At 58.2% G+C, this 55,397-nt stretch carries 55 protein-coding genes and 5 tRNA genes (2 of these 60 only partly in view); 25 read left to right on the top strand and 35 right to left on the bottom strand.

What is annotated here, in order from left to right; genetic code table 11:
* Positions 1–137: the 5' portion of a Trm112 family protein gene (locus Q1M54_RS05330; RefSeq protein ID WP_300554870.1), read on the bottom strand. 70 nt of this gene lie to the left of the window's left edge; only the first 137 of its 207 coding nucleotides appear in the window; it begins with the start codon at positions 135–137; its stop codon lies off the left edge, out of view.
* 23 nt (positions 138–160) lie between these two features.
* Positions 161–1,153 carry a tetraacyldisaccharide 4'-kinase gene (gene lpxK, locus Q1M54_RS05335; RefSeq protein ID WP_300554873.1) on the bottom strand — a complete coding sequence of 331 codons (993 nt, stop codon included), beginning with the start codon at positions 1,151–1,153 and terminating at the stop codon, positions 161–163.
* 418 nt (positions 1,154–1,571) lie between these two features.
* On the opposite strand from lpxK, the gene xseA reads away from it, so the two are divergent.
* Positions 1,572–2,927 (top strand): exodeoxyribonuclease VII large subunit, encoded by a 1,356-nt coding sequence (xseA, locus tag Q1M54_RS05340; protein WP_300554875.1) that lies wholly within the window; start codon positions 1,572–1,574, stop codon positions 2,925–2,927.
* A 238-nt stretch (positions 2,928–3,165) separates the two neighbouring features.
* On the top strand, positions 3,166–3,747 hold the full coding sequence (locus tag Q1M54_RS05345; RefSeq protein WP_300554877.1) for a Fe-Mn family superoxide dismutase: 582 nt from the start codon (positions 3,166–3,168) through the stop codon (positions 3,745–3,747).
* Between the two features lie 148 nt (positions 3,748–3,895).
* Here Q1M54_RS05345 and Q1M54_RS05350 read toward each other — a convergent pair whose 3' ends face one another.
* A complete protein-coding gene (locus Q1M54_RS05350; protein ID WP_300554880.1) occupies positions 3,896–4,657 on the bottom strand; it encodes an SDR family oxidoreductase in 762 nt (253 codons plus the stop codon).
* 140 nt (positions 4,658–4,797) lie between these two features.
* Between Q1M54_RS05350 and Q1M54_RS05355 the strand changes: the two genes are divergently transcribed.
* Positions 4,798–5,907: an NAD(P)/FAD-dependent oxidoreductase gene (locus Q1M54_RS05355; protein WP_300554883.1), complete on the top strand. Its 1,110-nt coding sequence runs from the start codon at positions 4,798–4,800 to the stop codon at positions 5,905–5,907.
* A 243-nt stretch (positions 5,908–6,150) separates the two neighbouring features.
* Here the strand turns inward: Q1M54_RS05355 and Q1M54_RS05360 are convergent, their stop codons facing one another.
* Together Q1M54_RS05360 and Q1M54_RS05365 are read right to left on the bottom strand one after the other, a co-directional pair.
* Positions 6,151–6,609 (bottom strand): RidA family protein, encoded by a 459-nt coding sequence (locus Q1M54_RS05360; RefSeq protein WP_300554886.1) that lies wholly within the window; start codon positions 6,607–6,609, stop codon positions 6,151–6,153.
* A 78-nt stretch (positions 6,610–6,687) separates the two neighbouring features.
* Complete coding sequence (locus tag Q1M54_RS05365; protein WP_300554889.1) at positions 6,688–7,464, bottom strand: ferritin-like domain-containing protein; 777 nt, start codon at positions 7,462–7,464, stop codon at positions 6,688–6,690.
* An 86-nt stretch (positions 7,465–7,550) separates the two neighbouring features.
* Between Q1M54_RS05365 and Q1M54_RS05370 the strand changes: the two genes are divergently transcribed.
* On the top strand, positions 7,551–8,075 hold the full coding sequence (locus Q1M54_RS05370) for a gamma carbonic anhydrase family protein (protein ID WP_300554892.1): 525 nt from the start codon (positions 7,551–7,553) through the stop codon (positions 8,073–8,075).
* Between the two features lie 92 nt (positions 8,076–8,167).
* Positions 8,168–9,154, top strand: a complete 987-nt coding sequence (locus tag Q1M54_RS05375; RefSeq protein ID WP_300554895.1) for an Hsp33 family molecular chaperone HslO — start codon at positions 8,168–8,170, stop codon at positions 9,152–9,154.
* 9 nt (positions 9,155–9,163) lie between these two features.
* Here the strand turns inward: Q1M54_RS05375 and Q1M54_RS05380 are convergent, their stop codons facing one another.
* The 6 genes from Q1M54_RS05380 to Q1M54_RS05405 are packed head-to-tail and all read right to left on the bottom strand — an operon-like array spanning position 9,164 to position 14,102.
* The gene (locus tag Q1M54_RS05380; RefSeq protein WP_300554899.1) at positions 9,164–9,631 is read right to left on the bottom strand and encodes a hypothetical protein; all 468 of its coding nucleotides are present in this window, start codon (positions 9,629–9,631) and stop codon (positions 9,164–9,166) included.
* A 34-nt stretch (positions 9,632–9,665) separates the two neighbouring features.
* A complete protein-coding gene (locus Q1M54_RS05385) occupies positions 9,666–9,941 on the bottom strand; it encodes a septum formation initiator family protein (protein ID WP_300554902.1) in 276 nt (91 codons plus the stop codon).
* A 12-nt stretch (positions 9,942–9,953) separates the two neighbouring features.
* Positions 9,954–11,240, bottom strand: a complete 1,287-nt coding sequence (eno, locus tag Q1M54_RS05390) for a phosphopyruvate hydratase (RefSeq protein WP_300554905.1) — start codon at positions 11,238–11,240, stop codon at positions 9,954–9,956.
* Between the two features lie 50 nt (positions 11,241–11,290).
* Entirely contained in the window at positions 11,291–11,578 is a 288-nt protein-coding gene (locus Q1M54_RS05395) for a DUF1330 domain-containing protein (protein ID WP_300554908.1), read from the bottom strand.
* Positions 11,575–12,429, bottom strand: coding sequence for a 3-deoxy-8-phosphooctulonate synthase (gene kdsA, locus Q1M54_RS05400; RefSeq protein WP_300554911.1), 855 nt, complete (start codon positions 12,427–12,429; stop codon positions 11,575–11,577). Before kdsA ends, Q1M54_RS05395 begins: the two co-directional genes overlap by 4 nt.
* 26 nt (positions 12,430–12,455) lie before the next feature.
* A complete protein-coding gene (locus tag Q1M54_RS05405; protein WP_300554913.1) occupies positions 12,456–14,102 on the bottom strand; it encodes a CTP synthase in 1,647 nt (548 codons plus the stop codon).
* 77 nt (positions 14,103–14,179) lie between these two features.
* On the opposite strand from Q1M54_RS05405, the gene coaBC reads away from it, so the two are divergent.
* Both coaBC and dut read left to right on the top strand, forming a co-directional pair.
* A complete protein-coding gene (coaBC, locus tag Q1M54_RS05410; RefSeq protein ID WP_300554915.1) occupies positions 14,180–15,403 on the top strand; it encodes a bifunctional phosphopantothenoylcysteine decarboxylase/phosphopantothenate--cysteine ligase CoaBC in 1,224 nt (407 codons plus the stop codon).
* Positions 15,404–15,405: 2 nt separating this feature from the next.
* On the top strand, positions 15,406–15,855 hold the full coding sequence (gene dut / locus Q1M54_RS05415) for a dUTP diphosphatase (RefSeq protein ID WP_300554918.1): 450 nt from the start codon (positions 15,406–15,408) through the stop codon (positions 15,853–15,855).
* A gap of 17 nt (positions 15,856–15,872) precedes the next feature.
* Here the strand turns inward: dut and Q1M54_RS05420 are convergent, their stop codons facing one another.
* Positions 15,873–16,406, bottom strand: a complete 534-nt coding sequence (locus Q1M54_RS05420; RefSeq protein WP_300554921.1) for an FKBP-type peptidyl-prolyl cis-trans isomerase — start codon at positions 16,404–16,406, stop codon at positions 15,873–15,875.
* Positions 16,407–16,493: 87 nt separating this feature from the next.
* On the opposite strand from Q1M54_RS05420, the gene Q1M54_RS05425 reads away from it, so the two are divergent.
* Entirely contained in the window at positions 16,494–17,615 is a 1,122-nt protein-coding gene (locus Q1M54_RS05425; RefSeq protein ID WP_300554924.1) for a cupin domain-containing protein, read from the top strand.
* 194 nt (positions 17,616–17,809) lie between these two features.
* On the top strand, positions 17,810–18,043 hold the full coding sequence (locus Q1M54_RS05430) for a hypothetical protein (protein ID WP_300554926.1): 234 nt from the start codon (positions 17,810–17,812) through the stop codon (positions 18,041–18,043).
* Between the two features lie 79 nt (positions 18,044–18,122).
* Here Q1M54_RS05430 and bamC read toward each other — a convergent pair whose 3' ends face one another.
* The 9 genes from bamC to earP all read right to left on the bottom strand — a co-directional run bounded on the left by bamC (position 18,123) and on the right by earP (position 25,814).
* Entirely contained in the window at positions 18,123–19,250 is a 1,128-nt protein-coding gene (gene bamC, locus Q1M54_RS05435) for an outer membrane protein assembly factor BamC (protein ID WP_300554928.1), read from the bottom strand.
* Positions 19,251–19,262: 12 nt separating this feature from the next.
* Positions 19,263–20,159 (bottom strand): 4-hydroxy-tetrahydrodipicolinate synthase, encoded by an 897-nt coding sequence (gene dapA, locus Q1M54_RS05440; protein WP_300554931.1) that lies wholly within the window; start codon positions 20,157–20,159, stop codon positions 19,263–19,265.
* 77 nt (positions 20,160–20,236) lie between these two features.
* Entirely contained in the window at positions 20,237–20,782 is a 546-nt protein-coding gene (locus Q1M54_RS05445) for a class I SAM-dependent methyltransferase (RefSeq protein ID WP_300554934.1), read from the bottom strand.
* 134 nt (positions 20,783–20,916) lie between these two features.
* Positions 20,917–22,128, bottom strand: a complete 1,212-nt coding sequence (locus Q1M54_RS05450; protein WP_300554937.1) for an MFS transporter — start codon at positions 22,126–22,128, stop codon at positions 20,917–20,919.
* Positions 22,129–22,163: 35 nt separating this feature from the next.
* On the bottom strand, positions 22,164–23,039 hold the full coding sequence (locus Q1M54_RS05455; protein ID WP_300554940.1) for a TIGR00730 family Rossman fold protein: 876 nt from the start codon (positions 23,037–23,039) through the stop codon (positions 22,164–22,166).
* 88 nt (positions 23,040–23,127) lie between these two features.
* Positions 23,128–23,682 (bottom strand): elongation factor P, encoded by a 555-nt coding sequence (gene efp / locus Q1M54_RS05460; protein ID WP_019428318.1) that lies wholly within the window; start codon positions 23,680–23,682, stop codon positions 23,128–23,130.
* Between the two features lie 97 nt (positions 23,683–23,779).
* Positions 23,780–24,220 (bottom strand): DUF6691 family protein, encoded by a 441-nt coding sequence (locus Q1M54_RS05465; RefSeq protein ID WP_300554948.1) that lies wholly within the window; start codon positions 24,218–24,220, stop codon positions 23,780–23,782.
* The gene (locus tag Q1M54_RS05470) at positions 24,217–24,699 is read right to left on the bottom strand and encodes a YeeE/YedE thiosulfate transporter family protein (protein ID WP_300554950.1); all 483 of its coding nucleotides are present in this window, start codon (positions 24,697–24,699) and stop codon (positions 24,217–24,219) included. The genes Q1M54_RS05465 and Q1M54_RS05470 overlap by 4 nt, the downstream gene beginning before the upstream one ends.
* Positions 24,700–24,725: 26 nt before the next feature.
* Complete coding sequence (earP, locus tag Q1M54_RS05475; RefSeq protein ID WP_300554952.1) at positions 24,726–25,814, bottom strand: elongation factor P maturation arginine rhamnosyltransferase EarP; 1,089 nt, start codon at positions 25,812–25,814, stop codon at positions 24,726–24,728.
* 40 nt (positions 25,815–25,854) lie between these two features.
* Here earP and uvrC point away from each other — a divergent pair, with 40 nt between their 5' ends.
* The 8 genes from uvrC to Q1M54_RS05515 all read left to right on the top strand — a co-directional run bounded on the left by uvrC (position 25,855) and on the right by Q1M54_RS05515 (position 33,204).
* Complete coding sequence (uvrC, locus tag Q1M54_RS05480) at positions 25,855–27,795, top strand: excinuclease ABC subunit UvrC (RefSeq protein WP_300554955.1); 1,941 nt, start codon at positions 25,855–25,857, stop codon at positions 27,793–27,795.
* Positions 27,796–27,858: 63 nt separating this feature from the next.
* Positions 27,859–28,428, top strand: coding sequence for a CDP-diacylglycerol--glycerol-3-phosphate 3-phosphatidyltransferase (gene pgsA, locus Q1M54_RS05485; protein WP_300554958.1), 570 nt, complete (start codon positions 27,859–27,861; stop codon positions 28,426–28,428).
* Complete coding sequence (locus Q1M54_RS05490) at positions 28,425–29,345, top strand: DMT family transporter (RefSeq protein ID WP_300554960.1); 921 nt, start codon at positions 28,425–28,427, stop codon at positions 29,343–29,345. The genes pgsA and Q1M54_RS05490 overlap by 4 nt, the downstream gene beginning before the upstream one ends.
* Before the next feature lie 55 nt (positions 29,346–29,400).
* Positions 29,401–30,486 carry a tartrate dehydrogenase gene (locus Q1M54_RS05495; protein ID WP_300554963.1) on the top strand — a complete coding sequence of 362 codons (1,086 nt, stop codon included), beginning with the start codon at positions 29,401–29,403 and terminating at the stop codon, positions 30,484–30,486.
* A gap of 247 nt (positions 30,487–30,733) precedes the next feature.
* On the top strand, positions 30,734–31,006 hold the full coding sequence (locus Q1M54_RS05500; RefSeq protein WP_019428312.1) for an HU family DNA-binding protein: 273 nt from the start codon (positions 30,734–30,736) through the stop codon (positions 31,004–31,006).
* A 13-nt stretch (positions 31,007–31,019) separates the two neighbouring features.
* Positions 31,020–31,095, top strand: a tRNA-Val gene (locus Q1M54_RS05505).
* 61 nt (positions 31,096–31,156) lie between these two features.
* Positions 31,157–33,073, top strand: coding sequence for a SurA N-terminal domain-containing protein (locus tag Q1M54_RS05510; RefSeq protein ID WP_300554966.1), 1,917 nt, complete (start codon positions 31,157–31,159; stop codon positions 33,071–33,073).
* Positions 33,074–33,128: 55 nt separating this feature from the next.
* Positions 33,129–33,204 (top strand) — tRNA-His (locus tag Q1M54_RS05515).
* Positions 33,205–33,320: 116 nt separating this feature from the next.
* Here Q1M54_RS05515 and Q1M54_RS05520 read toward each other — a convergent pair.
* The 3 genes from Q1M54_RS05520 to Q1M54_RS05530 all read right to left on the bottom strand — a co-directional run bounded on the left by Q1M54_RS05520 (position 33,321) and on the right by Q1M54_RS05530 (position 36,411).
* Positions 33,321–34,286 (bottom strand): tripartite tricarboxylate transporter substrate binding protein, encoded by a 966-nt coding sequence (locus Q1M54_RS05520; protein ID WP_300554969.1) that lies wholly within the window; start codon positions 34,284–34,286, stop codon positions 33,321–33,323.
* 168 nt (positions 34,287–34,454) lie between these two features.
* Positions 34,455–35,429 carry a zinc-binding dehydrogenase gene (locus Q1M54_RS05525; RefSeq protein WP_300554972.1) on the bottom strand — a complete coding sequence of 325 codons (975 nt, stop codon included), beginning with the start codon at positions 35,427–35,429 and terminating at the stop codon, positions 34,455–34,457.
* A gap of 10 nt (positions 35,430–35,439) precedes the next feature.
* Positions 35,440–36,411 (bottom strand): tripartite tricarboxylate transporter substrate binding protein, encoded by a 972-nt coding sequence (locus Q1M54_RS05530; protein ID WP_300554974.1) that lies wholly within the window; start codon positions 36,409–36,411, stop codon positions 35,440–35,442.
* 357 nt (positions 36,412–36,768) lie between these two features.
* Between Q1M54_RS05530 and Q1M54_RS05535 the strand changes: the two genes are divergently transcribed.
* Both Q1M54_RS05535 and Q1M54_RS05540 read left to right on the top strand, forming a co-directional pair.
* Positions 36,769–36,844 (top strand) — tRNA-Gly (locus Q1M54_RS05535).
* Positions 36,845–36,893: 49 nt separating this feature from the next.
* Positions 36,894–36,967: transfer RNA gene (locus Q1M54_RS05540), tRNA-Cys, on the top strand.
* A 59-nt stretch (positions 36,968–37,026) separates the two neighbouring features.
* Here Q1M54_RS05540 and Q1M54_RS05545 read toward each other — a convergent pair.
* Entirely contained in the window at positions 37,027–37,587 is a 561-nt protein-coding gene (locus Q1M54_RS05545) for a LuxR C-terminal-related transcriptional regulator (RefSeq protein ID WP_300554976.1), read from the bottom strand.
* 133 nt (positions 37,588–37,720) lie between these two features.
* On the opposite strand from Q1M54_RS05545, the gene Q1M54_RS05550 reads away from it, so the two are divergent.
* Together Q1M54_RS05550 and Q1M54_RS05555 are read left to right on the top strand one after the other, a co-directional pair.
* Entirely contained in the window at positions 37,721–38,428 is a 708-nt protein-coding gene (locus Q1M54_RS05550) for a CoA transferase subunit A (RefSeq protein ID WP_300554979.1), read from the top strand.
* 33 nt (positions 38,429–38,461) lie between these two features.
* Positions 38,462–39,103 (top strand): 3-oxoacid CoA-transferase subunit B, encoded by a 642-nt coding sequence (locus tag Q1M54_RS05555; RefSeq protein ID WP_300554982.1) that lies wholly within the window; start codon positions 38,462–38,464, stop codon positions 39,101–39,103.
* 65 nt (positions 39,104–39,168) lie between these two features.
* Here the strand turns inward: Q1M54_RS05555 and Q1M54_RS05560 are convergent.
* Positions 39,169–39,242, bottom strand: a tRNA-Gly gene (locus Q1M54_RS05560).
* Between the two features lie 74 nt (positions 39,243–39,316).
* On the opposite strand from Q1M54_RS05560, the gene Q1M54_RS05565 reads away from it, so the two are divergent.
* A complete protein-coding gene (locus Q1M54_RS05565) occupies positions 39,317–40,294 on the top strand; it encodes a hypothetical protein (RefSeq protein ID WP_300554984.1) in 978 nt (325 codons plus the stop codon).
* Between the two features lie 60 nt (positions 40,295–40,354).
* Here the strand turns inward: Q1M54_RS05565 and Q1M54_RS05570 are convergent, their stop codons facing one another.
* Positions 40,355–41,833: an NAD-dependent succinate-semialdehyde dehydrogenase gene (locus Q1M54_RS05570; RefSeq protein WP_300554986.1), complete on the bottom strand. Its 1,479-nt coding sequence runs from the start codon at positions 41,831–41,833 to the stop codon at positions 40,355–40,357.
* Positions 41,834–42,012: 179 nt separating this feature from the next.
* On the opposite strand from Q1M54_RS05570, the gene alaS reads away from it, so the two are divergent.
* Positions 42,013–44,664, top strand: coding sequence for an alanine--tRNA ligase (gene alaS / locus Q1M54_RS05575; RefSeq protein WP_300554988.1), 2,652 nt, complete (start codon positions 42,013–42,015; stop codon positions 44,662–44,664).
* Between the two features lie 116 nt (positions 44,665–44,780).
* Here alaS and Q1M54_RS05580 read toward each other — a convergent pair whose 3' ends face one another.
* The 4 genes from Q1M54_RS05580 to Q1M54_RS05595 all read right to left on the bottom strand — a co-directional run bounded on the left by Q1M54_RS05580 (position 44,781) and on the right by Q1M54_RS05595 (position 49,044).
* Complete coding sequence (locus Q1M54_RS05580) at positions 44,781–46,016, bottom strand: CoA transferase (protein WP_300554990.1); 1,236 nt, start codon at positions 46,014–46,016, stop codon at positions 44,781–44,783.
* Between the two features lie 2 nt (positions 46,017–46,018).
* Positions 46,019–46,807 carry an enoyl-CoA hydratase/isomerase family protein gene (locus Q1M54_RS05585; protein WP_300554992.1) on the bottom strand — a complete coding sequence of 263 codons (789 nt, stop codon included), beginning with the start codon at positions 46,805–46,807 and terminating at the stop codon, positions 46,019–46,021.
* Complete coding sequence (locus Q1M54_RS05590; RefSeq protein WP_300554994.1) at positions 46,807–47,784, bottom strand: tripartite tricarboxylate transporter substrate binding protein; 978 nt, start codon at positions 47,782–47,784, stop codon at positions 46,807–46,809. Before Q1M54_RS05590 ends, Q1M54_RS05585 begins: the two co-directional genes overlap by 1 nt.
* A 69-nt stretch (positions 47,785–47,853) precedes the next feature.
* Positions 47,854–49,044 carry an aminotransferase class V-fold PLP-dependent enzyme gene (locus Q1M54_RS05595; RefSeq protein WP_300554997.1) on the bottom strand — a complete coding sequence of 397 codons (1,191 nt, stop codon included), beginning with the start codon at positions 49,042–49,044 and terminating at the stop codon, positions 47,854–47,856.
* A gap of 114 nt (positions 49,045–49,158) precedes the next feature.
* Here Q1M54_RS05595 and Q1M54_RS05600 point away from each other — a divergent pair, with 114 nt between their 5' ends.
* Complete coding sequence (locus Q1M54_RS05600; RefSeq protein WP_300555000.1) at positions 49,159–49,899, top strand: GntR family transcriptional regulator; 741 nt, start codon at positions 49,159–49,161, stop codon at positions 49,897–49,899.
* Positions 49,896–53,009, top strand: a complete 3,114-nt coding sequence (locus Q1M54_RS05605; protein ID WP_300555002.1) for an FAD-binding and (Fe-S)-binding domain-containing protein — start codon at positions 49,896–49,898, stop codon at positions 53,007–53,009. The genes Q1M54_RS05600 and Q1M54_RS05605 overlap by 4 nt, the downstream gene beginning before the upstream one ends.
* A gap of 1 nt (position 53,010) precedes the next feature.
* Here Q1M54_RS05605 and Q1M54_RS05610 read toward each other — a convergent pair whose 3' ends face one another.
* From Q1M54_RS05610 to Q1M54_RS05625, 4 genes are all read right to left on the bottom strand, one after another.
* Entirely contained in the window at positions 53,011–53,955 is a 945-nt protein-coding gene (locus tag Q1M54_RS05610) for a pseudouridine synthase (protein ID WP_300555005.1), read from the bottom strand.
* Position 53,956: 1 nt separating this feature from the next.
* Positions 53,957–54,661, bottom strand: a complete 705-nt coding sequence (gene trmB / locus Q1M54_RS05615; protein WP_300555078.1) for a tRNA (guanosine(46)-N7)-methyltransferase TrmB — start codon at positions 54,659–54,661, stop codon at positions 53,957–53,959.
* A gap of 137 nt (positions 54,662–54,798) precedes the next feature.
* On the bottom strand, positions 54,799–55,266 hold the full coding sequence (locus Q1M54_RS05620; RefSeq protein ID WP_300555008.1) for a PIN domain-containing protein: 468 nt from the start codon (positions 55,264–55,266) through the stop codon (positions 54,799–54,801).
* On the bottom strand, positions 55,253–55,397 hold the 3' portion of the coding sequence (locus Q1M54_RS05625; protein WP_300555011.1) for a DUF6364 family protein. 83 nt of this gene lie beyond the right edge of the window; only the last 145 of its 228 coding nucleotides appear in the window; its start codon lies beyond the right edge, outside the window; the stop codon is at positions 55,253–55,255. The genes Q1M54_RS05620 and Q1M54_RS05625 overlap by 14 nt, the downstream gene beginning before the upstream one ends.

Consider the following 55,397-nt stretch of genomic DNA (forward strand, 5'->3'; position numbering starts at 1 on the left):
AGCAAGATCGGTATGCCTTGACGAACCGGATAGGCCAAGCGGGCACTGCGCGAAAGCAATTCCTGACGCTCGAGGTCAAAATTGAGCGGGCCTTTGGTGACTGGGCAAACCAGCAATTCAAGCAATTTGATATCCATGGTGCAATGATAACGGGCGCGTCTCAGCGCTTTGGAAGAGCCCCCACCAACTGGTCAAGCGCTGACCAAAAGGCGCGCTCTGGTGTCAACTCCAAAGGGACAGCCAAGGCCAACGGCTGGTGTCGCCAAAGCTTGGCAGCGTCTTTTTCGGTGCAAAGCAAGGGATGTTGCAAGGGGGCTTTTGACCATGCGGCAAAGTCAAAGTGGTCCGGCAGCGGGGTGGTTTGGTGCAGGGTCAAACCCTTGTCGCGCAGCAAATTGAAAAACCCCTCGGGTCTGGCCAATCCGGCCAAGGCATCAACGGCTTGGCCCTTCAGGCTGTCCAGCGCCACCTGTTGCCCGTGGCCATCCACCGCCCAGTCCGCCAGCTGTCTTTGGGCTTGAAATCCACCCCCCAATTCGTTGATGCCTGTGTGCAGCAACAGGTCAACTTTTCGGGGCCAGGCCTCTCTCAAGGGGCCCGCAGGCAGCAACCAACCGTTGCCAATCCCGCGCTCGTCCATCACACAAACTTCAAGGTCTCGGGCCAAAGCCCAATGTTGCAAACCATCGTCGCAGATCAAGATGTCGGTTTCCGGGTGTGCTTGAAGCAAAGCCAGACCGACATCGGCGCGCTTGGGGCCGACCCAAACAGGCACGCCCGTCTTTTGGTGGATCAGCAGGGGTTCATCGCCCACTTCTGCGGCTGTGCTGTTTGGGAATACAGCGCGCGTTTCCTGCGTTTGTCGGCCGTGGCCCCGCGATACCACGCCGGGGTGCCAACCTTGGGCCAAAAGGTGCTGAACCATGGCCATGGTCAAAGGGGTTTTTCCTGCGCCACCGGCCACCACATTGCCCACCACCACCACTGGCACCGGCAAACGGACACTTTGAAACCAGCCGCGGCGGTACAAGCCTTGACGGATTGAAATCAAAACGGCGTAAAAAACCGACAAAGGCACGAGCAAACGGGCAAACCCATTGCGCGACTGCCACACCTTAGGCAAGTGCAGGAGCAACCAAGAGTTCAACAACACAGCCTCCCCGGCGCGTTTTGATCCACAAAGTGTGAAAATCTCAGGACAAGATGATCCATCTGGGATGAAGTGGCGAGAGGAGTAACGGACATGTTGGACTGGATTATCCGTGAACCCATGACTGCAGCGTGGATGAAAACACCCATGATTCGATGGACACCGCCCCGCTGTGGATAACTTTGTGAAAAACTTTTTTCAAGTGTGCAGTTTTGAGTACTCAGGTACAGCGCTGGAGGGTGAAATTCAAACCGATAAAATTAAAATTATTTATTAAATCAATGACTTGCATGAATTTTTTGAGACAACTTTTAAAAATCTGTTCAAACCCATCTACGCCCTTGGCTTGTGGAGTACTCTGCCAAGAGCCGCTTGATTTTTCAATTGAAATGTGTTGAAAACACCCAGCAAACCTCATCCCATGTCCGAAAACAACGATTTGACGCCGCGCGCATGGACAGTTTCTGCGCTGTGCCGCGCCGTTGCTGATTCTTTGGATGGTCAGTTCAATCCTGTCAGCGTGCGTGGCGAGATTTCGGGCTTTGCGCGCGCAGCCAGTGGGCATTGTTATTTTTCGATCAAGGACGACACGGGCCAAATCCGCTGCGCCATATTCCGACGTGCTGCCAGCTTGATGGACTTTGCCCCGCGTGACGGCGAATTGGTTGAGGTACGCGGGCGATTGGGGGTTTACGAGGCCCGGGGTGACCTGCAGTTGATCGTCGAGTCGATGGCGAGGGCCGGGCAGGGGGCTTTGTTTGAGCAGTTTTTGCGCCTCAAAGCCAAGCTCGAAGCCGAAGGCCTTTTTGATCCCGTCCACAAACGGGCTTTACCAGCCCAACCCCGTGCCATTGGGGTGGTGACATCGCTGGGCGCTGCCGCTTGGCACGATGTGATGACCGCTTTGCAGCGACGGGTTCCGCACATTCCGGTGTTGATGGCGCCAGCATGGGTTCAAGGACCTGGTGCAGCGGGCACGCTGGCGCAAGCTTTGTTGAACGTTTACGCCCTCACGGCCGAAGACAACCCGCTGTGTCCGCCGGTTGACGTCATTCTTTTGGTACGTGGCGGTGGTTCCATGGAAGACTTGTGGTCTTTCAATGACGAAAATCTGGCCCGCGTGATTGCGCAAAGCCCTGTGCCCTTGATATGCGGCGTGGGCCACGAAACCGATTTCACCATCGCCGACTTTGTGGCCGACGTGCGCGCCCCCACCCCAACCGCAGCGGCCGAGATGGCTGCGACCGATCGGAGCGTGAGCCTTGAAGCCTTGTCGGTGCTTGAGCACCGGTTGAACAGGGGTCTGCTGCGCCAGCAAGACCGTCAAGCGCAACGCTTGGACGCTGTGGCAGCCCGGTTGGGGCTGAGTTTGGTGCGCCAGCAAGAGCGCCAGAGTCAACGTCTGAGCGCCATCGCCACGCGATTGAGCCGACCACAAGCCCTGCTGGGCCAGCACACCCAGTGGCTGGACCGCTTGGCCGGTCGTTTGAACAGTGCAGTTCAAAGCCAATTGACAGGGCAAGCGCACCAATTGGACCGCTTGAATGACCGTTTAGGCTTCAACCGGGCTCAGCAGGTTCCTCAACGCGCCCAGCGTCTGGAGCGGGCCGCTTTGCGTTTGTCGTCGGTGGACCCCCACCGGGTGCTGGAGCGGGGTTACGCTTGGCTGAGCGACGACAACGGGCAGGCTTTGACCCATGCCGGGCAGTTTCAAGCGGGCCAAGCGGTTCGGGCGACTTTGGCGGATGGGGATGTGCCGCTGACCGTGACCCCTTGAGTTTTCGTTCAACAGTTAAGCCGTCGTGGGCCGAGGCCTGTGCACCTCATGAGGGAGTACCCAAAATCGGTGCCCAGGCCCCGGCCCACAATGGCTGTGGGTCATTGGGGCCCACTCGGCCAAGCCCATGTCTTTCAGATCACCATCCCTTCAGTGACCCTGAATACGGTAAGGGGCATCGCGCTCCCCTAAAATGCGTTTAGCATTTTTTCAACCCGCAACAACAAAAGGACCCCTCATGGAACACACCTTGCCCGCACTGCCTTATGCGATCGACGCTTTGGCCCCTCACTACAGCCAGGAAACCCTAGAGTTTCACCACGGCAAGCACCACAACGCCTATGTGGTGAACCTGAACAACCTGCAAAAAGGCACTGAATTCGAGAGCATGTCGCTCGAAGAGATCATCAAAAAATCCAGCGGCGGCGTGTACAACAACTCCGCCCAGATCTGGAACCACACCTTCTTCTGGAATTGCATGAAGCCCAATGGCGGCGGCGAGCCCACAGGCGCATTGGCCACAGCCATCAACACCAAGTTTGGCAGCTATGCCGCATTCAAAGAAGCCTTTGTCAAGAGCGCCGTGGGCAACTTCGGCTCCGGCTGGACTTGGCTGGTCAAGAAAGCCGACGGCTCGGTCGACATCGTCAACATGGGCGCAGCAGGCACGCCCCTGACAACAGGCGACACCGCCTTGCTCACGGTGGATGTGTGGGAACACGCTTACTACATCGACTACCGCAACATGCGCCCCAAGTTCGTCGAGACCTTCCTCGACAAGCTGGTGAACTGGTCGTTTGCCGAGAAGAACTTCGGCTGATCGACGCCATCCTCAATGCCAAAAGCCCGCTGATGCGGGCTTTTTGTTTTTTTCGCAGTGAGTTGTCGGACCTGACGGTGACGTTCTACCGTGAGGATCCGGCCCCACCCTGATCTCAGCGGAGCTCGACAATGCTCAGCGAATGTGCTCAGCGAATCATCATTCCGCCATCCGCCACCACGGTCTGCCCCGTGACGTAACGTCCCGCAGCACTCGCCAAAAACACCGCAATGCCGCCAATATCGTCCGGTTCACCCATGCGGCGCAAGGGCGTCTCGTTGTTGTATTTGGCGCTGAGCACCGGGTCTTCGTGCAGCGCCTTGGCAAAGTCCGTCTTGATCAATCCCGGAGCAATGCAATTGATGCGGATATTGTCCGGCCCCCATTCCACTGCCAAGTTGCGAGCCAACTGCATGTCAGCAGCCTTGGACAGGTTGTAAGCACCAATCACCGACGAGCCGTGCAGCCCGCCAATGGACGACACGATCACGATGGCGCCATCCTTTTGTGCCTTCATGTCGGGGTAGACCAGATTGCACAGCCAGGCATTCGACAACACGTTGTTGCGCATGACTTTGTCAAACACCTCGTCGCTCATGCCCATGGCAGGGCCGTAATAAGGGTTGGTGGCTGCATTGCAGACCAAAATATCCACGGGCCCCCATGTCTCACGGGTCTTGGTGATGAGGTTTTGCAGCTGTTCTTTGTTCGAAATGCTGGCTGCAACCGACATGGCCTCACCACCCGCGGCCAGGATCTCTTGAACCACCACCTCGCAAGCATCAAGCTTGCGGCTGGACACCACCACCTTGGCGCCCGCCTTGGCCAATTGGTGGGCGATGGACCGGCCAATGCCCCGACTGGAGCCCGTCACCACCGCCACTTTGCCTTGCAAATTGAACAACGACATGCCTGTTTCTCCTTGTTTGAATGTCTTGCAGTCTGCATCGAGGCGCTGCAGCTGTCTGTCTTGCGGGCGTCAGCCCTGCCACTGCGGCGGGGAATGGGCTGCGCCACAATCGGGTTTTTAAAAACTCATTTGAGGTCCAGGTGGAACAAGTCGATGCTGTCGTAATAGGAGCTGGCGTGATCGGCCTGGCTGTGGGTCGGGCGCTGGCGTTGTCTGGCCAAGAGGTGATGGTGCTCGAATCGGAAAACGCCATTGGCACGGGTACCAGCGCTCGCAACAGCGAAGTCATCCATGCCGGTATTTATTACCCGGCAGGTTCTCTCAAGGCGCGCTTGTGCGTACAAGGCAAACAAATGCTCTATGCCTACTGCGCCGAGAGAGGGGTGTCGCACAGTCAATTGGGCAAACTCATTGTGGCCACCCGCCCTGAGCAAGTTCAGGACTTGGACGGCATCATGCGCAAGGCCGCAGCCAACGGCGTATACGACCTGAAAAAACTCACTGCCACCGAGGCGATGGCTTTGGAGCCGGCCTTGGCCTGCGAGGCTGCTTTGCTCTCGCCCAGCTCGGGTGTGGTGGACAGCCACGGCCTGATGCTGGCCCTGCAAGGCGACATGGAAAACGCGGGTGGCCTGTTGGCGCTGGTGTCGCCAGTTCAGCACATTGGGCTGCACCAAGGCACGGCAAGCCACCCGATGCGGGTGCAAACGCAGGATGGCACACAGCTGGCTTGCCGGGTGTTGGTCAATGCGGCAGGTCTGCAGGCCGTGAATATGGCCCGCTGCATGGAAGGCCTGAACCCCGAATGGTTGCCCCAAGCGCATTACGCCAAAGGCAATTACTTCACTTTGTCGGGCAAAGCGCCGTTTTCTCGCCTGATCTACCCCGTGCCCGAAGCGGCCGGGCTGGGCGTGCACCTGACGCTCGACCTGGGAGGGCAAGCCAAGTTCGGGCCGGATGTGCAGTGGGTGACGGACCCGACCGACCTGCAAGTCGACCCCAGCCGGGGTGATGCTTTTTATGCCGAGGTGCGCAAGTATTGGCCAGGCCTGGCCGATGGGGCTTTGTTGCCCGGTTATGCCGGCATCAGGCCCAAGATCAGCGGCCCCTCTGAGGCTTCTGCCGATTTCATGATTCAAGGTCCTGCCGAGCATGGTGTGCCCGGCTTGGTGAACTTGTTGGGCATCGAGTCACCCGGTTTGACGAGTTCGCTGGCCATGGCGGCCGAAGTGGTCCGGCGCTTGTCTTGATCGGCCCCCAAAAGTCGCTTGCCACCTTCGGTGGCCATTCAGACCAGTGTGTACGAACGGTTGGGGATTCGGCTGGAACCAAAGCCTGTGGTGATCTGATGCTTCTTCGTGGAGTTTTTCCGCCCAGGGTATTGGCCTGAGCGGACTCGCCGATTTGGCGAGCGAAGCGAGTGATGAGGCGCATGCTCAAGCGCTCGGGCGCGTGTGTCAGGTTGGCTTTTGCCTTTTGGCGCGTTAAACGCTTCAGCCGATCTCTGCGATGAGTTCGATCTCGACGCAGGCCCCGAGCGGGATCTGTGCCACGCCAAAGGCGCTGCGCGCGTGCGCGCCGACCTTTGAGCTAAACACTTGGCCCAGCAACTCGCTGCAGCCGTTGGTCACCAAGTGCTGCTCGGTGAAATCGCCCGTTGAGTTGACCAGGCTCATGACTTTGACGATGCGGGTGACCTTGTTCAGGTCGCCCACTGCGGCGTGCAGCGTGCCCATCAGGTCAATGGCCACCGCACGAGCGGCCTGCTGGCCTTCGGCTGTGCTGATGTTTTTGCCCAGTTGACCCGCCCAGACTTGACCGCCTTTTTTGGCGATGTGGCCCGACAAGAACACCAAGTTGCCCGTTTGCACAAAGGGCACATAGGCCGCAGCGGGTACGGCCACGGGGGGCAATTCGATGTTCAGGGATTTCAGGGTGTCGTAAACGTTCATGGTCAACTTTCAGGAGGTGGGAATTTCAGGCGAGACGGTGTCTCAGAGGGGTGGTCGTTGAGTGTTTAAGGTTTGGGTTCAGTTCAAGGCATCCAATTCGGCTTCTTCAAAACCCGCTAGACGCCGCGCTGCCATGTTGAAGGGCGGGCGCAGTTTGGGTGCATCGTACTGTGCCATCAACTCGGCATAGTTGCGCACAGGGTCGAGGCCGCGTTCCTCGCAGAGGTGGCGGTACCAGCGGTTGCCGGCGGCCACATGACCGATTTCATCGTTCAAGATGATGTCCAAAATCTCGCCTGCCCGGTGGTCGCCCACGCTGACCAGCTTGTTTTTGACGCCCGGTGAGGCGTCCAGGCCCCGGGCTTCCATGGTGCGCGGCACGATGCCAATGCGGGCCAGGATGTCACCCTGCGTGCGCTCGGCCATGTCCCACAGGGTGTTGTGGGCCGGAAAATCGCCGTAGTCAAAACCCAGGCTGACCAAATGCTGGCGCAATAGGCTGAAGTGTTTGGCCTCCTCCTGGGCGATGCGCACCCAGTCGGTGTAAAAAGCATCGGGCATGCCTGCAAAGCGCCAGACCACGTCCAGCGCCAAATCAATGGCATTGAGCTCGATGTGTGCGATAGCGTGAACCAGCATGGCCCGGCCCTCAGAGGTGGCCATGGATTTGGCTTTGAGCTGGGTGTGCGGCACCAGCACAGGGCGGGCAGCGCGACCGGGGCCAGCAGAAGGGGCATTGAGGCTGTCTTGTGCACCCACGGGCAGGCTCAGGTCCAGCGCCAAAGTGGTTTGGGCTTTCAGGTTCGGGTCGGTTTGCGACCAAGGAATCAGGGCGGCAGAGCGCAGGGTGTGCATGGTGATCGTGGGCAGCGCCCACGGCAGGGTGTGGGCTTCCCTACAATTGTAGGTTTACAAGAAAACACAACCGACAGGAGACCGATATGGCCATTTACCAACTGGACGACCAAACCCCCGAACTCGCCGAGACGGCATGGGTGGCCGACAACGCGCAGGTCATGGGCGCGGTCAAGATTGCAGCTGATGCCAGTGTCTGGTTTGGCGTGACGGTGCGGGGTGATACCGAGACGATTGAGATAGGCGAGGGCAGCAACATCCAGGACGGCAGTGTGATGCACGCCGACCACGGCAAACCCATCAAGATCGGCAAGCACGTCACGGTGGGTCATATGGTCATGCTGCACGGCTGCACCATCGGCGATGAGTCGCTGATTGGCATTGGCGCGGTGGTGCTCAATGGCGCGAAGATCGGCAAGAACTGCCTGGTGGGCGCAGGTTCATTGGTGACTGAGGGCAAGGAGTTCCCGGATGGCTCCATGATCATGGGCACGCCGGCCAAGGTGGTGCGCGAACTCAGCCCCGAGCAGATCGAAAGCCTGCGCCAAAGCGCCAAGCATTACGTGGAAAACGCTCGGCGCTTCAAGGCGGGTCTGAAAAAAATCAGCTGACGATTCCGGTGATTTTTGTGCGGTGATTTTTTGGCCTGAACGAATACTTATTAACTTTTGAGGATCGGCCCCGTGGGGCTGTTGATTGCACTTTGTCCGAACTCCATAAATTCATTTTTGAAGGCCTGCCAGTGCGTGGCATGTTGGTGCGCCTGACCGATGCTTGGCAAGACATTCTGGCGCGCCGCGCCGCCAATTCTGAAACCGGCGCTTATCCCGCACCCGTGCGCCAGTTGTTGGGCGAGATGGCCGCAGCCGGCGTGCTGATGCAAGGCAACATCAAGTTCAATGGCGCGTTGGTGTTGCAGATTTTTGGTGATGGCCCGGTCAAGCTGGGTGTGGTTGAAGTGCAGCCCGACTTGAGCCTGCGGGCCACTTGCACCCAGGTGGGGGAGGTGGCCACAGATGCCACCCTGAGCCAAATGGTGAACGTGAACAACGGAGGGCGCTGCGCCATCACGTTGGATCCACAGGATCGCTTGCCCGGTCAGCAGCCTTATCAAGGCGTGGTGCCGCTGTTTGGTGATCGGGGGGAGAAGCTGGAGAACATCAGCGAGGTGCTGGAGCACTACATGCTGCAGTCCGAACAATTGGACACAGTGCTGGTGTTGGCGGCCGACGATAAGGTGGCGGCGGGTTTGCTGATCCAGCGCCTGCCCATCGAAGGTGAGGGCAATCTTGCCGGTAAAACCGATTCGCTCATGCGCGAGTCGGTACTGGGTTTGAGCGAAGACTTCAGTCGCATCTCGATTTTGACCAAGAGCCTCAAGCGTGAAGAGCTGCTGGGTTTGGATGCCGAAACGATTTTGCACCGTTTGTATTGGGAAGAGCCCTTGGCCCGGTTTGAACCGTTCATGGGCGAGACTGGCCCCCGCTTTGCCTGCCGATGCAACCGCGAACGCGTGGGCAACATGATTCGCAGCTTGGGCACCGAAGAGGTGGAAGGCATCATCGCCGAGCAGGGCCAAGTGGAAGTGGGCTGCGACTTTTGCGGTGCGCAATACCGCTTTGACCCGGTCGATGCAGCGGGTCTTTTTACCGGTCTGCCTGCCGACTTACCACCAGGCGCAGTGCACTGAGGCCAGCGCTCAGCCAGCACGTTTGGCCAGCAAGCCCGTGAACAATTTGTGCTCGCAGGCTGGATCGCTGCAGTCGTTGCATTGCCACACATCGCGCCCGCGGTTGATGTTGAATTGAGCGCTTTCCCGCTCTAGCCAAGCGGCGTCTGTTTGGCACGCCAAATCCAAAGCCAGCAAGGCGTTGCTCAGACGGTCAAGGCCTTTGCCGTAGATCACTGTGAAAGGGGCCTGTGTGTTGACCAGTGCTTGTCGCAAGCGTTTGTCTTCGCCATCCTGTTCAGGGCCAAGGCCAGGTAAATCCAATCCCATCAACAATGTGATGGTTTCAGGGCTTGGGTGGGGCGCAGGCTCTTGGGACTCCGAAATCACCCAATGGTCTTGGAGCCCACTGGCTTGCAAGGCGCTGATCAAAGCCCGGGCGAGCCAAGATTTGCCGCTTCCTTGAGCGCCCAGGATATCCACAGACCTGAGGGTCATCGTGACAGGTCAGCCAATACAGCTGATGTGGCCATCACTTGGCGACTTGAACGAAGACTTCGTTGGTTTTGACCATGCCCAGCTCATTTCGGGCACGTTCTTCGACCATGTTGAGGCCTTGTTTCAAGTCGGTGACCTCGGCGCTCAGTTGCTCCATCTTGAGCCGTGCTTCCTCGTTGGCCAGTTTTTGCTGGTCTAACTCTAGGCGCAAGGCGTTGACATGGGGCAAGCTGCCTTGCCCAAACCACAGCTGCACTTGAACAATTGCCAGCAAGGCAAATAGCACGGCAGGGATCAAGCGGTTGCCCATGGTGGAATCGTTTTAGCGCAAGTTGTAGAAAGCTGAACGGCCTGGGTACACGGCCACGTCGCCCAAGTCTTCTTCGATGCGCAGCAACTGGTTGTACTTGGCCATGCGGTCTGATCTGCTCATGGAGCCGGTTTTGATCTGACCGGCATTGAGGCCCACGGCGATGTCGGCAATGGTGCTGTCTTCGGTCTCGCCAGAGCGGTGAGAGATCACGGCGGTGTAACCAGCGCGTTTGGCCATCTCGATGGCGGCAAAGGTTTCAGTCAGAGTGCCGATCTGGTTGATCTTGATCAGGATCGAGTTGGCGATGCCTTTGTCGATGCCTTCTTTGAGGATCTTGGTGTTGGTCACGAACAGGTCGTCACCCACGATTTGCACGTTCTTGGCCAAGCGATCGGTCAGGATTTTCCAGCCGTCCCAATCGCCCTCGGCCATGCCGTCTTCGATGCTGATGATGGGGTACTTGTCACACCAGGTGGCCAGCATGTCGGTCCACTGTTCAGACGTCAGGCTGATGCCGCCTTCGCCAGCCAACACGTAGTGGCCGTCTTTGTAGAACTCGCTGGCCGCACAGTCCAGACCAATGGCGATCTGCTCGCCAGCGGTGTAACCGGCGGCGGCAATCGCGTCGAGCACCATTTGGATGGCCGCTTCGTGGCTGTCGATGTTGGGGGCAAAGCCGCCTTCGTCGCCCACGGCAATGCTCATGCCCTTGTCGTGGATGATTTTCTTCAGGGCATGGAACACCTCAGCGCCCCAGCGCACAGCCTCGCGGAACGACGGTGCGCCCACGGGGATGATCATGAACTCTTGCAAGTCCAGGTTGTTGTTGGCGTGTGCGCCACCGTTGATGACGTTCATCATGGGGACGGGCATTTGGTTGGCGTTCATGCCGCCAAAGTAGCGGTACAGGGGCAGGCCGGACTCTTCGGCCGCAGCGCGGGCTACGGCCATGGACACGGCCAACATGGCGTTGGCACCCAGGCGGCTCTTGTTGTCGGTGCCGTCCAAGTCGATCAGGGTGCGGTCTAAAAAGGCTTGCTCGGAGGCGTCCAGACCCAGTACGGCTTCACTGATTTCAGTGTTGATGTGTTCCACAGCTTTGAGCACGCCTTTACCCAAGTAGCGGGTTTTGTCGCCGTCGCGCAGTTCGATCGCTTCGCGGCTGCCGGTGGATGCGCCCGACGGGACAGCAGCGCGGCCCATGACGCCAGACTCCAGCAACACGTCGCATTCGACGGTGGGGTTGCCACGGCTGTCGAGGATTTCACGGCCGACGATATCAACGATTGCACTCATTTTTGAACTCTCTCAATTTAAAAATAAAACGGGTTTACAAAGCCAGTGGCTCAAACGCCTTCAACGGCCACCATGCGCATGATGGCTGCGCCTTCTCGGGCTTCACGGGCTTTGAGGTATTCGGGCAGTTCGTAAAAAGCCTTGGCGGCTTCAAAAGAGGTGAACTTCAGGACGACGATGCGCTCGGGTGCCCAGTCGCCCTCGAGCACCTGGACTTGACCGCCGCGAACGCAGACTTCAGCACCGGCGGTTTTCATGGCGGCGGTGGACCATTTTTTGTATTCTTCGTACTGCACCGGGTTGGTCACCTGAACGTGGGCAATGATGTAGCCGCTCATGAAAAGTCTTCCTCTAAAAATGGGTTCTTTTTGGTGACGGCATCGAGCTGAACCAAGGTTTCCAGCAAGGCGCGCATTTTGCCCAGCGGCACCGCATTGGGGCCGTCTGACCAAGCCTCTTGAGGCTTGGGGTGGGTTTCCATGAAGAGACCCGCCACACCTGCGGCCACGCCTGCACGTGCCAGCACTGGGACCATCTCACGGGCACCGCCGCTGCTGGTGCCCTGACCGCCCGGCTTTTGCACCGAGTGGGTCACGTCAAACACCACGGGGGCGCCTGTTTTGCGCATTTCGGCCAAGCTGGTCATGTCGGCCACCAGGTTGTTGTAGCCAAAGCTCACACCGCGCTCGCAGGCCAAAAAGTTGTCCTCTGGTAAACCCGCTTCACGCGCTGCGCTGCGGGCTTTGTCGATGACGTTTTTCATGTCCCAAGGGGCTAAAAACTGGCCCTTCTTGATGTTGACCGGTCTGCCCGACTGGGCCACTGCGCGGATGAAGTCGGTTTGTCGGCACAAAAACGCGGGGGTCTGCAACACGTCAACCACGCTGGCCACGGTCTTGACCTGAGATTCGTCATGCACATCGGTGAGGATAGGCACGCCGATTTGGCGACGCACTTCGTCCAAAATTTTGAGGCCAACGTCGATGCCCACGCCGCGCTGTGTGTTGCCAGAAGACCGGTTGGCTTTGTCGAACGAGCCTTTGTAAATGAAGGGGATGCCCAATGCCGTGCAGGTCTCTTTGAGGCGACCAGCCACCTCAATGGACATCTCCAGACCTTCGATGGAGCAGGTGCCTGCAATCAAAAAGAACGGGTGGTTCAGGCCGACGTCGAATCCGCAGAGTTTCATGGCGTGCTCCTGTGCGTTGGGTTGAATCAGGCGGCTGCCTTGTGTTCGACAGACGCTTTGACGAATGCATTGAACAGGGGGTGGCCATCCCAGGGCGTGGACTTGAATTCGGGGTGAAACTGCACGCCCACATACCAGGGGTGCACGTTTTGTGGCAACTCAACGATTTCTGTCAGTTGCTCGCGCTGGGTCAAGGCCGAGATCACCAAGCCTGCTTTGCGCAAGTCGTTCAGGTAATTCACGTTGGCTTCATAGCGGTGGCGGTGGCGCTCAGTGACCACGTCGCCGTAAATTTGGTGGGCCAGTGTGCCTTTGGCGACGTCCGAACTTTGTGCGCCCAGGCGCATGGTGCCGCCCAAGTCGGAGTTGGCATCGCGCACCTGGATGGAGCCATCGGCATCTTTCCACTCGTTGATCAGGGCAATCACGGGAAAGGGCGTTTCGGGTTCAAATTCGGTGCTGTTGGCGTCCTTCATGCCGGCCACATGGCGGGCGTATTCGATGGTGGCCACTTGCATGCCCAAGCAAATCCCCAAATAGGGCAGCTTGTGGGTCCGTGCAAATTGTGCGGTTTCGATCTTGCCTTCGACACCGCGTTTGCCAAAGCCGCCAGGCACCAAGATGCCGTCGTAACGGGCCAAGCTGGCCACGGTCTCTGGGGTGATGGTTTCGGAGTCAATGTGTTCGATTTTGACGCGCACATGGTTGCGCATGCCTGCGTGGCGCAGTGCCTCGTTGACCGATTTGTAGCTGTCTGACAGCTCCACATACTTGCCAACCATGGCGATCGTGACTTCACCTTGGGGGTGTTCGGTGTCGTGAACCAGATCGTCCCAGCGCTTGAGGTTGGCGGGCTGGGTGTTCAGACGCAGCTTGTCGCAAATCAAACCGTCCAAGCCTTGTTCATGCAGCACGCGGGGCACTTTGTAGATGGTGTCCACGTCGGGCATGGAGATCACGCCCCAGCTTTGCACGTTGGTGAACAGGGAAATCTTGTCGCGTTCGTCGTCCGGGATGTAGCGGTCGGCGCGGCAGAGCAGCGCATCAGGCTGGATACCGATTTCACGCAATTTTTGTACCGTATGCTGGGTGGGTTTGGTCTTGAGTTCGCCGGCTGCCGCGATCCAGGGCACATAAGTCAGGTGCACAAAGGCCGAGTTGTTGGGCCCCATGCGCAAGCTGAGTTGGCGCACGGCCTCTAAGAAGGGCAGCGATTCGATGTCGCCCACGGTGCCGCCGATCTCCACAATGGCCACATCGACCGCTTCGGGGGTTCCAAAACCAGCACCCCGTTTGACAAAGTCTTGAATTTCGTTGGTGACGTGAGGGATGACCTGCACGGTCTTGCCCAAGTAATCGCCACGGCGTTCTTTCTCGAGCACGCTTTTGTAAATCTGGCCCGTGGTGAAGTTGTTGGCTTTCTTCATCCGGGTGTTGATGAAGCGCTCATAGTGTCCCAAATCAAGGTCAGTTTCCGCGCCGTCGTCGGTCACAAAAACCTCGCCATGTTGGATCGGCGACATGGTGCCGGGGTCCACATTGAGGTAGGGGTCGAGCTTGATGAGGGTGACAGACAGGCCGCGCGATTCAAGGAGGGCGGCGAGCGATGCGGAGGCGATTCCCTTGCCCAGGGAAGACACCACACCGCCGGTGACGAAGACAAATTTGGTCATGTCCAAGACGGGAGCATTCAGCTCCCGGTAGGTGGAAATCGTGATTATAGACAGTCACGTCTGCTACATTTCTGGGCATGAGCACATTGGCTGGAAAACACATCGTTCTGGGCTTGTCCGGCGGCATCGCGGCCTTCAAGTCGGCTGAACTTTGCCGCGCCTTGGTCAAGGCAGGCGTCACGGTGCAGGTGGTGATGACCCAAGCGGCCGAGCAGTTCATGACGGCAGTCACCCTGCAGGCTTTGTCGGGCCGGCCTGTTTACACCTCACAGTGGGACCCGCGCGAGGCCAACAACATGGCGCACATCAACCTGAGCCGCGAAGCCGATGCGATTGTGGTGGCCCCGGCCAGTGCCGACTTCATGGCCAAACTCCTGCACGGCGGCGCGGATGAACTTTTGAGTCTGATGTGTCTGGCCCGTCCGCTTGACAAGGTGCCGCTCATCGTGGCCCCGGCCATGAACCGCGAAATGTGGTCCAACCCGGCCACTCAGCGCAATGTGGCGCAGCTCAAATCCGACGGCATCCATGTGCTGGACGTGGGGCAGGGCGATCAGGCTTGCGGCGAGACGGGCGACGGGCGCATGCTTGAAGCCCATGAAATTCTGGAAGATTTAGAGGCATTTTTCGCCCCCAAACGGATGGCGGGTCGGGCTGTGTTGGTCACGGCTGGTCCCACTTATGAGGCGATTGACCCGGTGCGCGGTATTACCAATTTGTCGAGCGGCAAGATGGGTTTTGCCATTGCGCGTGCAGCCCGAATGGCGGGGGGCGATGTGACCTTGATCGCTGGCCCGGTGAACTTGGAAACGCCCCGTGGGGTCAAGCGCGTGAACGTGCGCTCTGCCCGAGACATGTTGCTGGCGGTGCAGGCCCATTTACCTGCACAAGGCGTTTTCGTGGCCACTGCCGCCGTGGCGGACTGGCGTCCGGCCAACTCGGCCGATCAAAAAATCAAGAAAGACGGCTCGGGTCTGACGCCTGAGCTGAGCTTTGTGGAGAACCCCGACATTTTGGCGACCGTGGCCCAGTCGCCCGCGGCGCAAAAGGGCGATCTGTTTTGTGTGGGTTTTGCCGCCGAAAGCCACGATTTGCTGGCGCACGCCACGGCCAAGCGCTTGCGCAAAGGGGTGCCTTTGCTGGTGGGCAATATCGGCCCAGCCACCTTTGGCCAAGACGACAACGCCTTGCTCTTGGTGGACGCGACTGGGGCCAGGGAATTGCCGCACGCCAGCAAGCAGGTTTTGGCGGTTCAGCTCATGGAAGACATTGCCCGGCGTCTGGGCTCACAACAGGGATGACCATGGACATTGATGTCAAGATTCTGGATGCGCGAATTGCCGCCCAAATGCCGACTTACGCGACCCCGGGCAGCGCGGGCCTTGACTTGCGCGCCTGCCTGGATGCGCCGCTGACTTTGGCACCCAATGCTTGGCAGTTGGTACCCACAGGTATGGCGATCCACCTGAAGGATCCAGGCTATGCAGCCATGTTGCTGCCTCGTTCAGGCTTGGGACACAAGCACGGGATCGTGTTGGGCAATTTGGTGGGCTTGATCGACAGCGATTACCAAGGCCAACTGATGGTCAGCTGCTGGAACCGCAGTGAGGTTGCATTCACCATTGAACCGATGGAACGCATCGCTCAGATGGTGATTGTTCCGGTGGTACAGGCCACGTTCAAGGTGGTCAATGAGTTTGACTCACCCAGCGAACGCGGTGAGGGTGGTTACGGCTCTACCGGCAAAAAATAAGCAGGCCCCTTCACAGCTCAGTGAAGGGTTGGCCCCGTGGGTAGACCTTCGTCACCTACTTCAATTTTGAAAAACCCCGTGCCGCAGCTGCCGGTGCCCACTTCTGCTTCGGTCGGCTCACGAACCGATTCCACTTTCAGGTGCAAACGCAGTGCAATGCCCGACAGCGGGTGGTTGCCGTCGAGCACCACATGCTCGGGGTAGATCTCGGTCACGGTGTAAAGCACGTTGCGCGGCGCGTCGGGGTGACAGCCTTGGGGCAGGGCCGTGCCTTCGATGGTGAGGCCAGGTTCCAGGCCGGGTGGAAAAAGGGCGAGCGGCTCCAAGAAAAGCAGCTCTTCGTTGAAGTCGCCAAAGGCGTCTTCGGGCTCGAGGTGCAGGTCGACCTTGGCGCCTTTTTCGTGGCCTTGCAGGGCTTCTTCGATTTTGGGGAGCAGGTCGTGGCCGCCAATGAAAAATTCAACCGGTTCGTCCAGGGTGTCCAGAACTTCGCCCAGCGTGTCTTTGAGTGTCCAGGTCAGTGCGACCACAGAAGGTGTCTTGATTTCCATACGACAATTGTCGCAGTTTGGCAGCCTGTTTTGGGCCGCTTTGTCTTTGAGCACAGGTCTTTTGGCCTTTGCAACTGAATCACACCGATGAACACAGCACAACCCTTGGCCCTGCTTGGCGGCCTGAGCCCCACCCAATTCATGAAGCGTTATTGGCAAAAAAAGCCCTTGCTGGTGCGCAATGCCATTCCGGGCTTTGTCCCGTGTGTGGGGCGCAACGACTTGGTGGCTTTGGCGGGCGAGGAAGGCGTGGAGTCTCGTTTGATCGTGGATTCGCCCAAAGGCTGGAAGATGAAGCACGGCCCATTCCCGAAGCGCAGCCTGCCGCCATTTAGCCAAAAGAAGTGGACTTTTCTGGTGCAAGGGGTGGATATGCACCACGATGGCGTTCATGCCTTGATGCAGCAGTTCCGCTTTGTGCCCGACGCGCGCTTGGACGATGTGATGATCAGTTACGCCAGCGACGGCGGCGGTGTGGGGCCGCACTTTGACAGCTATGACGTTTTCTTGCTGCAAGCGCATGGGCAGCGGCGCTGGCGAATTGGTCAACAAAAAGATCTGAGCCTGCAAGAAGGCGTTCCGCTCAAGATCTTGCAAAACTTTGAAGCTGAGGAAGAGTTCGTGCTCAACCCCGGTGACATGCTTTACCTGCCCCCAAAATACGCGCACGATGGCGTGGCCGAGGGCGAGTGCATGACATGGTCTATTGGCTTTCGGGCGCCGCAAGAGGGCGAGTTGGCGCGCGAATTGTTGATGGGTTTGGCCGACGAGGCGTTTGAAGCTTTGGGTTCTGGGCTTTACCGAGACCCGAAACAACCGGCGGTGATGACACCTGCGGCGATTCCGTCGCCATTGGCTGGCTTTGCACGTCAAGTGATCGACAAAGCACTTCAAGATTCACGATTGTTGGACAGTTTGCTGGGCGAATACTTGACCGAGCCCAAAGCGCAGGTGTGGTTCGAGAGTTCGGAGGCAGTTGTCGATCTGTCTGGCGGGGTGCAACTCGATCGGCGCACCAAAATGATGTACGACGCTCAGCATGTGTTCATCAACGGCGAGTCTTTCAGGGTGGGGGGGCGCGATGCTCGTGTCTTAAGACTTTTGGCAGACGATCGGCGCATTTCCGGTTCGAAATTCAAGACTTTGAGCGCAAATGCGCAAACTGCGCTTTGCGACTGGGCCTCTGAGGGGTGGTTGCACATGCTCTGATCATGCCTTTTGGCTGCTCCTTGTCTTGCTTTTCTGACTTGTCAAGCAATGGCCTGCACGAACTAGGGAAAACGCTATAATCACAGGCTAGGTACAAAAGAGCTCGAGTGCTTTTGACCTGGTTTGGATGGCATGCCAGCCATCTGAGCAATTTCCGGAAATTGTTTTCTCATTCTTATCTTAGGAAAATCAAAATGAACAAGTCTCTCGTTCTGGCTGCCATCATCGCTGCTGCTGCTCTGTCCGCTTGCGGCAAAAAAGAAGAAGCCGCTGCACCTGCTGCACCTGCACCCGTTGCTGCACCTGCACCAGCACCTGCTGATGCCGCTCCTGCTGCTGCTCCAGCCGCAGCCCCAGCTGCTGACGCAGCAGCCGCCACACCTGCTGCTGCTCCAGCCGCTGCTCCAGCTGCCCCAGCCGCTAAGTAATGCGCCAACTGCCCTGGTGCAAACTGGGGCGGCCGACAAAACACCCCGCATTGCGGGGTTTTTTGTGGGCTCAAATTTTTTACCGCAGTTCTGTGGCGAGTAATTTGAGGATTCGCTCGGCCTCTGCCGATTGCTCCGGTTGACCGTTGGCGTTCAGCACACGAATCACGGTTTGGTCGGAAGTGCTTGCGCTCAAGCTGATGCCGTATTTGGCCAAAACGCGTTGCTCTTTTTTGCTGCTGAAAAGCCTAGAGATCAAGCCGGTCTCTGGTTTGGCGCTTTCCGGTGCCACATAGCGCACAAAGTAGCGCCCGGCAGCCATGTCGCGATCTTCAACGGTGAAGCCACTGCGGTCGAGGGCGACGCCTGTGCGGCGCCAAGCCCTGTCGAGGGCTTCGTTCAGGGTGATGGTGGGTTGGCCGCCAACCATGACCACAGGGAACCCTGCTGGTGCTTTCGAGGCAGTGACTGCAGCACTACTGGCTTCTTGAGGCGAAGTGCCCAATTTGACCATGAGGCGACGCAGAAATTCAATTTCCAGTTCGGGATCGCTGGGACGGGCTTGCCAAATGGTGCGGTCCTTTTGTGCCGTGGCGTAGTTCTCGACCATGCCACGGTGGCTGATGTAGATCTCCACTTCGCCCTTGGCATTGCGCTCAACCCGCGTTCTGTATCTGTCGCGTTCGCCAGTTGAATACAGCGAATCCAACACCCTTCCAAGCGTTTTGCGGATGAAGTCTTGTGGCAATTTGGCCCGGTTTTCCGCCCAGTCGGTCTCCATGATGCCCAGCTCGGGCGAGTCGGTGGTCAGTGGAAAGCCATTGGTTGTCCAAAATTCACGCAAGGCGGGCCAGACTTGGTCTGCAGGCATGGCCACGACCAGCCAGCGTTGGTCGCCTTGGCGTTCCATTTTCACTTTGCCCAAGGTGTTCGTGGCCGTGCCTGCATCTGCCACACGGCTGCTGGCACTTTGAAACCCAGCGGCAGTGGCCGATGTGCTTTCAAAAGCAAACCGGGACTCTCTTCGCAGTTGTGACAAGTCGGGAGGGATTTCCAAGGTGGGCGCTCTGACGGCACTCTTGTAGTCGATCTTGTCCTCTTTCAATATGGAGCAGGCGCTGAGTGAGGCGGTGATGGCCAACACGGTGAGCGAGCGTTGAAAAGGGAAACGGGCCAATGAGGCAATGGTGGCGTTTTTCACAAACATCCTTGGGGTTGATCAGATCAGTCTGCTCGCTTTGAGGGCGGCTTCAACCAGAGGTTGCAAAGGGGCAGACAACTCGGTCATAGGCAGGCGAAGCTTGGGGCCGCAAAGCCCCATGCGCTGCATGGCCCATTTGACCGGTATGGGGTTGGCTTCGACAAACAGGTTTTTGTGCACGGGCAACAGCTGAAACTGGATGCGCATGGCTTCTTGGACCTTGCCTTGCGTGGCTGCAACGCACAGTTCATGCATCAAGCGGGGGGCTACGTTGGCGGTCACGCTGATGTTGCCGGCACCGCCGCACAACATGAGCGCTACTGCCGTGGCATCGTCGCCGGAAAAAACCGAAAACGATTTGGGCACATCGCGAATCAGCCACTGGGCACGTTCGATGTTGCTGGTGGCTTCTTTGATGCCGATGATGCCGGGCACTTGAGCCAAGCGCAGGACGGTCTCGTGCTGCAGATCGGCCACGGTGCGACCGGGCACGTTGTAGAGAATCACGGGCAGTCCGGGTACCGCCTCGGCAATGGCTTTGAAGTGCTGGTAAAGGCCTTCTTGGGTTGGCTTGTTGTAGTAGGGCACCACTTGCAGCTGGGCGTCGGCGCCAACTTTTTGGGCAAATTTGGCCAATTCAATGGCTTCGGCGGTGGAGTTGGCGCCGCAACCCGCGATGATGGGGATGCGTTTGGCAGCTTGCTCAACCGAGACGCGGATGATCTCGCAGTGTTCATCCACAGTGACAGTGGGTGATTCGCCTGAGGTACCCACCACCACGATGGCGTCAGTGCCTTCGGCGATGTGCCAGTCGATCAGCTTTCGCAAAGTGGCGTAGTCCACTTGACCGTCTTCGAGCATGGGGGTAACAAGGGCAGGAATACTGCCACGGATGGGGCGAGAGTCGGTGGTCATGTCAGGCATTTCTGAACAAGAAAAGAGATCATTCTAACGAGTGCAAAGCACCTTCATCCTGAGTAGCCTCTGGTGTTTCAAGCCTTGCGCAACAGCCATCGACTGGCACCGTCCGCCGCCTTTGGCCGGACAGCAACGATCCGCTGTACAAACCGATCGGGCGATGACTCAAATCCATCCTCGTAGGCCACGGTGCGCAAGCTTTGGGTGGCGCTGAGCAACTCACCGTGTTGCAGCAAGAAGTCTGGCCGAGAGGGCTTGCCGACGGTTTCGTTGCCTGCTGCAAAGGTCTCGTAAACCAAGACGCCGCCAGGCCCGAGGCTTTCTACGATGACCGGCAGCAAGGGGCGCCACAGGTAATTTGTCACCACCACAGCGCCAAATGTTTGACCAGAAAAGGGCCAAGGCCCGTTTTCAATGTCGGCGCAGGTGACTTGACCATGCACTTGTGCCAAAGCCAAAGCGTCTGGATTGCGGTCCACGCCCTGCACGGTGTGCCCTTGCGCGGTCAGCCAACGCATGTGGCGACCGGCACCGCATGCCACATCCAAGACAAGACTTTGAGGTGCAATCAGGTGGGCCCAGCGTTGCAGCCAAGCGGAGGGGTTTTCGGTGCCATGCATGGTGTGTGCTGGGGTAGGTTAAAAGCAAGACCACAATTGTTCGGACAACATGATCACCACATCGGGTTGGGTGTAGAGCCAAAAGCCGAGCGCCAGACCCAAAGCGCCAAGCCCAATGAGGGTGTGGCGTGTGCTCATGCGGGCAAAGGTGCTTTGCGCACGATGGGGCTTTCACGCACGGGCAGGTTCACCAAGGCTGCAAAAACCCCCAAGGCGATCGCCAAATACCAAACGATGTTGTAGCTGCCGGTCTTGTCATACAGATAGCCGCCCAACCAAACCCCCATGAAAGAGCCAATTTGGTGGCTAAAAAAGATGAAGCCGCTGAGCATGGACAAGTGGGCCACCCCAAAAATTTGGGCCACCGCCGCATTGGTGGGGGGCACCGTGGACAACCACAACAAACCCATCACCGCCGAGAAAATATAAACACTGGTGGGCGTGAGTGGGGCCAGCAAAAACACCACAATCGCCACCGAACGGGCCGCATAAATGAGGGCCAAGATGTTTTTCTTGGGCATTTTTTGACCCAAACTGCCGGCAATGTAAGTGCCGAAGACGTTGAACAAGCCGATCAAAGCCAGGGCGTAACTGGCCACTTGGGGCGCCAAGCCGTGGTCCTTTAAATAGCTGGGCATGTGCACGCCTATGAAAACGACTTGGAAACCACAAACAAAATAACCGGCCATCAGCAACTGAAAGCTGGGGTACTTGAAGGCTTCTTTGAGCGCTTGGGCAATGGTCTGGTCGCGCTGAATTTGACCTGGTGCGCTCAGGGCAGGCTCGCGCAGCCCCCATGCGAGTGGCACGATCAGCAGCGCTGCTGCAGCCAAAATCACCAAAGCGGTTTGCCAGCCGGCTTGGCTGATCAGCAAACCTTCGACAGGAACCATCAAAAATTGACCAAAACTGCCCGCCGCAGCCGCTACGCCCATGGCCCATGAACGCCGGTCGGCGGGAACGTTGCGGCCAATGACGCCATAAATCACGGCATAGGTGGTGCCCGCTTGGGCTGTGCCAATGATCACCCCGGTGAACAAGGCGAACACCCATGGGTCTGTGGCCCAGGCCATGCCCAAAAGGCCCGTGCTGTAGATCACTGCACCCAGTGCAATCACCCTGAAGGCACCGAACTTGTCGGCCACCATGCCGGCAAAAATGCCGACAAAGCCCCAGGACAAGTTTTGGATGGCCATGGCAAAACCAAATTCTTGGCGGCCCCAGCCTTGGGCTTGGGTAATGGGTTGCAACCAAAGGCCAAAACCATGCCGAATGCCCATGGACAAAGTGACGATCGCGGCGCCGCAGATCAGCACTTGGGTCAATGAAAGGGGTTTGTGTTGCATCGTGAGACTTTAACCAATCATGGGCAAAAAAATTGTCACTGGGGTACGTTCAGCGCGTAGAAGTCACAAATGGCCTGCCAAGCTTGCTCCGGGGTGTCCACGTAATGGAACAGATCGAGGTCACTCGGTGAGATCGTGCCCTCTTCAATCAGCACATCCACATTGATCAGGCTTTTCCAGAAAGTGGTTCCAAAAAGCAAGATGGGCACTGGCCGTGCTTTGCGGGTTTGTACGAGCGTCATCACTTCAAACAACTCGTCCAGTGTGCCAAATCCACCAGGAAACGCCACCAAAGCTTTGGCCCGCATCATGAAATGCATCTTACGCAGGGCGAAGTAATGGAACTTGAAGCTCAATTCGGGGGTGACGAAACGGTTGGGGTGTTGCTCGTGGGGCAATGCAATGTTCAGCGCCACTGACAGTGCCCCTGCTTCTTGCGCGCCTCTGTTGGCCGCTTCCATGATGCCCGGTCCGCCGCCCGTGCAAATGAACAACTGTTCTGCCTGGGGCAAACATGAGCACGAGCGGGCCACCAGCTGAGCAAAGAGGCGGGCGTTCTCGTAGTGTTCTGCGTTGCGCACCAAAGCCTCGGCTTTGGCGATGTCTTGTTCATGGCCGCTTTGCTGCGCGATTTGGAGTTGGGCTTGGGCTTCCATCCGGTCGACAAAGCGGGCGCTGCCAAACACCACCACGGTGTGTTCGATGCCCGCTTCGGCCTGGGCCAAATCGGGTTTGAGCATTTCAAGCTGAAAGCGAATGCCCCGGGTTTCGCGGCGCAGCAAAAACTCGGGGTCGGCAAAGGCAAGGCGGTGCGCCTCGGGCTCCAGCCAGTCGCTGCTTTTGGCCTCGGCCTGCAAGTCGGCCCAAGCATGAGGGAGAGAGGGTTCTTTGAGGTTTTGAGTGCTTTGCATGGGGCTCATTGTGCATGGGCCAAAAGATGTGCCATGTTCCATGAAAAAAGCCCCTTGCGGGGCTTTCATCGGGCGATGTCTGAACTTCTCAGACGCGTTTGCGGTATTCGCCTGTTCGGGTGTCGATTTCGATCTTGTCGCCTTGGCTCACAAACAAAGGCACTGGCACTTCCATGCCGGTGGCGATCTTGGCAGGCTTGAGCACTTTGCCGGAGGTGTCGCCTTTGACGGCGGGTTCGGTCCAGGTGATCTCGCGCACCACGCTGGTGGGCAACTCGACCGAGATGGCTTTTTCGTTGTAGAAGACCACTTCGAGTTCCATGCCGTCTTCGAGGTAGTTCAAAGCGTCACCCATGTTGGTGGCTTCGACTTCGTACTGGTTGAAGTCGGTGTCCATGCAAACATACATCGGGTCTGCGAAATACGAGTAGGTGCAGTCTTTCTTGTCCAGGATGACTTGGTCCATTTTGTCGTCGGCGCGAAACACGACTTCGGTGCCGAAGTTGGCGATCAAGCTTTTGAGCTTCATGCGCACAGTGGATGAGCCGCGGCCGCCGCGTTGGTATTCGGTGCGCAGGACGACCATGGGGTCTTTGCCATGCATGATGACGTTGCCGACGCGGATTTCTTGAGCGGTTTTCATAGGAATTGAGTCTGAAATGAAAGGGGTATGGCTCGGAGCCAAGCCCACTATTCTAACCTGTAGGGGCTGCTTTTGGGTTGAAGATGCGCACAGGCGCTCATTCCCGCGCCGTCAGGCCTTGGGTCAGAGCGCCCAACGCTATGCCGCCCAAGGCCCACAAGATGTCGGTGTTGCCGGTACCCAAAGCTGCAATGGCAGGACCTGGGCAAACCCCGCTCAGCCCCCAGCCCACGCCAAAAATGGCCGAGCCGATGACCGTCTGGCGGTTCCAGCTGGCAGGCTGGGTGAGAAACTGCCCCCCAAGCAATGGGCGACTGAACCATCGCGGAAAGCCCTTGTAAGCCAACATGGCCAGGCCAGCAGCGCCACCCATCACCAACATGAGCCCCCAGTCCTTGAACTGTAAAAAGCCCATGACGACTTCGGGCTGCACCATGGTGGCCAGCGAAAGGCCAAAGCCAAACAAGGCGCCTGCCAGCAGGGTGACCAGCGCTTTGGGCAAAGTGAGCGTGTGGGCTTGAATGTGGGGGGTGTTCATGCCAGACCTTTCGTGGTGATGGCCATCAGGTTGGCGGTCAAAAAGGCGGTGGCCATGAAAGTGAGCACCGCGCCCAGCGAAGGCAGTTGCAACGCACCCAGCCCACAAATGCCATGGCCCGACGTGCAGCCGTTGCCCAAACGCGCCCCATAGCCGACCAGAAACCCGCCGATCAGCAACTGCCAGGCTGGCACGCTGGTGTGCTGGGCTTCGCCGCCTGCCAGCGCAAAGCGCCAAACCAGCGCCCCCAGCACCACACCCAGGGCATAAACCAAGCGCCAATGGCGGGTATTGATGAAACGGGCCTGCTGAAAAAACGCCCTTGGGGTCACAAAAGACCAACTGCTGGAAAAGACGGAACTCATGCCGCCGACCCAGCCGTTGCACAGATAAAGCAGCGCCACGCCAGCGCCAATGGTCAGGCCGCCCAGCAGGTAGTGCTGCCAGCCGAGGGGGAAGAGGGCTTCAATCGAAATCATGCGTCAGATTATCCCTGCAGCGGGTATCAAGGTTTCGATGTCTGCGCTTGGACAAAGGCCATGAGTTGGACGTGCAAGGCGTTTTGTAGGCGCAGTCTGGCGCGAGTGGCTGTGGCGCAGGCAGACCAAGTCTCCAGAGTCTCGGCGCTCAAGCTGGGCCAAGCTGTGTTTTCAATGCCGTTCCAAACCCGGTGCGCCAGCCTCAGACTCTGTGGCGCCTCCAGCCAATCCAGAAAAGCCTCCAGCTTGGCGTGGTGGGCATTGTCCTCTTGCGGGTAGATGTGCCAGATGAAGGGTTGGCCCGCCCACAGAGCGCGCACCAGCGAGTCTTCTCCGCGCACCAAGTTGAGGTCGCAAGCCCAGAGCATTTCATCGAAGCCGTTTTGGTCGGTGTAGGGCAGGGCGCTCCAACTGGGGCTCGAGGGCATGCGGGTCAGCGCTTGTTGCACTGCCGCCAGCGAGCGGGCAGGGGTGACCAGCAGGTGGTGCGGTGTGTCCACCAGTTGGGTCAGCAGTTGCGGCAGGGCCGCAGGTTCGTAGCAAAACAGACTGATCAGCAGGCCTTCCGGGGCCAGCTTGGGGACATGTTGCCGACGCCAGGCAGCGCGGTCAAAGCTTTTTTGCCGAGCCCAAAGATCGGTTTCGCGGAGCAGGCCGCCTGTGTCCGGCGTGAAACCGGGGTAAAAGAAGGTCTTGGTCCAGCCCTTGGCCGGGCCGCTCATCACGGGCGAAGGCAACTTGTGCAAGCGCGGCACCCAGTCTTCGGCGCTCAGGTATTCGAGGTTGATCCAGGTGGGCTGTTGGGGGTGTATGGCCACACCGTACGCGACAAAAGCTTCGGGGATTTCGCAGCCAAAAGCCTCGACCCAGACATCGGCCGGGGGCAAGTCATCCAAGGAGCTGCTTTGGCGGGCCTCTTCCCAGTGACGCACTTCGATGCCGGGCTCCTGGTGGTTGGTGGGGGCCATCCAGTTCAGGGCCGAGGCCTCGTCTACCCACAGGCGCACGCGTTGGCCCGCATCGCGCAACTGGCGCGTCAGTCGCCAGCACACGCCCAAATCGCCGTGGTTGTCGATGACGGTGCAGAAGATGTCCCAGAGTTGGCCAGTTTGCATGCGGGGATTGTCGCTGGTGTTTTCACAGACAATAGCCGCCATGTCGAACGCCCATGATGAAGCCCTGCTCGCGCAAGTTGCCGCGCTGCCCGCCTTGCCGGGGGTGTACCGCTATTTCGATGTGCAGGGCAACGTGCTGTATGTGGGCAAGGCCAAGCAGCTCAAAAAGCGGGTGTCGAGCTACTTTCAGAAGGACCACGGTGGCACCCGCATAGGCCACATGGTCAGCAAGATCGCCCGAATGGAGACCACGGTGGTGCGCTCCGAGGCCGAGGCACTGTTGTTGGAAAACAACCTGATCAAGTCGCTCAGTCCCCGTTTCAACATTTTGTTTCGGGACGACAAGACCTACCCCTATCTCAAGCTCACGGGCAACGGCACCTTGATGTTGAAGGATGTGAGCCCTGTTTCGGATGCGCCAGAGGCACAAAACTTTCCACGTGTGGCTTATTACCGGGGTGCGGTCGAGAAAAAACACCGTTACTTTGGGCCTTTTCCAAGTGCCTGGGCGGTCAAGGAGTCGATTCAGCTTTTGCAAAAGGTGTTTCGACTGCGCACTTGCGAGGACACGGTTTTTGCCAATCGCACCCGGCCTTGTTTGCTTTATCAAATCAAGCGTTGCTCGGGGCCGTGTGTGAACCTCATCACTCCCGAGGCTTATGCCGACGATGTGCATCACGCCGAGCGCTTTTTGAAGGGCGAGACCCAAGCCTTGCTGCAAGAGATGGAGGCCCGCATGATGGCGCACGCTGAGCGTTTGGCCTTTGAGCAAGCGGCGGAGGTGCGTAACCAAATGACGGCCTTGTCGCGGGTGCTGCACCAACAGTCGGTGGACACGGGCACCGACACCGATGTGGACATTTTGGCTGTGCGCGTGCAGGGCGGCCGCGCCTGCGTGAATTTGGCCATGGTGCGTGGCGGGCGTCATTTGGGCGACCGGGCCTACTTTCCGGCCCATGTGGAAGACGCGCATGCCTTGCAGACAATGGATGACGACGGGCAGCCGCCGGTTGCTCTCGAGGTGCAGGTGCTCGAAGCCTTCATGGCCCAGCACTACATTGGCATTCCGGTCCCAGCTGCCTTGATCACCAGTGTGGCGGTGGACAAAGCATTGGTGTCGGCTTTGTCGCTGCAAGCGGGTTACAAAATTGCCGCCGTGCACAACCCGCGCGAGCAGCGACGGGTATGGCTGGAAATGAGCGAGAAAAACGCCGACATCCAATTGGCGCGCCTGTTGGCCGAAGAAGGCTCGCAACAAGCCCGCACCCGGGCCTTGGCCGATGCCTTGGATTTGGCACCAGACGATATGGATCAGCTGCACATCGAGTGTTTTGACATCTCGCACACGGCCGGCGAGAACACGCAAGCCTCATGCGTGGTGTTTCGCCAGCACAAGATGCAAAGCGCCGAATACCGGCGCTACAACATCGAAGGCATCACGCCGGGCGACGATTACGCCGCCATGCGCCAAGTGCTGATGCGCCGTTATGGCAAGTTGGCCGAGGCTTTACGTTCCGGCGAGGGCACGGCTCGGTTGCCAGATTTGGTGCTGATTGACGGCGGCAAGGGCCAGGTCAGCATGGCGCGTGAAGTGTTCACCGACTTGGGGCTGGACCTCTCGCGCATTGTGGGAGTGGAAAAAGGCGAGGGCCGCAAGGTGGGACTGGAAGAGCTGGTGTTTGCCGATGGCCGAGAGAAGGTCTATTTGGGCAAAGATTCGGCGGCGCTCATGCTGGTGGCGCAAATTCGCGACGAGGCGCACCGCTTTGCCATCACTGGCATGCGGGCTCAGCGGGCCAAGGTGCGCATGGGCGGCAGCAAGATCGAAGAAATCCCCGGCATCGGGCCCCGTAAACGGGCCAAGCTGCTGCAGCGTTTTGGCGGTGTGCGTGGGGTTGAGAGCGCCAGTGTGGAGGATTTACTCGGCGTGGAGGGCATCTCGCGGGAGCTGGCAGAGACCATTTACAACGCCTTGCACTGACCTCAAAAGTTCAGACCCCAGGGTGTCAGGCTCCTGCCTCCATCACGTGCCACAATCGAAACCATGTTTTTCACGATCCCCACCCTCATGACTTGGACGCGCATTGTCGCGATTCCTTTGATCATTGGCGTGTACTACTTGGACAGTCTGACGATTGAGACCCAAAACCTGATCGCCACGCTGATGTTTGTGGTTTTTGCCTGGACTGACTGGCTGGATGGTTTTTTGGCCCGAAAACTCAACCAGACTTCGGCTTTCGGTGCATTTTTGGATCCGGTCGCCGATAAGTTTTTGGTGTGCGCCGCATTGCTCATGCTGGTGCAAATGGACCGAGTGAACGTTTTGGTCGCGCTCATCATCATTGGCCGCGAAATCGCTATTTCATCTTTGCGTGAATGGATGGCGCAAATTGGTGCCAGCAAAAGTGTGGCCGTTCATATGGTGGGCAAACTCAAGACCACAGTACAAATGGTGGCCATTCCGTTTTTACTCTACAACGGGACCTTGTTCGGTGTGATCGACACCCGCGATTGGGGTGCGGTGCTGATTGTTGTGGCCGCTATCTTGACGGTCTGGTCCATGGTTTATTACATGCAAAAGGCTTTGCCTGAAATCCGAGCCCGCGTGAAATGACCTTGGGCAGATTGTCGGGTGCTTGGGTCTGGGCCATTCCCCTTGTGTTTGTGTTGATCTGGAGCACGGGTTTCATCGTCGCCCGTTTCGGCATGCCACATTCGCCGCCATTTTCCTTTTTGCTGTTGCGCTTCTTGCTCTCCATAGCTTGTTTCTTGCCTTGGATTTGGTGGGCCAAGGTTTCTTGGCCGCAAACAAGGCAGCAGTGGGTTCATCTTTCAGTCACCGGAATTTTGATTCAAGCTTGTTACCTGGGTGGCGTTTGGGCAGCCGTCAAGGCGGGGATGGGGTCTGGACTCTCTTCTTTGGTGGTGGGTATTCAGCCAGTCCTGACCGCCATTTGGTTGTCCTGGATGTCGCGCCCATCCTCCGATTGCGAAGCGCCTTTACCCGCTGTGTCGCTTCGCCAGTGGTTGGGTTTGTCGCTGGGCTTTATCGGCTTGTTGATGGTGGTTTGGCACAAACTCAGTTTGTCCAACCCTCTGGACCATGTGACACCCGCGAATATGTTGTTTGCCATCGGCGCTTTGCTGGCCATCACGGCGGGTACGCTGTATCAAAAACATTTTGTGCAACCCTGCGATGTTCGAACGGCCAACACCGTTCAGCTCATGGCTTCTGCTGTGGTCATTTTGCCGCTGGCGCTGCTGGAGACCGAAGCCATCCGCTGGAACGGTCAGTTGACAGGCGCCATGGCCTGGTCGGTCTTGGGCCTGACCCTGGGGGGCAGCTCTCTCTTTTATATTTTGATCCAACGCGGCGCTGCGGCAGCAGTGACCAGTTTGTTGTACTTGGTGCCACCGACAACGGCGGTGATGGCTTGGTTCTTGTTTGATGAAAGCATCACGACCCTGACTTTGGCCGGAACAGCCCTCACAGCGTTGGGGGTTGGCTTGGTGGTTCGGTCACCTCGGTGAATGCGTGATCATTCACTTGTCTGTATTCTCTGCATTTTTTGAAAAAGGAAACCCCATGACCCGACACCGTATAGCAGTGATTCCAGGTGACGGCATTGGCAAAGAAGTCATGCCCGAAGGTTTGCGCGTGATGGAAGCCGCAGCCCGAAAATTTGGCATTGACTTGCAGTTTGACCATTTCGATTTTTCCAGCTGGGACTATTTCGAAAAACACGGAAAAATGTTGCCCGACAACTGGAAAGACCAGATTGGCGGTCACGATGCGCTTTACTTTGGCGCGGTGGGTTGGCCCGACAAGATCGCCGACCACGTGTCGTTGTGGGGTTCCTTGTTGTTGTTCCGCAGGGAGTTTGACCAATACATCAATTTGCGCCCAGCCCGTTTGATGCCGGGCATCATCGCGCCTGTGGTGCGCCGTGACGGCAGCCCTCGTCAACCCGGTGAAATTGACATGTACATCGTGCGTGAAAACACCGAGGGTGAGTACTCCAGCATCGGTGGGCGCATGTTCCCTGGAACCGAGCGAGAGATTGTGATGCAAGAGACGGTGATGTCACGCATTGGTGTCGATCGCGTGCTGAAATTTGCATATGAATTGGCACAGTCGCGTCCCAAAAAGCACCTCACCAGCGCCACCAAGTCAAACGGAATCGCCATCACCATGCCTTATTGGGACGAACGCGTGGCTGAAATGGCCAAGGCCTATCCCGGCGTGAATGTCGATAAATTCCACATTGATATCTTGACGGCCCACTTTGTTCAGCGCCCAGACTTTTTTGATGTGGTGGTGGCCAGCAATTTGTTTGGTGACATTCTCAGTGATTTGGGGCCTGCGTGCACCGGCACGATCGGCATTGCGCCCAGTGCTAACCTCAATCCAGATCGCAAGTTCCCTTCCTTGTTTGAGCCTGTTCACGGGTCTGCCCCTGACATCGCGGGCAAGGGCGTGGCCAACCCGATCGGTCAAATTTGGTGCGGCGCCATGATGCTCGAATTTCTGGGTTACAAAGAAGCTCACGATGCGGTTTTGGGGGCCATTGAGAAAGTCTTGGCGGCAGGCCCCGACGCACCGCGCACGCCCGATTTGGGCGGCAAAGCCAGCACTTCTGACGTGGGACGCGCCATTTGTGAGGCTTTGTGATGCGCCATCCAGCGCAGCCGGGCCCTTGCATTAAAAAAACTGTTCAAGCGTTTACTGAGCTTGATTTTCAAGGCTAAAATTAGCCACAGATCTGGTGTTCAATGGGGTTTTTTGACTCACCCACAAGGTGATTATTCTTGCCCTCTGTTCACCTGTTGTTGAAGTCTTGTGCCACAGCACCATTTTTGTGTGGGTCGGCATCTGTTTAACCACCGTGATAAACGGTCTTTATACCCAGAGGTTTTTTGTGAACAAAACTGAATTGATCGAACACATTGCCAAGCATGCTGATTTGTCCAAGGCAGCTGCGGGTCGCGCCCTTGAGGCCACCATGGGCGCAGTCCGTACCACTCTGAAAAAGGGCGGTACTGTTTCTTTGGTGGGTTTTGGCACCTTTGCAGTGGGCAAGCGTGCAGCTCGCACGGGTCGCAACCCACGCACTGGCGCTGCGATTAAAATCAAAAAAGCCAATGTGCCAAAGTTCCGTCCAGGCAAAGGTCTGAAGGACGCTTTGAACTGATAGACATTTGAGGGGGTGCTTAGCTCAGTTGGTAGAGCGGCTCCTTTACACGGAGTAGGTCGGCGGTTCGAGACCGTCAGCACCCACCACCTCATGAACAAAGGCGAACCCGTGGTTCGCCTTTTTTATTGATCAACCGAGACTTCGAAAATGTTTGACGCCATTCGCAATAAATCCAGAATCCTGATGGGCGTGCTGGTCCTGCTGATCATTCCTTCGTTTGTTTTGTTTGGCGTAGAGGGTTACAACAACCGTGACGCCCGAGGCGCTGTCGTCGCCCAAATCGGGGATGTGGAAATCACCCAGCAGCAATGGGATGCCATGCACCAGCAAGAGGTTGACAAAATTCGCTCGTCCATGCCCAACCTTGACCCCAAGATGTTGGGTTCGGATGAGGCCCGCTACGCGAGTTTGGAGCGCATGGTCAACGATCGAATGATCGCTGTGGCATCTGACAAGCAGCTGTTGGTGACCAGTGATCAGCGGTTGGCCAATTACCTTCAGCAAGACCCTTCTATCGCCAGACTGCGCGGCCCCGATGGCAAACTGGATATGGACCGATACCGTCAGTTGGCTTCCAGCCAAGGCATGACGCCTGAAATGTTGGAAGCCCAAGTCCGTCGTGATCTTTCTGGTCAACAAGTCTTGTCCGCCCTTCAGGCTTCGGCCATGTCATCGCAAAAACAAAGTGATCTGGCTTTGCAGGCTTTTTTCCAGCGCCGAGAGGTTCAACTGCTGGGCTTTTCTCCTGCCAATTACGCGGCAAAGGTCAAGCCCAACGATGCAGATCTTGAGAAGTTTTACCAATCCCACTCTGACCGATTCCGTTCGCAGGAAACCGCAGACGTGGAGTATTTGGTCTTGGACGCAGCTGCATTGGCTAAAAATATCCAGTTGCCAGAGCAAGATGTCAAAACCTACTACGAGCAAAACGTCCAGCGGCTGTCTGGCCAAGAGCAACGACGTGCGAGCCATATTTTGATCAATGCGACCAAAGAATCTCCAGCCGCCGAAAAAGACAAGGCCCGTGCCAAGGCCGAATCTCTGCTCGTCACTTTGCGCAAGGACCCCAAAGCCTTTGCTGAATTGGCCCGTAAAAATTCGGATGACACGGGTTCTGCAAGCAATGGCGGTGACTTGGATTTTTTTGCAAAGGGCGCCATGGTCAAGGTGTTTGAAGATGCCGCATTTGCGCTCAAAAAAGGCGAGATCAGCTCGGTGGTCGAGTCGGAATTTGGTTTTCACATCATTCAACTCACCGACATCAAAGCACCGGTGACTCCTAGCCTCGAATCCATGAGACCGCAGTTGGAAGCCGATTTGCGCCAGCAACAAGCCAAGCGTCAGTTTGCTGAATTTGCTGAAACATTCAGCAACAGCGTTTACGAACAAGCCGACACATTCACCTCTGTGGCTGACAAGCTTCGCTTGCAAATTCAACAAGGCAAAGGTTTGACCCGGTCTCCTTTGGCTGGGCAGCAGGGCGTTTTGGCCAACCCCAAAATACTGGAGGCTGTTTTTGCCGATGAATCCATCAGCAAGCGTCGCAATTCTGCAGCCATTGAGCTGGGCAATAACACCTTGGTGTCAGCGCGTGTGGTCAATTACAGGCCAGCAGCCTTGCGGCCATATGCCGAGGTGAAAGACCAAGTTCGCGCAGAGTTTGTGACTGAACAGGCGATAGCGCTTGCCAAAACAGAGGCTGAAGCCCGCTTGGCCGAGTGGCAAAAGAATCCGTCATCTGCTCCATTGAGTTCGGCCTTGATGATCTCGCGTGACCAAACGCAGGGGCAAGCCCAAAAGCTTGTTGATGCCGTCTTGCGAGCAGATCCAGCCAATATGCCTGCTTGGGTAGGTGTTGACTTGGGCTCCATGGGTTACGTCGTGGCACGCGTCAACAAAGTCGTGCCGCGCGACGAGCCCAGTCCACAGCAAAAAGCGCAAACGCGCGAACAGTTTGCACGCTTGCTGGCCAGCGCTGAGGCCGCTGCCTACATGGCGCATTTGCGAACACAGTTCAAAGTCAAAATCTTGGTGCCCAAACCCAAATTGGCGACGGTCTCTTAAATCTCTTTCGTCAAGTCAACGGCCTTTTTCTTCAGGCTATAATCTTTCCTTCGCGGTGGCTGTAGCTCAGTTGGTAGAGTCCAGGATTGTGATTCCTGTTGTCGTGGGTTCGAGCCCCATCAGCCACCCCAAGTCAATCAAGCATTTAGCCCAGCCCTTACCGGCTGGGCTTTTTGCTTTTTGGGGTTTACAGACAGCGCAACTTCAAGCCTGTCTGTGACGCCACACCAGGCCTGGATGATGGTTGTCATTCGGCCTTGATGTTGGCCTCCTTGATGACTTTGCCCCATTTGGCATAGTCGCTCTTGACCTTCTCGACGGTTTGTGCGGGCGTTAAGAATTCCGCGTCGCAACCCAGTTGCTTGTATTGCTCCTGCAAACTTTTGTCCTCTCCTGCCTTGAGTAGCGCCTGTGACAGTCGCGTCACCACCTCAGGCGGCATGCCTGCTGGACCCATGAGTTGGAACCAGCCAGTGGAATCAAAACCCTTGTAGCCGAGTTCCTCCATGGTCGGGACGTCGGGAAAGGCGCCTGAGCGTTTAGGCGATGTCACAGCCAAGGCGCGCACCTTGCCAGACTTGTATGGACCCACCGCTGCGGTCAGTGATGAAAATAGCATCGGAACTTGGTTGCCCATCAGGTCGGTCATTGCCGGCGCTCCGCCCTTGTAAGGAATATGCAACAAGTTGATGCCGGTAAAACTCTTGAGCAGTTCGCCGGAAAAGTGATGCGGACCTGCAACGCCCGAGGTGCCGTAGCTCCATTTGTCCGGTTCCTTTTTCGCGGCGGCCACCACGTCGGGCACGCTCTTGAATGGCGAGGAGGGATGCACCACCAGGACGCTACCAGTGCTGCAAACATGGCCGATGTGGGTGAATGAGTTCAAGTGGTGGTAACCCACTTTGGTCAGGTGTGGCGCGGTGGTGAAGGGCCCACCATCGGCAAAGTAGAGGGTGTAGCCATCTGGCGGTACCTTGCTGATGAAATCCGCGGCTACCCCGCCGGCGGTGCCCGGCTTGGGTTCGACGATGATGGCTTGCCCCAGCAGCGGCTCGAGGACACGCATAAGTGGGCGAGCGGCAGCGTCCGCAGCGCCGCCGGCGGTGTAGCCCAGCACCACGCGTATCGGTTTGTTGGGGTAAGCCTGTGCTTGGACCTGTGTGCCCCACGTCACGGCAAGAGCCATCGCAATGGCCGATATTTGTTTGAACATCGTGTGTCTCCTCAAGGGTCTGTGAAAAATCAATTTATTCGCACTTGACAACTTTTACACCGATTTTTTCCATCAAAAAAACCTGTGAAAACAACCTGCTTGATCAGCTGCTGGGGGGCAACCGTGTCGCTCTTGGTCAGAGGTCACCAATTTTGTAATGAAGCTGGATCAGTCGACGCGCACCACGAGCTTGCCAAGGTGCTGGTTGCTCTGCATGCAATGCTGCGCGATTGGCAGTTCGTCGAGCGCGAAAATCTGATCGACCAATGGCGTTACGCGCCCATCTGCCAACATGGGCAGCAGATTGCTTTCTAGGGCTTTAGCCGCGGCGATGCGGTGAGACATCGTGCGCATCTTGTTGGATACGCCGAACAACTGCAGCCTTTTGCTGTGCAGCGCGCCGAGGTCTATGCGCGCGTCGACCTGGCCGTCGACATAGCCCACCATGGCCAGCCGCGCTTGGAAACCCATGGCTTCGATGCATGCAGCAAAGACACTGCCGCCGACGGTGTTCACCACCAAGTCCACCCCCTGGTTTTGGGTGGACTGCATGACAGCTGGGACGAAGTCGGGCGCCCGGGTGTGCAACGCGACGTCGAGGCCCATCGCCTTCAGGCGCTCGAGTTTTTCCAACGAACCAGAGGTGCCGATCACCCGCGCACCCAAGGCCTTGCCAACCTGGAGTGACGCCACACCAACGCCTGACGAGATGCCGGTCACCAGCATGGATTCGCCTGCAGCCAAGCGGCCATGAGCCATCAAAGCTTCATACACCGTGAGGAACACCACCGTTGTCGCCGCCGCCTGTTCCCAAGTGAGGCGCTGGGGAGCCGCAAACACCTCCTCGGCATTCATGCAACCGTGTTCGGCGAAAGCGCCGTCACAGCGGCCCATGACGCGGTCACCCAGTTTCCAGCGCGTGACACCTGCGCCCAGTGCCGTCACTTCACCAGCCGCCTCGAAACCCGCAGGCCGTGCCGTAGCCGCCGTGTGCAGGCCGTGGCCCGCGATGAACTCACCACGATTGAGTGCTGCGGCACGAATTCGAATGCCCACCTGACTGGGCCCTGGTTGCGGAACGGGTATGTCGCGCATTTCCAGAGACATTTCATCTCCGGCTGTCCGGATCCACCAAGATTTCATATTGTTTCTCCTATTCGCGTTGAATCTTTGCATCGCGTATGACGCGAGTCCAGCGATCAATGGCCGCGCGCAGTTCGGCCCCGAAGTCGTCGCCAATGCTCGGCTCCACATCGAACCCGGCGCTGCGCAGCTTGTTCAGCAACTCTGGATCTCGCAATACTTGGGCAGAAGCCTGTTGAAGCCGGGTGATGATGGGTCGCGGAACGGCAGCAGGGGCCACCACGCCGTACCAGACTTCGTAGCGTTGCATGTTCAAGCCGGATTCAACCAAAGTCGGCACATTAGGCGCCTGCGGTGAGCGCTTGTCACCGGTGATGGCCAGTCCAATCAGCCTGCCTGAGTTGAAGTGAGGCACCATCGGCGACAAGGTCGAGATGATGAAGTCGACTTGTCCCCCAACCGCATCTGCAGTTGCCGGCGCGGACCCTTTGTACGGAATGTTCGTGAATTTCGCGCCTGTCTGGATCGCAATCAACTGCCCAAACAGGTGCGGGCCGGTACCAACGCCGGGCGAAGCGTAATTGAGGTTCTTTGTTCTGCCCAGGGCGATCAGTTCCTGGATCGTCTTCACGCCGAGGCTTGGGTGCGCCGCGATGGCGGCGGCATTGCTGGCCACCTTCGCGATCGGCACGAAGTCTTTGAGCGAGTCGTAGCGGATTTCCTTGAACATCAGCGGGTTGGTGGCGAGGAATTCATTGGCAAAAAGCAGGGTGTAACCGTCGGCAGGAGCACGAACGACCAGTTCGGCGCCTATGTTGCCGCTGGCGCCCGGCTTGTTGTCGATCAGCACCGGCTGCCCCAGCAGTGTCGACAACTTCTCACCATAGGTCCGAGCGGCCACGTCGGCACCACCGCCTGGAGGGAATGGCACGACCAGTTTGATCGGCCGATCGGGCCAATTTTGGGCCGCTGCCCCGAGGGTCATGGCGGCAAGGGCAACCATTAGCGCACATCGGCCACTGAGGAAAATAGAAAACCACATCGTTGTTCTCCTGTGAGCGATTCGGCCGAGTACCGAGATTTTCTCGCCGAGAAAATTCAAAAAACTTATCGCATTAAATTCGGTATGACCGAATTAGTCAATGTGAACGATTTGGAAGGTACAGCAGTGGCCCTGGTTGAGGATTCATGAGCCATAGTCTGGTCGGATGAATGTGCCTTGAAGAAAATGCAGCGCATCGATAAAGGGAAGCCTATTGCTGCTGCCATTGCATCTGCAAAGGTCGTAGCTCAAGCCAGTCAGCGTCCTGGATTTCTGAGGCCGCCCAAACATTTGGTTTTTGCCTTTCGGTTGATCCAAAATTTATGGCTATTGCGATGTATAATCTCAGGCTTGCATGCGGGAATAGCTCAGTTGGTAGAGCGCAACCTTGCCAAGGTTGAGGTCGCGAGTTCGAGCCTCGTTTCCCGCTCCACTTTTTGGTGGAGCTTCTTCCTATCAGAGAAAGCTCTGCTGCTTTTTTGGGCGCGATAGCAAAGCGGTTATGCAACGGATTGCAAATCCGTGGAGCCCAGTTCGACTCTGGGTCGCGCCTCCATTCACCGTGACACCCTTGAAAATCCCGACTTGAGCGGGATTTTTTTTGGGGTGCTCACATCAGCTCCGCATCAGTTTTTGGATCAAATCCGCCGACCCTGAGGCACCGTACTTGCGCATCAGCTTGACCCGGTAGATCTCGACTGTTCGGTGGCTAATGCCCAATGTTCTGCCAATTTCCTTGCTGGTTTGGCCATCCATCAACTGTGCGGCCACCTCGCGCTCACGTGGTGTGAGTTCGGTCTTGACGGGCTTGCGCGCGGAAAGGTCTTCAAAGGTCCAAATGCCGGCCGCGTGGGGGGCGGCACGGTTCAAGGCTCGGCCTGTCACATGACACCAGAAAGTTTCACCTTTGAAGCGGCCGTCCACCCGTTTCATGATGCGGTCATCAGCGTAGACACCTTGGGTGTTCAAAATCGGTGCGATTCGCTGGCCTGTTCTTTCGTACTCGTCAGCACTGGGGTAGAGCAGTTGAAAGCTTTGTCCGATCAGCTGCTCTTGGGTCACGCCAAACATGTCGCAGACGCACTGGTTGCAGTCCACAATGGCTCGGTTGCGCGAAAGAACCATGCCGATGGGCGCCAGATCGAAGGCAAGACGGTAATCAATATCGGTGTTCATCTTCACAGAGCGGATTCAAATTCAGTTTTACTCTGACAAGTCATGACACCCATGTCAGGGGCGGACTCTACGAAAAACTACGTATCTCATTACGTAGTATCGTAGCGGTCTTAATCACCACATGGAGACAGGCGTGAACAAGATTTTTCCTTCCGCAGCCGAGGCCTTGAAAGGCATCGTTGCTGACGGTCAGTTGATTGGCGTGGGTGGTTTTGGCCTGTGCGGCATCCCCGAGGCCCTGATCGGTGCGCTCAAGGACAGTGGTGTGCAAAACCTGACGGCCATTTCGAACAACGCGGGCGTCGATGATTTTGGTTTGGGCATTTTGTTGCAGACCCGCCAAATCAAAAAAATGATTGCGTCTTATGTGGGTGAAAACAAAGAGTTTGAGCGCCAATACTTGGCAGGTGAGCTGGCTTTGGAGTTCACGCCTCAAGGAACGCTGGCCGAGAAGCTGCGTGCGGGCGGCGCGGGCATCCCGGCCTTCTTCACCAAGACCGGTGTAGGCACCTTGGTGGCCGAAGGCAAAGAGCTTCGCGAGTTCGACGGCGAGACCTACGTCATGGAGCGTTCGCTGGTGCCGGATGTCTCTTTTGTCAAAGCACACCGTGCTGACAAGTCCGGCAACTTGCAGTTCCGTTACACCTCTCGCAATTTCAACCCTGCCGTGGCCATGGCGGGAAAAATTTGCGTGGTCGAGGTCGAAGAGATTGTCGAAACCGGTGACATGCATCCTGACAGCGTGCACCTGCCCGGCATTTACGTACACCGCATCGTGTTGAATGCGAAACCCGAAAAGCGCATCGAAAAGCGCACCATCACAGAAAAGGCGGGCGTATGAAGCCCGCCGTGACCGAAACAACAGGAGTTTGATATGAGCTGGAGTCAAGACCAAATGGCCGCCCGTGCGGCCCATGAACTGGAAGACGGTTTTTATGTGAACCTGGGCATCGGTATTCCTACCTTGGTCGCCAACTTTGTGCCTGCTGACAAGGAAGTCTGGCTGCAAAGCGAAAACGGCATGCTGGGCATTGGACCTTTCCCCATCGAAGAGGAGGTCGATGCTGACCTGATCAACGCGGGCAAGCAGACGGTGACCACCATCAAAGGCTCGTCTATTTTTGGGAGTGAGTTGTCTTTTGCCATGATCCGTGGCGGCAAGATCAATTTGTCGATTTTGGGTGCCATGCAGGTCAGCGAAAAAGGCGATTTGGCCAACTGGATGATTCCCGGCAAGATGGTCAAGGGCATGGGCGGCGCGATGGACTTGGTGGCAGGCGTCAAGCGCGTGATCATCTTGATGGAACATGTGGCCAAAAAGAAAGACGGCACCGAAGACATGAAGATTTTGCCCAGCTGCACACTGCCTTTGACGGGTGTTGGCGTAGTGGACCGCATCATCACCGATTTGGCCGTGATGGACGTCACCGAGGCAGGCCTCAAAGTGATCGAGCTGGCTCCCGGCGTGACCCCCGAATGGCTGCAAAGCAAAACGGGTGTGAAGTTGCACTTCTGAGTGCGGCCAGTTTTGTGCAAGAAAATAAAGGCCCCGTAAGGGGCCTTTTGCTTGGCATGCTCAATTGGAGCGGGTGAAGGGAATCGAACCCTCGTTATTTGCTTGGGAAGCAAAAGTCCTACCATTAAACGACACCCGCATTCGGGACATTCTAATCGTTCAAAGTCGGCCATCGACGCAGTCTTAAATGATCAGCAAAGTTAAAATTGACCCATGCGTATTCCCCTTGTTAAACCCCAAACCCTCAATTCGCAAATTTGGTTTTTGACCGTACTGGCTTGTTATGCGGTGTTGGAGTTGTCTTTCAACCACAGGTTGTTGGAATTGGCCGGTGACCTGCAACTGACAACCACCCCAGACCAATTGCACGACATCGAACTTTGGGGTCGAGTTGTTTCTGGCTTGGGCCTGGCCTTGTTGTTGATGCGATGGTTTGACCGTTTTGTGAAGTCCCGGTTTTTATTGGTGGTGCTCTGCTGTTCTTTGGGCTTGGTCAGCATGTGGCATTTTCAAAAAGCACTGGTGGACACCATCGTTTCTCGCGCTGACCAGCAGGATTTGATGATGAGTTGGCGCTCGCAGCTGAGTACGCAAGAGGCGCTGAATGGCCGAATGCTGCTTCGTGGTGAGACCTTGTTGGGCAGCCCCGCGCCTGAAGATATTCGCCCTGTCATGAGTGCCCTCTGGGCATCTTCGTTGGCGGGGTTGTCACCAGACGATTTGGATTCGGAATCAGGTGCCGCCCAATTGATGGGTGGGTTTTTTGCGCCCAAAATCACCCCAGAACAACTCTCAGCGGCTTACCGCAAGACGGTCATGACGCCTGTGGTGCTGGGGGCATCTTTGATGTTTGGCTTGCTCAACCTGTGCCAGTTTTTTGCGGGTGTTATCGCCTTGGTGCTGACCTTGACCCGTCAACACGGTTTGCTGCTGCGTTGCAAATTTTGGCTGTTGCCCTCGTTGACTGCTTTGTGCCTCGGCTTGAGCTGGTGGCCTGGTAATGTGTGGACAAATTCGCCGGCTTACCAGTTGGTTGCAAGTCCTGCACTTTGGGCAGACAAACCTTACTTGGCCCCGTTTGTGGAGTGGAGCCTGCGTGCCGAGCCAGCTTGGGCTGACTCGGTGGCTTGGGTCCACGGGACATTGCTGCAAGACTATGCGTTCAGAGTGCCTTTTCAAGGCATCTTTTGATCAAAGTTTTTGCCATCACCGCCAGTGGCATGAAGCTGGCGGTGATGGATTGCACAGTGTTTATTTCAAGATATCGCCCACACACAGGTACTTGATTTCTACATAGTCTTCCATGCCGTGACTGGAGCCTTCGCGGCCCAGACCCGAATGCTTGACACCGCCAAAAGGGACGTGCTCGGTCGCCAAAATTCCCACATTGATGCCGACCATGCCGTATTCCAGTGCTTCGCTCACGCGGAAGATGCGGCCCACGTCGCGGCTGTAGAAGTAGCTGGCCAAGCCAAACTCGGTGTTGTTGGCCGCATCAACCGCTTCTTGCTCGGTTTTGAACTTGAAGATGGGTGCAAACGGGCCAAAGGTCTCTTCTTTGGCGCACACCATGTCGGCGCTGGCGTCTGCAATCACGGTGGGTTCAAAGAATTGGCCGCTCAGGCGCTTGCCGCCTGTGAGCACGCGGCCACCTTTGGCAATCGCGTCGTTCACATGGCGCTCGACCTTGTCCAGGGCAGAGGGCTCGATCAACGGGCCTTGGTTGACGCCTTCGGCAAAACCGTTGCCCACCTTGGCGGTTTTGACTTTGGCTGCGAACTTGGTCGCGAACTCTTCGTAGACCGATTCGTGCACATAAAAGCGGTTGGTGCAGACACAGGTTTGGCCTGCGTTGCGGTATTTGCTGGCGAAAGCGCCTTCGACAGCGCTGTCGATGTCGGCGTCTTCAAACACGATGAAAGGCGCGTTACCGCCCAACTCGAGTGACATTTTCTTGACCGAGGGGGCCGATTGCGCCATCAAAATGCGACCCACTTCGGTGGAGCCTGTGAAGCTGATGTGACGCACCACGTTGCTGGCACACAGCACCTTGCCAATGCCGATGCTTTGCTGGCCGTCGGCGGTGATGATGTTGAGCACCCCGGCAGGAATGCCGGCGCGTATGGCCAACTCTGCCGCAGCCAAGGCCGTCAGCGGCGTTTGCTCGGCAGGTTTGATGACCACGGGGCAGCCAGCAGCCAGCGCAGGGGCTACTTTTCGGGTGATCATGGCCAGTGGAAAGTTCCAAGGTGTGATCGCAGCGCACACGCCAATGGGCTGCTTCAGCACCAGCAGGCGGCGGTTGTTGTCAAACTGAGGCAGGGTCTCACCGTTCACGCGTTTGGCTTCTTCGGCAAACCACTCCACAAAACTGGCGCCATAGGCCACTTCGCCACGCGACTCTGCAAGGGGTTTGCCGTTTTCTGCGGTCATGAGACGGGCCAAGTCTTCTGTGTTGGCGATCAGCAGATCAAACCACTTGCGCAAGATGATGCTGCGCTCTTTGGCGGTCTTGGTTTTCCAGGGACCCCAGGCCGCATTGGCTGCGGCAATGGCGGCTTCGGCTTCGGCCGCACCCAAGTTGGCCACGCTGGCCAGGTGCCCACCCGTGGCCGGGTCGGTCACCTCAAAACGCTGGTTGCCCGTTACCCACTGCCCGTTGATCAGGGCGTCGGTCTTGAGCAAAGTGGGATCGTTCAGGAAGGCGAGAGGGGATGTTTTCATGTCCATAAGGTTCTCCAAAATTGAGCAAAGCAGGTTCAGTATCCAGAATGAACCGGAGCTTAGCCCTTGCCGAATGTCTTCGCTGTCACAAAAGTCGCAAAACCCTGATGTGGGCTTGACTGCCTCAAAAGGACTGGGTGGGGCCAAATCTATAATGGCGGGTTGCACTGAAAGCGTCCCACAACATGAGCCAAGCCACTTTTTCTGTCTCCGACATCCGCAAGACCTTTTTGGACTTTTTTGAGTCCAAGGGCCACACCGTCGTGGCGTCCAGCCCCTTGGTGCCGGGCAATGACCCGACATTGATGTTCACCAACTCGGGCATGGTCCAGTTCAAGGACGTGTTTTTGGGATCGGACAAGCGCTCTTATGTCCGGGCAGCATCTGTACAAGCTTGTTTGCGCGCCGGTGGCAAGCACAACGACTTGGAAAACGTGGGCTACACCGCCCGACACCACACTTTCTTTGAGATGCTGGGCAACTGGTCGTTTGGCGACTACTTCAAGCGCGAGTCGCTGGAGTGGGCCTGGGAGCTCTTGACCCAGGTCTACAAACTGCCCGCCGACAATCTGTACGCCACGGTGTACATGGAAGACGACGAGGCCCATGCCATTTGGGAGGGCATTTTCGTCAAAGCGGGTTGGACGCCTGAGCGCATCAAGGCCGAGAACCGCATCATCCGCATCGGCGACAACAAGGGTGGCCGCTACAAGTCGGACAACTTTTGGATGATGGCCGACACCGGCCCTTGCGGCCCATGCTCAGAGATTTTTTACGACCACGGCGCCCACATCCCCGGTGGCCCACCCGGCAGCCCCGATGAAGACGGCGACCGCTTCATCGAAATTTGGAACAACGTGTTCATGCAGTTCAACATGGACGAAACCGGTGCCGTCACGCCGCTGCCCGCGCCTTGCGTGGACACGGGCATGGGCCTTGAACGTCTTGCAGCGATCCTGCAACACGTTCACAGCAACTACGAGATCGACATTTTTGACGCACTGATCAAGGCCGCATCCCGCGAAACGGGCTGCACCGACTTGAGCAACAAGTCGCTCCGCGTGATCGCCGACCACATCCGTGCCACCGCGTTTTTGGTGAGCGACGGTGTGGTGCCCAGCAACGAAGGCCGCGGCTATGTGCAGCGCCGCATCGTGCGCCGCGCCATCCGCCACGGTTATTTGCTGGGCCAAAAAACGCCGTTCTTTCACAAGTTGGTGCCCGATTTGGTCCAGCTCATGGGCGCGGCTTATCCGAACATGGCCGATCAAGCCGAGCGCATTGCAGACGTTTTGCGTGTGGAAGAAGAGCGCTTCTTCGAGACGCTGCAAAGCGGCATGCAAATTCTGGACGCCGCCCTCGACGGTGGCGTGAAAGTGCTGCCGGGCGAAGTGGCCTTCAAGCTGCACGACACCTATGGCTTCCCGCTCGACCTGTCGGCCGACGTGTGCCGCGAGCGTGGCCTGAGCGTGGACGAAGCGGGTTTCGCTTCCGCCATGGAAAAGCAAAAAGCCCAGGCCCGTGCTGCTGGCAAGTTCAAGATGGACAAAGCGCTGGACTACACCGGCGCTGGCAATGACTTTGTGGGTTATGAGGACCTGACGGCCAACGCCAAAGTGCTGGCCTTGTACGCTGACGGCAATGCAGTCACCGAGCTCAAAGCCGGTCAGGTGGGCGTGGTGGTGCTGGACACGACCCCGTTCTATGCTGAGTCGGGCGGGCAGGTGGGCGACCAGGGCCTGGTACACAACGCAGGCGGCCAGTTCAACGTGGCCGATACGCTCAAGATCAAAGCCGATGTGTTTGGCCACCATGGTGAAGTGAAATCCGGTAGCCTCAAAGTTGGCGACTTGGTGCAGGCCCATGTGGACTTGGACTTGCGTGCCGCCACCGTGCGCAACCACAGTGCCACCCACCTGATGCACAAAGCTTTGCGCGAAGTGCTGGGCGGCCATGTGCAGCAAAAGGGCAGCTTGGTCAATGCCGAGCGCACCCGGTTTGACTTTGCGCACAACGCGCCCGTGACCGATGCCGAGATCCGCCAGATCGAAGCCCAGGTGAACGCCGAAATTTTGGCCAATGCGGCAGCGCAAGCGCGTGTGATGGACATTGAAAGCGCCCAGAAAACCGGCGCGATGATGCTGTTTGGTGAGAAATACGGCGAGACCGTGCGCGTGCTCGACATTGGCACCAGCCGCGAACTGTGCGGCGGCACCCACGTCAAAGCCACGGGCGACATTGGCCTCTTCAAGATCATCAGCGAAGGCGGCGTGGCCGCTGGTGTGCGCCGGATCGAAGCGGTGACCGGTGCCAATGCTTTGGCTTATCTGCAATCCCTCGAAGACACCCTCACGCAAGCTGCGGGCACGCTCAAGGCCCAGCCCGCTGAATTGAACAACCGCATTGCCCAAGTGCTGGACCAGGTCAAGGCGCTCGAAAAAGAACTGGCTGCCGCCAAAGGCAAGCTGGCATCGGCTCAGGGCGACGAGCTGCTGAGCCAAGCTGTGGACGTCAAAGGCATCAAGTTGCTGGTGGCCAAGCTCGAAGGGGCCGACGCCAAAACCTTGCGCGACACCATGGACAAGCTCAAAGACAAGATCAAGACAGCCGTGATCGTGCTGACCGCTGTGGACGGCGACAAGGTTCAGATCGCCGCTGGCGTGACCGCCGACACCGTGGACAAAGTCAAGGCGGGCGAGTTGGCCAGCTTTGTGGCAGGCCAAGTCGGCGGCAAAGGCGGCGGCAAGCCCGACATGGCCATGGCCGGTGGCACCAATCCGGCAGCCTTGCCCGCAGCCTTGGCCAGCGTGCAGGCCTGGGTGACGGAGCGGGTCTGAAGCTAGCGCCTGAACAAGCAGGCTTTGGAAAAATAGAAATCGGACCTTTGGGTCCGATTTTTTTAGCCAGCTTGTGATTCAGCTTGTGGCCCAGCGTGTGGCTTTGAGCATGACGATCAAGCCGCCGCTTGCGAGACCGCTCCCTGCTCAATCAAGTCATCTATTTCGGTCTCGCTCAAACCATGCTCTTGCAGCAGTTCGCGTGTGTGTTGCCCCAGCAATGGCGCGGCCTGTCCGGTGTTGGTGGGTGTTTGCGAAAAGTGGATCGGGCACCCAATACCGCGCGTCGTCCCCGCTTGCGGGTGCTCCAAGGTGACCACCATGCCGCGTGCCAGAGTTTGCGGGTGTGACAGCGCCTCGCCAATGGTGTGGACCGGGCCTGCAGGCACGCCCGCAGCATCCATGTCAGCCTGCCATTCGGCGCGTGTGCGTTGCCGCAGCACCGCGTTCATGAGCGTGACCAATTCGTCCAAGTGCGCCATGCGGTCGCTGTTGGTGACAAAGCGGGGGTCTTCGCGCCACTCGGGGTGGCCCAGCACGGTGCAAATGCGCTCCCAGTTGGTCTGGTTGGCCCCACCGATGTTGATCCATCCATCGCTGGCTTCAAAGGCTTGGTAGGGCGCGGTCAGGATGTGCGCCGAGCCCGTGGGCTGCGGTTCGCGCTGCGTGGCCAGCCAAACGGCGGCGTGCCAATAGGTTTGCTGCAGGGCAGCGTCGCTCAAAGAGGTGTCCACGATTTGGCCCTCGCCGGTTTTGAGCTTGTGGATGTAAGCCGCCAAGATGCCCGTGGCAGCCAAGATACCCGCGTTCATGTCTGACACAGCGTTGCCGCTTTTGGCAGGGGGTCGACCAGGCTCGCCCGTCACAGCCATCAAGCCAGCAAAGCCTTGGGCGATCAGGTCAAAGCCGCCCTTGTCGGCGTAAGGGCCGGTGCGGCCATAGCCCGAAATGGCGCAATAAATCAGAGCTGGGTTCACCTCGCGCAGGGTTTCGTAGCCCAGCCCGAGCTTTTCCATGGTGCCGCCCCGGAAGTTCTCGACCAGCACATCGGCGTCTTGGACCATGCGCAGCATCAGGGCGCGGCCTTGTGGTTTTTTCAGGTCAATGGCCAGTCCGCGCTTGTTGCGGTTGAGCATCAAAAAGGGCGCAGACACGCCGTTGATTTGCGGGTCGCGGTAGCCCCGAGCGTCATCGCCTCCGGGTAGCTTTTCGATCTTGATGACATCGGCCCCCATGTCGGCCAACAGCAAACCACAGGTAGGGCCCGACATGATCTGCGTCATCTCGAGGACGCGCAGTCCGGCCAAAGGTCCGGTGCGCGGGGCCTTTTTCGCGCTTCCTGTGATCGACATCGTCAGCGGCCTTTCCAAATGGGTTGGCGTTTGGCCACAAAGGCGTTGACGCCTTCATGAAAGTCTTCGCTGCCATAGGCCTGGCGGATCAGGTCTTCGGCCTCGGGTGCGGCATGCTGCACCAAGCGGTTCAGGGCTTGTTTGCTCACCTGTTGGGTCACCGGAGCCAAGGCCGTTAGGCGCTTCACCAAAGCGCTGGTTGCCCCATCCATTTCGGTGGGTTCAGCCAGTTGGTGCAAATAGCCGCAGGCCAAGGCCTCGTCAGCGCCGATCATCTCGGCCAGCATGAGCATGCGTTTGACGCGTTGCGGCCCGAAAGCGGCACTCAGGCGCGCCACATTCGCCACCGACAAGCAGTTGCCCAATGTTTTGGCAATGGGCACACCCAATTGCGAGCCCGGTGTGGCCAAGCGAAAGTCGCAAGCGGTGGCAATGGCCAGGCCGCCGCCGACAGCCCAGCCTTCGATGACCGCCACGGTGGGCATGGGCAAAGAGCAAAGCAAGTCAATGCAGGCTTCGATTTGCGCCTCGTAGTCCACGCCGTCTTCGCCCGTGCTGAAATTTTTGAATTGTTCGATGTCGGTGCCTGCCACAAAGGCTTGGCCTCCGGCGCCGCGAAACACCACAGCGCGCACACTGGTATCCACTTTGAATGCTTCGCAGTGGCGGCTGAGTTGTTGGTACATGCCCCAGGTCATCGCATTGCGAGCCTGGGGGCGGTTGAAGGTCACCGTGGCCACACCTTGCCAGATGGCAAGATCCACAGTGCCTGCTGTCAAGGTGTCGGTCATCAGCTGTCGAGTTTGACGTTGCTGTCTTTGACCACTTTGGCCCACTTGACTTGCTCAGTGCGGATGAAATCGGCAAAGCGCTGGGCCGAACCTCCACCGTCTTCTGCGCCAAACTGAGCCAATTTTTCTATCACGTCCGGCATGAGCAAGACTTTGTTGATGTCCTCGTTCATGCGCTGAACCATGGCCGCAGGCAACTTGCCAGGGCCGGCCAGGCCGTACCAAGTGGTGGCCTCAAAGTTGGGGAAGCCCGCCTCGACCATGGTTGGCACATTGGGGTAGCTGGATGCCCGCTTGGCTCGGGTTTGAGCAATCGCGCGCACTTTGCCACTTTTGACATGGGGTGTTGCAGCGGTCATGGTGTCAAACGAATAACCGATCTGGCCCCCAATCAAATCCGCCAACATGGGGCCTGATCCCTTGTAGGGAATGTGGATGGTGTCCACACCGGCAGCCAATTTGAAAGACTCCAGTGCCATGTGCTGTGCCGAGCCTTGACCGGCAGAGCCAAAGCTGACCTTGCCTGGGTTGGCCTTGCATTGGGCCACCAGTTCGGCCACCGTCTTGGCGGGTTGATCGTTGTTAGAAATCAACAAATTGGGTGTGATCCCCACCAAGGCCAAAGGCGAGAAGTCGCGGTCCACCACATAGCTGAGTTTGGGCATGAGAGCCGGGGCCAAGGCATGGCTGTTGATGTGTGCCATGAGCAGTGTGTTGCCGTCAGGAGCCGCCTTGGCCACCGCTTCAGCAGCAATCACCCCGGTGGCTCCGGCTCGGTTTTCAACCAGCACCGTGACGCCCCACATGATTTGCAGCTTTTGCGCCACGATGCGGGCCAAGATGTCGGTCCCGCCTCCTGGTGCAAATCCCACCAGGATGCGCACCGGCCCGGCGGGCAGGGTTTGGGCCTGGATTGACGGCGCCACCATCGTTGCGGCAGTGGCAGCGCTAGCGGCCACAAAGGTTCTGCGTTTCATGTTGTCTCCTTGGGTTTTGTTAGAAATGCACGCGAGAAAACGGAAAGCCCTGGGTTCTATGTTCTGAGTTCAGTGGCTTGAAAAGTGGTCCATGATGGCCTGCACGCCACTGCCTTGCAGCGCCACGCCCGACAGCTTCAGGCCCATTTCGCAGCCCGCCACGGTGGCGATCAAGGTCAGGTCGTTGCTATCGCCCAAGTGGCCAATGCGGAACATGCGGCCTTTGACTTTGCCCAAGCCCGTGCCCAAAGAACAGTCAAAGCGCTGATGGATGACTTTGCGCACCGCGTCGGCGTCCACGCCTTCGGGAGTCATGACGCCGGTCAGGATGGGGGAATACACCGCCGGATCGGCGCACTGGATCGGCAAACCCCAAGCATGGACAGCTGCACGCACGCCAGCGGCCCAGCGCTGGTGACGCGCAAAGACTTTGTCCAGGCCCTCGGCCAGCAGCATGTCGCAAGCCTCACTCAAGCCATAAAGCAAATTGGTGTTGGGGGTGGAGGGCCAGTAGCCGTTTTTGTTCATCTCGATCATCTCGCCCCAGGCCCAATAGCTGCGGGGCATGCCGCCTTTTTGGCTGGCCTCGATGGCGCGTGGCGACAGGGCATTGAAGCCGATACCAGGCGGCAGCATCAGGCCCTTTTGTGAGCCGCTGATGGTCACGTCCACACCCCATTCGTCATGGCGGTAGTCGGCACTGGCCAAGCCAGAAATGGTGTCCACCAAAAGCAAGGCGGGGTGCTTGGCTGCGTCCATGGCGCGGCGCACGGCGGCGATGTCGCTCGTCACGCCGGTCGAGGTTTCGTTGTGCACCACGCACACGGCCTTGATGCTGTGCCCCGTGTCAGCTTTCAGGCGCTGTTCGATCAGGTCGGCTTGCACGCCGTTGCGCCAGCCTTCCAGGCCAGGCAGGCTCAAAACCTCGGACTTGAGACCCAGCTGGTTGGCCAGCTTGTTCCACAAAAAAGCAAAGTGGCCGGTCTCGTACATCAGCACATGGTCGCCGGCTTGGAGCACGTTGCTCAGCGCCGCTTCCCAAGCACCGGTGCCAGAGGCCGGGTAAATCATGACCGGGTGGCGGGTTTTGAAAATCTTTTGCACATCGGCCAGGACTTTCAGGCCCAAGGCACCGAATTCGGGGCCACGGTGGTCGATGGTGGGCGAGCTGATGGCGCGCAAGATGCGATCGGGTACAGGCGAGGGCCCTGGGATTTGCAAGAAGTGGCGACCGGTGGGGTGAAAATTGGTGACAAGCATGGGAAATAGAGCCTTTCTGATGGCGCGTATTTTTTGTATTCAAAATACATTTGTCAAGGGTATTTGCCCTAAAATTGGGATAATCTGCCCCAATTTTTGTATTCAAAATCAATCATGGATTCCGAAAACCTGTCCATTGCCCGACCTGTTTTGCATGAACAAGTCGCGCACCGCCTGCGCCAAATGCTGGTGGAAGGCCTGATCCCGCCTGGCGGCAAACTCAACGAGCGCACCTTGTGCGAAGAGCTGAGCATCTCACGCACGCCATTACGTGAGGCCATCAAGATGTTGGCCGCTGAAGGCTTGGTCGAGCTTTTGCCGAACCGGGGTTCGGTCGCTGTGCAACTGAGCGAGGCCGATGTGCGCCACACCTTTGAGGTGATGGCCGGGCTGGAGGGCTTGTCAGGCGAATTGGCCGCCCAGCGCGTGACCGAGGCCGAACTCAATGAAATCAAGGCCTTGCATTACGAAATGATGGCGGCTTACACCCGCCGTGACCTGTCAGCCTACTACCAGGTCAATGCGGCGATTCACCGCAGTATCAATGCAGCAGCCAAAAACCCGGTGCTGACCGCCACTTACAACCAAGTCAATGCCCGCTTGCAGGCGCTGCGTTTTCGCTCTAACCAAGATGGAGACAAATGGCAACACGCGGTGGACGAGCACATCGCCATGGTGCAAGCCTTGGAAGCCCGTGACCCGGCTGCCCTGCGCCAAGTGCTGATGCAGCATCTGGACAACAAACGCAACGTGGTGATCGAGCAGCTGCGCAGTTCACGCCAGACCATTTCTGCTTCGCCAGAGGGCACCATCCTCAGCGTTATCCCATTTCAGACAGAAAGAAAAGCGCCATGAACGCCCCTTTGCCGATCGATGTGTCCAAATCCTTGCCCGACCAAGCTTACGACAAGGTCGCTCACATCAGCAACGAGGTGGCCGGTCTGCTCGCCAAGCGCTTGCGTTCCGACACCCGGGGGGAGGTCTTGTTTTCTCCCGCCGACCGGGGCCGCTATGCCACCGATGCGTCGATTTATCAGGAAATGCCTGTGGGCGTTTTCGTGCCGCATGACGAAGCCGATGTGCGCGGGGCGCTGGACATTTGCCGTGACTTGGGCGTACCCATCGTGCCGCGTGGCGGCGGCACCAGCCAGTGCGGACAAACCGTGGGCGCGGGTCTGGTCATTGATCACTCCAAACACATGCGCAAGATCATGTCGGTTGACGCTGAGCAGCGCACCGCCACCGTAGAGCCAGGGCTGGTACTGGACCATCTGAATGCTGCCCTCAAAACACACGGGCTGTGGTATCCGGTGGACGTGTCCACCAGCGCCCAAGCCACGCTGGGCGGCATGGCGGGCAACAATTCCTGCGGTAGCCGCTCGATTGCCTACGGCAACATGGTGCACAACGTGTTGGGCGCCCGGGCTTGGCTGGCCGACGGCAGCTTGCTCGATTTTGGCGCCTATGAACAAGCCCAAGGCCGTGTGCGCCAGATTGGCGACTTTGTGCGCGACTTGGCGCTGCAACACGCCAGTGAGATTGACGCTCAGTGGCCCAAAGTGTTGCGCCGCGTGGCGGGCTACAACCTCGACATTTTTCGCAACCAAAACGAGCGGCCTTACACGGCGGACGGCTCGGTCAACCTGGCGCATTTGCTCATTGGCAGCGAGGGCACACTGGCCTTGACCCGCTCACTCACGCTGCGCCTGGCCGAGGTGCCCCGCGCCAAGGTTTTGGGCGTGGTGAACTTCCCCAGCTTTTACCAAGCCATGGACGCGGCGCAGCACATCGTCAAGCTGGGGCAGGGGATGCCGGTGGGGCAGCTGTCGGCGGTCGAGTTGGTGGACCGCACCATGATCGAGCTGTCTTTGCAGAACCCGGCTTTTGCGCCCACGATCCGCACCGCCTTGTCGCCGCACATCAACGGAGGCATGCCCGAGGCGGTGTTGCTGGTGGAGTTTTCTGGCCCGAGCAAGGGTGACATTGCACACAAGATCAAAGAGCTGGTGGAACTGATGGGCGATCTGGGCTTGCCCGGCAGCGTGGTCGAGATGGTGGAGGATGCACCTCAAAAGAACCTGTGGGAAGTGCGCAAAGCAGGCCTGAACATCATGATGAGCCTGCGCGGCGACGGCAAGCCGGTGAGCTTCATCGAAGACTGCGCCGTGCCGTTGGAGAGTCTGGCCGAGTACACCGATGCCTTGACCGGCGTGTTCCGTAAATACGGCAGCCGGGGCACTTGGTACGCCCATGCCTCGGTGGGCACCTTGCATGTGCGGCCTATCCTCGACATGCGCCGCGATGGGGCTGCCAAAATGCGCGCCATTGCCGAAGAGGCGAGCGAACTGGTGCGCCGCTACAAAGGTGCTTTCAGTGGCGAACACGGCGACGGGTTGTGCCGGGGCGAGTGGATTGGTTGGCAGTTTGGTCCTCGTATCTCGGAGGCCTTCGCGCTCATCAAACGTGAGATGGATCCGCGGCAACTGCTTTGCCCCCAGCGCATCGTCAACCCGCCCAAAATGGACGACACCACCCTGATGCGGTATTCGCCCACTTATAAAGTGGTGCCCATACAAACGGCGCTCGACTGGCGCGCTTGGGACGTGCAAAACGACCCGGTGACCGAGCAAACCAGCGCACCCGGCACGGGCGGTGACCCGGCCCAAGGCCTGGCCAAAGCGGTGGAAATGTGCAACAACAACGGCCACTGCCGAAAGTTCGATGCGGGCACCATGTGCCCCAGCTACCGTGTGACCCGCGACGAGCAGCACCTGACGCGCGGCCGCGCCAACACCTTGCGCCTGGCCCTGAGCGGGCAGATTGAGGGTCTGGCGGGCCAAGACGCCTTGTCCAGCCAAGCGGTGCACGATGCAATGGATTTGTGCGTGGGCTGCAAAGGCTGCAAACGCGATTGCCCTACCGGGGTGGACATGGCCAAGATGAAGGTCGAGTTTTTACAGCACTACAAGGCCAAGCACGGCCACACGCTGCAAGACAAAGTCGTGGCCCACTTGCCCGAATACGCGGTGTGGGCAGCCCGCCTGGCCCCAGTGCTCAACCTGCGCAACCGCATGCCGCTCTTGGCCAACTTGACCGAAAAGCTGATCGGCCTGTCGGCTAAGCGCAGCTTGCCGCAGTGGCAAACGCAGCACTTCTTCAACACGCCAGCAAGCCCCGCACAGCCTACGGCCACCAGAGCCGAGGTGTTGACTGCCACGCGCGGCGTGGTCTTGTTTGTGGACACCTTCAACGGTTACTTGGAGTCGGCCAATGCGCATGCCGCCGTCAAGGTGTTGCAGGCAGCCGGTTATACCGTGCATGTGGCCACCAAGTTGCAAGATGACGGCAAGCACCTGTGTTGCGGCCGCACCTACTTGGCCACCGGCATGGTAGAGCGTGCCCGCGAAAAAGCCAGCGAGGTTGTGCAAAGCCTGCTGCCTTTCGCCGAGCGTGGATTGTCCATCGTGGGCCTCGAGCCCTCGTGTTTGCTCACCTTGCGCGACGAGTTACTGGTGATGGGTTTGGGCGAGGGCGCTCAAAAGATCGCCCAGCAGGCCTTGCTGTTTGAAGAGTTTTTGGCCCGTGAAGCCCATGCCGGTCATCTGGACGCTCTTAAAGCTCAGATTTCCCCGGTGGACCGCCCTGTTTTGCTGCACGGTCATTGCCACCAAAAAGCCTTTGACGCGGTGTCACCCGTGATGGAGGTCTTGCGCTGGATTCCGGGGGCCAAGCCGCAGCTGATTGAGAGCAGTTGCTGCGGCATGGCCGGCAGTTTTGGCTACGAGGCCAGCCACTTCGAGGTGTCCATGCAAATGGCCGAGCTGAGCCTGTTGCCCGCTGTGCGCGCCCAGCCCGATGCGATCGTGGTGGCCGATGGCACCAGTTGCCGCCACCAAATTCAGCACGGCGCTCAGCGTGAGGCCTTGCACCTGAGCCAGTTGCTGGCGGGTTTGCTGCCAGGCTGAGTCAAGCAGCCAAAACGCCTCCAGGCGGACTGCGCGGACTGAGTGCCAAACGCAGTCCGCTGGTCCAGGCTCTGTCTTGACCCGTGACGGGGTCGGTGAAGCGCACCGACTGCGCCAAGAGTTGCAGCGGCTGGCTGAAGTCTTCGGGTGCGTCCGGCCCGCGCATGACGGTGGGGTAAAACTGGTCACCTTCAATCGGCAAGCCCAAGGCGTTCATGTGGACACGCAGTTGGTGGCGCTTGCCGCTGATGGGCTCCAGCGCATACAGGGCACGTTGGCCATCGGTGTGCAGCAAAGCGATGCGTGTTTCGCTGTTGGCTGGCCCCGGCACTTCCTGCGTTCTGAAAAACGGCTCGCCCGGCACCAAGCGGCTGGTGTGCACCCGCGGCAGCCTCAGGTGGGGTGCATGCGCCGCGACTGCGTGGTAGGTCTTGTGGATCTGGTGCGCCCGAAACAGGGCGTGGTAAGCGTCGCGCTCTTGCTGGCGTTTACCGAACAAGACCAGACCCGCGGTTTCGCGGTCAATGCGGTGCAGCGGGACCAAATCGGCGCACCCCGTCTGTCGCTTGAGCTGCACCAACAGGCTTTGCTGCACATAGCGGCCTGTGGGCGTGACGGGCATGAAGTGCGGCTTGTCGACCACCAGCAAGTGCTCGTCTTCAAACAAGACCTGTGCCTGAAACGGCAGCAGGGGTTCATCGGCCAGATGCCGGTAGTAATAAAGGCGCTGGCCCGGTTGGCAACTTTGGTGGGGCAGGGCCGCATGGCCGTCTTCGTTCAGCACCAAGCCTTGCGCCAAGCGATCAGCCCATTCGCTGCGAGAAATACCGGGCATGCGCTGTGCCAAAAAATCGAGCAGGTGCGGTGCGCCTTGCGGAACCGACACCACGCTGGCGCTCACACCCTCGCGCATGGGCAACTGGATTGGGTGCCCGGATTCACGCATTTCAGATGCGGCGGAACACCAGGTCCCACACGCCGTGGCCAAGTTTGAGACCCCGATTTTCAAACTTGGTCAGTGGCCGGTAGTCGGGTTTTGTGGCAAAGCCATCTGGGGCATCGCTGGTGTTGACCAGCAAAGGTTCGGCGCGCAGAACGCCCATCATTTGCTCGGAGTAGGGCTGCCAGTCGGTGGCCAAGTGCAGGTAACCACCTGGCTTGATGTGCCGGGCCAGGCGCTGGATGAAAGGCGACTGGATCAGGCGGCGCTTGTGGTGGCGGCTTTTGTGCCAAGGGTCCGGAAAGAAAATGTGCACGCCGTCCAGACTGTCCGGGCCTAGCATGTTGTCCATCACCTCGATGGCGTCGTGTTGCACAATGCGGATGTTGTCAATCTGGTCTTCGCCGCAACGCTTGAGCAAGGCACCCACACCCGGCTCATGCACTTCGCAGCACAGAAAGTTGTCGTCGGGGCGCACTTGCGCTATTTTGGCGGTGGCGTCGCCCATGCCAAAACCGATTTCCAAAATCAGCGGTGCGCTGCGCCCAAAGGCAGCAGGCACGTCCAAGCGTTCTGCGCTGTAAGGCACCAAAAATTGGGGACCGAATTGCTCAAATGCCCGCACTTGGCCCGAACCCATGCGGCCAGCACGCAGGACATAGGTTTTGATTTGCCGCATGAAGGGTGCGTCGGGGGCAGCCTGTTCGGTCATACTTTCGTGGGCAGGCTGCTGCTGGGTGTTCTCGGACATCGTCATGAGGGAAGGCTTGAAGGCCGAAGTGTTTCGCAAAGTCTGCGATTATCGCGGCTGCTGTTTGGGGTGGGGCGATGAGAGGGGGATGTGACGAGTCAAGTGGCTGCAAACGGGTTGACCAACTGTACGCCCGCCAGAACTTCGCCTGCGCCCATGTCTTCGGTCAACAACACAGCGCAACCTGAAATGTGGGCGCTGGCCAAAATCAGGGCGTCCCAGTAACTCAAGGAATGACTTTGGTGGAGATCGAGCGCCATGTCGATGGTGTCTGGCGTCACACCAGCCAGGTCCATTTGGCGGTAGCACAGCAGTTGCGCGCGCACATGGCTGTGGGGCAGACCCAGTTTGCGCAGGCCGACCTGTATGTACTCGTTGAGCACCTGAGTGGACAACACTCCCAAATGTTGAAACCGCAGGTGCCTCAGCACATCGATGGCGATGCGCTGTTTGTGAGGTTCGTCGGGGCTGTCGGCATAAACCAAGATGTTGGTGTCGATGAAGCACCTGGTTTTGGGCAGTTCAAGCAGCCTGCCCCAAGGGGGTGTGGGTTCAGCCGCGATCATGCAGGGCGTCTCGGTCAAACTTCCAGCCCTTGAGTTGCCCGCCGCCGCTCAAGCAGCGTTGTTCCCAAGCTTGCCACTCGGCGTCTTGACGTTCTTGCCCAGCGAGTTGCTCCAAGTAATCTCGTACGGCC

It is taken from the genome of Limnohabitans sp. Rim8, from assembly GCF_943326455.1.
GTDB lineage: Bacteria > Pseudomonadota > Gammaproteobacteria > Burkholderiales > Burkholderiaceae_C > Limnohabitans_A.

Coding starts and splice junctions, on each gene's coding strand:
- xseA (WP_300554875.1), top strand. CDS start 1,572: ATGTCCGAAAACAACGATTTGACGCCGCGCGCATGGACAGTTTCTGCG.
- Q1M54_RS05345 (WP_300554877.1), top strand. CDS start 3,166: ATGGAACACACCTTGCCCGCACTGCCTTATGCGATCGACGCTTTGGCC.
- Q1M54_RS05350 (WP_300554880.1), bottom strand. CDS start 4,657: ATGTCGTTGTTCAATTTGCAAGGCAAAGTGGCGGTGGTGACGGGCTCC.
- Q1M54_RS05360 (WP_300554886.1), bottom strand. CDS start 6,609: ATGAACGTTTACGACACCCTGAAATCCCTGAACATCGAATTGCCCCCC.
- Q1M54_RS05365 (WP_300554889.1), bottom strand. CDS start 7,464: ATGCACACCCTGCGCTCTGCCGCCCTGATTCCTTGGTCGCAAACCGAC.
- Q1M54_RS05370 (WP_300554892.1), top strand. CDS start 7,551: ATGGCCATTTACCAACTGGACGACCAAACCCCCGAACTCGCCGAGACG.
- Q1M54_RS05380 (WP_300554899.1), bottom strand. CDS start 9,631: ATGACCCTCAGGTCTGTGGATATCCTGGGCGCTCAAGGAAGCGGCAAA.
- Q1M54_RS05385 (WP_300554902.1), bottom strand. CDS start 9,941: ATGGGCAACCGCTTGATCCCTGCCGTGCTATTTGCCTTGCTGGCAATT.
- eno (WP_300554905.1), bottom strand. CDS start 11,240: ATGAGTGCAATCGTTGATATCGTCGGCCGTGAAATCCTCGACAGCCGT.
- Q1M54_RS05395 (WP_300554908.1), bottom strand. CDS start 11,578: ATGAGCGGCTACATCATTGCCCACGTTCAGGTGACCAACCCGGTGCAG.
- kdsA (WP_300554911.1), bottom strand. CDS start 12,429: ATGAAACTCTGCGGATTCGACGTCGGCCTGAACCACCCGTTCTTTTTG.
- Q1M54_RS05405 (WP_300554913.1), bottom strand. CDS start 14,102: ATGACCAAATTTGTCTTCGTCACCGGCGGTGTGGTGTCTTCCCTGGGC.
- coaBC (WP_300554915.1), top strand. CDS start 14,180: ATGAGCACATTGGCTGGAAAACACATCGTTCTGGGCTTGTCCGGCGGC.
- dut (WP_300554918.1), top strand. CDS start 15,406: ATGGACATTGATGTCAAGATTCTGGATGCGCGAATTGCCGCCCAAATG.
- Q1M54_RS05420 (WP_300554921.1), bottom strand. CDS start 16,406: ATGGAAATCAAGACACCTTCTGTGGTCGCACTGACCTGGACACTCAAA.
- Q1M54_RS05425 (WP_300554924.1), top strand. CDS start 16,494: ATGAACACAGCACAACCCTTGGCCCTGCTTGGCGGCCTGAGCCCCACC.
- Q1M54_RS05430 (WP_300554926.1), top strand. CDS start 17,810: ATGAACAAGTCTCTCGTTCTGGCTGCCATCATCGCTGCTGCTGCTCTG.
- bamC (WP_300554928.1), bottom strand. CDS start 19,250: ATGTTTGTGAAAAACGCCACCATTGCCTCATTGGCCCGTTTCCCTTTT.
- dapA (WP_300554931.1), bottom strand. CDS start 20,159: ATGACCACCGACTCTCGCCCCATCCGTGGCAGTATTCCTGCCCTTGTT.
- Q1M54_RS05445 (WP_300554934.1), bottom strand. CDS start 20,782: ATGCATGGCACCGAAAACCCCTCCGCTTGGCTGCAACGCTGGGCCCAC.
- Q1M54_RS05450 (WP_300554937.1), bottom strand. CDS start 22,128: ATGCAACACAAACCCCTTTCATTGACCCAAGTGCTGATCTGCGGCGCC.
- Q1M54_RS05455 (WP_300554940.1), bottom strand. CDS start 23,039: ATGCAAAGCACTCAAAACCTCAAAGAACCCTCTCTCCCTCATGCTTGG.
- efp (WP_019428318.1), bottom strand. CDS start 23,682: ATGAAAACCGCTCAAGAAATCCGCGTCGGCAACGTCATCATGCATGGC.
- Q1M54_RS05465 (WP_300554948.1), bottom strand. CDS start 24,220: ATGAACACCCCCCACATTCAAGCCCACACGCTCACTTTGCCCAAAGCG.
- Q1M54_RS05470 (WP_300554950.1), bottom strand. CDS start 24,699: ATGATTTCGATTGAAGCCCTCTTCCCCCTCGGCTGGCAGCACTACCTG.
- earP (WP_300554952.1), bottom strand. CDS start 25,814: ATGCAAACTGGCCAACTCTGGGACATCTTCTGCACCGTCATCGACAAC.
- uvrC (WP_300554955.1), top strand. CDS start 25,855: ATGTCGAACGCCCATGATGAAGCCCTGCTCGCGCAAGTTGCCGCGCTG.
- pgsA (WP_300554958.1), top strand. CDS start 27,859: ATGTTTTTCACGATCCCCACCCTCATGACTTGGACGCGCATTGTCGCG.
- Q1M54_RS05490 (WP_300554960.1), top strand. CDS start 28,425: ATGACCTTGGGCAGATTGTCGGGTGCTTGGGTCTGGGCCATTCCCCTT.
- Q1M54_RS05495 (WP_300554963.1), top strand. CDS start 29,401: ATGACCCGACACCGTATAGCAGTGATTCCAGGTGACGGCATTGGCAAA.
- Q1M54_RS05510 (WP_300554966.1), top strand. CDS start 31,157: ATGTTTGACGCCATTCGCAATAAATCCAGAATCCTGATGGGCGTGCTG.
- Q1M54_RS05520 (WP_300554969.1), bottom strand. CDS start 34,286: ATGTTCAAACAAATATCGGCCATTGCGATGGCTCTTGCCGTGACGTGG.
- Q1M54_RS05525 (WP_300554972.1), bottom strand. CDS start 35,429: ATGAAATCTTGGTGGATCCGGACAGCCGGAGATGAAATGTCTCTGGAA.
- Q1M54_RS05530 (WP_300554974.1), bottom strand. CDS start 36,411: ATGTGGTTTTCTATTTTCCTCAGTGGCCGATGTGCGCTAATGGTTGCC.
- Q1M54_RS05545 (WP_300554976.1), bottom strand. CDS start 37,587: ATGAACACCGATATTGATTACCGTCTTGCCTTCGATCTGGCGCCCATC.
- Q1M54_RS05555 (WP_300554982.1), top strand. CDS start 38,462: ATGAGCTGGAGTCAAGACCAAATGGCCGCCCGTGCGGCCCATGAACTG.
- Q1M54_RS05565 (WP_300554984.1), top strand. CDS start 39,317: ATGCGTATTCCCCTTGTTAAACCCCAAACCCTCAATTCGCAAATTTGG.
- Q1M54_RS05570 (WP_300554986.1), bottom strand. CDS start 41,833: ATGGACATGAAAACATCCCCTCTCGCCTTCCTGAACGATCCCACTTTG.
- alaS (WP_300554988.1), top strand. CDS start 42,013: ATGAGCCAAGCCACTTTTTCTGTCTCCGACATCCGCAAGACCTTTTTG.
- Q1M54_RS05580 (WP_300554990.1), bottom strand. CDS start 46,016: ATGTCGATCACAGGAAGCGCGAAAAAGGCCCCGCGCACCGGACCTTTG.
- Q1M54_RS05585 (WP_300554992.1), bottom strand. CDS start 46,807: ATGACCGACACCTTGACAGCAGGCACTGTGGATCTTGCCATCTGGCAA.
- Q1M54_RS05590 (WP_300554994.1), bottom strand. CDS start 47,784: ATGAAACGCAGAACCTTTGTGGCCGCTAGCGCTGCCACTGCCGCAACG.
- Q1M54_RS05595 (WP_300554997.1), bottom strand. CDS start 49,044: ATGCTTGTCACCAATTTTCACCCCACCGGTCGCCACTTCTTGCAAATC.
- Q1M54_RS05600 (WP_300555000.1), top strand. CDS start 49,159: ATGGATTCCGAAAACCTGTCCATTGCCCGACCTGTTTTGCATGAACAA.
- Q1M54_RS05605 (WP_300555002.1), top strand. CDS start 49,896: ATGAACGCCCCTTTGCCGATCGATGTGTCCAAATCCTTGCCCGACCAA.
- Q1M54_RS05610 (WP_300555005.1), bottom strand. CDS start 53,955: ATGCGTGAATCCGGGCACCCAATCCAGTTGCCCATGCGCGAGGGTGTG.
- trmB (WP_300555078.1), bottom strand. CDS start 54,661: ATGACCGAACAGGCTGCCCCCGACGCACCCTTCATGCGGCAAATCAAA.
- Q1M54_RS05620 (WP_300555008.1), bottom strand. CDS start 55,266: ATGATCGCGGCTGAACCCACACCCCCTTGGGGCAGGCTGCTTGAACTG.